A 57671-nucleotide genomic window follows, 5' to 3' on the forward strand; every position below is an offset into this window, starting at 1 on the left:
CCTGTGGCTCCTGCGACTCCTGTTGACCCTGCGACTCCCGTGGCACCTGTAATTCCTGTGGCTCCTGTGGCTCCCGTCGCTCCTGTAATTCCTGTTGCTCCCGTAGCTCCTGGATCTCCCGTGGCTCCTGTGGCTCCTGTGGCCCCTGTTGCTCCTGTGATTCCTGTTGCCCCTGTTGCTCCTGGATCTCCTGTGGCTCCCGTAATTCCTGTGGCTCCGGTTGCACCTGTAATTCCTGTTGCCCCAGGATCTCCCGTTGCTCCGGTAATTCCTGTTGCTCCCGTCGCTCCTGTAATTCCTGTGGCTCCTGCGACTCCTGTTGACCCTGCGACTCCCGTGGCACCTGTAATTCCTGTGGCTCCTGTGGCTCCCGTCGCTCCTGTAATTCCTGTGGCTCCCGTAGCTCCTGGATCTCCCGTGGCTCCTGTTGCTCCTGTTGCCCCTGTTGCTCCTGTGATTCCTGTTGCCCCTGTTGCTCCTGGATCTCCTGTGGCTCCCGTAATTCCTGTTGCTCCGGTGGCACCTGTAATTCCTGTGGCTCCCGTCGCTCCTGTTGCCCCAGGATCTCCCGCTTCTCCTGTAATTCCTGTGGCTCCCGTCGCTCCTGTATTTCCTGTGGCTCCTGTTATTCCTGTGGCTCCTGTGGCTCCTGTGGCTCCTGTGGCTCCTGTGGCTCCTGTAATTCCTGTGGCTCCTGTAATTCCTGTTGCTCCCGTAGCCCCTGTAATTCCTGTGGCTCCCGTGGCTCCTGCGACTCCCGTGGCTCCTGTTACTCCTGTGGCTCCTGGATCTCCGGTGGCACCCGTTACTCCTGTTGCGCCGGTAGCTCCTGTGGCTCCTGGATCTCCGGTGGCTCCTGTAATTCCTGTTGCTCCCGTAGCCCCTGTAATTCCTGTGGCTCCTGTTTCCCCTGTGGCTCCCGTGGCTCCTGTGGCACCCGTTACTCCTGTTGCGCCAGTAGCTCCTGTGGTTCCTGGATCTCCGGTGGCTCCTGTAATTCCTGTTGCTCCCGTAGCCCCTGTAATTCCTGTGGCTCCTGTCGCCCCTGGATCTCCCGTGGCTCCTGTAGTTCCCGTTGCTCCTGTCGCCCCTGGATCTCCCGTGGCCCCTGTGATTCCTGTTGCTCCTGTAATTCCTGTAGCACCCGTCACTCCTGGATCTCCCGTGGCCCCTGTAATTCCTGTAGCACCCGTCACTCCTGGATCTCCCGTGGCCCCTGTAATTCCTGTGGTTCCTGTCGCCCCTGGATCTCCCGTGGCTCCTGTAGTTCCCGTTGCTCCTGTCGCCCCTGGATCTCCCGTGGCTCCTGTGATTCCTGTGGCACCCGTCACTCCCGTGGCTCCTGTAATTCCTGTTGCTCCCGTGGCCCCTGCGACTCCTATAGCACCCGTCGCTCCTGTCGCTCCTGGATCTCCCGTGGCCCCTGTGGCTCCCGTTGCGCCTGTGATTCCTGTTGCCCCTGTTGCCCCTGTTGGCCCTGTGGCACCCGTAGCTCCTGTTGTCCCTGTAATTCCACCAGCTATCGCATTAAAGCTCTCTGGCCCAACACGCGTTACATCTGTATCAACTGAACCAGTAATGTTACGAACAAAAGCTGTATATACTAAAGATCCTGAACCTTTGGGGACATTGTAATCTGCAGCTGAAAATGAGTACTCATGCGGTCCGGCCTCAGAGCCATTAAGTACAATAGTCTTAATACCGGTAAAAATTGTATTAGCATTAGGATTGGTCCCTCTAACAATTTTAATTTCAATAGAATTCACAGGAACACTGGCTTGTGGATTTACTCTTAAGGTGATGATCCCATCAAATTGAACACGAATCATTGAAGTTGGATTTGCTTCGCTAACATTAAGGCCAACTTGTCCAAAAAATTGATAAGCAGACGAAGTGGGAATATTAATGGAGTTAGCATAGGAAGCATTTTGAGATGTTATTTCATCAAAAAATTCTGGCATACTTTGTTCCACCTACTTTTTTTATAAAAATACAAATGAATTTAATTTTCTCCAAATACTAGGTGTTTTAATTTGGCTTTAGAACCTTATAATACTTTATGAAATTTGCAACAACAGTGAAACGGCACAAACCCTTTGTCCTTGTAAAATACCCTGTGTTATACAAAAATAAGGAAAATATCAATCTGTATTTTTTATTTAGTCTAAAGATAATCAATATTTTTATAGAGCTATTCTGCCCTTAAATAAGGGTATTTTTTTCTTGGATTGCTGTAAAAAAAACTGAAACCCAACATTATGTAGTTTCAGTATTCATAAATTCTCGAACGAGTAAAAAAACCATTAGCATTCGTATTTCTTCTTTTTCCAGTTTTCTGCATGGCTAGTGGAATCATCCCCATTTTTACGATTAAAAGATCCAAATTAACTTTTCGAGAAGCAAAAAAAGGCTAATCCCTTGGCGTTCAAGGGATCAGCTTTTTTCCTTTTTTTCGATACTCTTAAAGTATCTGCGGTTATAGTCGATGGAAGGGTGATCTGGAAAGTAATCAGCAGCTAACTCATTATGCCTTTTTGATTCCTCTAGCTTGCCGATGCGGTCAAAACATACGCAAAGCTGAATGTGCGGCAGCCATGTGTAACAATTCCGCTCGATAAAAGGGCTTTTTGTTTCAGGTATTTCTATTTGTGTTGCTAGATTGTACCAGAATATGGAGCGTTCATAATCATGTTGCTCCAAATGGATGTATCCGAGCCGACAGCAGATTTCCCCTCTTGGTGTATCGTACTCGAAAGACTTTAAACAGCTCTGGACTGCTGAAACCCAATCTTTAAATTGAATATGGCAGTCCGCCAACTTGCCGCATGCTTGAATGTTATCCTCACTCCATCCTTTACCCTCTTCAAGAAATTTACGATACCACTTGATGGCATCATCATATAAACCATGGTCATTGCATTCATTCGCATAGTAATATTTGTCGCGCGGTGAAAAATCAATTCCTGATTGAAGGACCTTCTTGTAAATTCTCAAATTACGATCATTAAAGCTTTTTTCCTTTTTATGATGTATGGCAATATCCGATTGAAATGTGAGTCCGGTTACTTCAAGATACTCATGAACGAATCCTATCCATTGAAAGTTCTTTTCCCGTTTTACGAGCCGGTTCCGCCTGGAACTGAAGCTGGGGTTTCCATTCCCATCAAAAGAAAGATGATAAAACATCATGACAGAATCGAAGTGAGGAGGAAGCTCTTTTTTCAGGGTTGAAAATTTCTCCTGATTCTCTTCAGTTAAAATATCATCCGCATCAAGCCAAAATATATATTCTTTTGTCGCTTTAGAAAAAGCGAAGTTTCTCGCAGCCGAAAAGTCATCGATCCATTCAAAATCATAAACATGATCAGTGAAGGCTGAGGCAATTTGTTTCGTGTTATCTTTTGATCCTGTATCAATGATGATAATTTCATCGACTAGTTCCCTTACAGAAGCAAGACAGTTAGAAAGTGAATCTTCTTCATCTTTTACAATCATGCATAAACTAATTGAAATCCCGCCCATTAAACCACCTCCAATAACAGCATATTAGTTTCTGCCTGCTATAGTGTCTGGAGATAGCGTAAGTATGACCTAATTAAATTCAAGACATGACCAAGGAAAATCGTCAATTGCAGGAAATTTAAGATTTTTTTTTGCAAACGCATCTTTTGTTGCAATTCCTTTGCTGAAGGACTCTAATTTGTTTATAATTTTGTTTATATTAGTAAACACCAAATGTATGATTATGTTAATGATCGTACATTCAAAAGGCCGCCAATTGGCAGCCCTCTTATGGCGCTAAAGCATCCATTAAATTAAGTATAATACTTCACAAATTTATACTGTATTGTTCAAAAATGAATTGAACAATACAGTATAAATTTAATTAATGGTTAATAAAAAAATATACAAATCAATACAAATATTTGATAGGGGATATGTTTTTTCTTCTTAAAGTCACCTGTTTTAATCTCAATACTTAAACAAAAAGTAAAGATATCATGAGAAAACAAGAAACTGTTTCTTTCATAGAATACAGTCTGCTTGATATTCCTATAAGAAGCCCTCTCCCTACTAAACACTCAAACCTTAACTCGTCCGAACATCTGTTAATTGAAGAAAATTCTTCGGTATTATATAAACTTAAACACCAAATAAAAATGTTCCTAAAATCATATATACAAAAGGAAACATTAATAAGACCGAATTTAAAATGATAGCACCAAGCGTCAAAACATCCTTTTGTATTTTATGTGCTTTTAAAGCGAAGAAAAGACCAATAGCACAAAATACTAAAGGAAAAAATATAGGCAATCCTTGTATCTTTTCGAGTGTAACAATATCAAACAGAAAATTCACAATGAACATTAGAGGAAAAAGGAATAACAAATAAGAAACAATAATAAATGTCTTTTGCACAATGAGCTCCTTTGAAAAGTTATGTTTCTTAAACTTTAACATAAAACAAGTTATATTTGGGTCGATTTTCCATCCCTTTATGCAACTAATCTGCCCCAATAGTTCCAAAAGAAAAGAGCTGCCTTAAAGACAGCTCCGACCTTCAGCTAAAGTAGATTTATCATGCGATACAATCTATAAAATCCTCTCTAATAAATCCCCCACTTTTTCTGCCATTTCCTCTGGTGGATAAGGCATGCCATTTTTTAGCCACCATTCCACTACACCTACGTAAGCATTTGCAACAAATTCAACAACTACATCTTCGCTTTGACCAAAATTTTTTCCTTTTGTTATATCGACGTCTTTTTTGAACTCTTCGATATTATGCTGAACAAACCGGCTGCGAAAGTACGGAGCTCCTTCACTCACCAACATCGTCGAAAAAAATAAATAATTACTTTCAAGATATTCCATGCAGTGTACAGTCGATTCAATCCAATCCATTTCAGCTTCCGTCTCACAAAGGTTAACCATGTTATTTATATGTTCTTCTATGATCTTATCCAACAGATCAAATTTATCCAAGTAATGAAGATAAACCGTTGCACGGTTAATATTTGCCCTGTCAGAAATATCCTGAATGGTAATGCTATCGAAATTTTTTTCTGACATCAATTCAAGAAATGCTTTTTTTATTGCATCTTGAGTTCTAACAATTCTTCTATCCACTTTTGCCATGTTATTGACACCATACTTTCACTGAGATAGTCAACAATTTTTATTGATTTGTTGTTTAAACATCAAAACTGATTAAATTAACGATTTATATGCCTTGTTTTGTATATATTTATATTTTAAATTATAGACAGATGTCGAGAAAACATCAATTGTAGTTTTATTTCACGTGAAGGGATGATACGAAATGACAATTGAAAACAAAGTAATTATAATCACTGGGGCCTCATCTGGAATTGGTGAAGCAACTGCAAAATTATTGGCCAGTAAAGGTGCTAAAGTTGTTTTGGGCGCTCGTCGCGAAGACAAATTAAAAGCATTGACTGAGGAAATTCAAAAAGCTGGTGGACAAGCTGCTTATCGCGTCACAGATGTTGTTAATCCAGATGATAGTCATCAGCTTGTTCAACAAGCTAAAGACACTTTTGGTGGTGTCGATGTAATCTTCTTGAACGCTGGAATAATGCCTAATTCACCACTTTCCGAATTAAAAACTGACGAATGGAACAGTATGGTTGACGTTAATATTAAAGGTGTATTGAATGGTATCGCCGCAGTATTGCCAACATTTACATCGCAAAAGTCTGGACATATCATCACTACTTCATCAGTAGCTGGGCTTAAAGCTTACCCAGGCGGTGCGGTTTATGGCGCAACAAAGTGGGCTGTTCGTGATTTAATGGAAGTTTTGCGTATGGAATCTGCCCAAGAAGGTACTAACATCCGCACAGCAACTATTTATCCAGCAGCGATTAACACGGAATTGTTGGATACGATTACTGATAAGAATATTTCAGAAGGTATGACTGCGTTGTACGAACAATATGGTATTGCACCTGATCGAGTTGCCAATATTGTGGCATTCGCTGTTGATCAGCCAAAAGATACGAACATTAATGAGTTTACAATTGGGCCAACAAGTCAACCTTGGTAATAATTACAAGATGAGATAAAACTAGCGCTATTCATTTTCTAAAGCTCAGGCTGTCGAGTAGACCTCGACAGCCTGGCACATTATACTTTGAAATTTATTCAGAGACAGGAACAAAGAGGATTTAAAAAAAACTGATATCTCTGGATATTAATGGAGAAAACAGCTAAATTGAAAGTTATCTAATACCCTTAAAAATCTCCCCCTTTACGCAATTACAAAATGACACTGTACTGAAAGTAGGAGATCCATTTTATGACTAAACGAAATAACTTGCTGATTTTCATATTGACCATAGGAGTTTTCGGCATCTTAAATACCGAAATGGGGGTTATTGGGTTAATGCCCTCCATTGCTGACCACTTCAATGTCAGCATATCAAAAGCAGGATTGCTTGTGAGTCTTTTTGCTCTTACTATTGCTGTATCTGGACCAACGATGCCGTTATTGTTTTCCGGGATAAATCGTAAGAAGGTCATGTTACTTGTATTAGGAGTTTTCGTTATAGGAAACATTGTATCCATATTTACATCTAATTTTACCATTCTATTAATTGCTCGTATAATTCCAGCCTTCTTCCATCCAATTTATTGTTCTTTGGCATTTACAGTAGCTGCTTCCTCAGTAAGTAAAGAAGAAGCTCCAAAAGCTGTTTCTAAAGTATTTATCGGTGTATCTGCGGGTATGGTAGCCGGCGTACCGATCGCAAATTTTATTGATAGTGCCGTTTCGTATGAAATGGCGATGGCATTCTTTGCTATTGTTAATGCTATTGTATTCATTGCTACATTGATTTTTGTTCCATCTATACCTGTTGAGGAAAGAATTTCTTATGGTACACAACTTTCCGTATTAAAAAAACCTATTTTATGGCTTTCCATCATGACTGTCATTTTATTAAACTCAGCTATATTTGGGGTTTATAGTTATTTTGCTGAATATCTGAAAACAGTTACGAATATGTCCCCGAATACCATAAGTTTAACGTTATTCGTCTTCGGTGGAGCCAGTATTATCGGAAACATTGTCGCAGGAAATTCACTTACTCATAGTGCCATTAAGTCTGTGGTATCTTTTCCTTTGTTATTGGGTGCTGTTTACATCATTTTATTCTTCACAGGACAATTTACCGTACCTATGGAAATTACAACTTTAATTTGGGGAATATTAGCCGGAGGAATAATGGCAAATATTAATCAATATTTGATTGCGTCTTCAGCTCCCGAAGCGCCTGATTTCGCCAATGGCTTATTTATATCATCCTGTAACGTAGGAACAACAATTGGTGCAGCTGCAGGCGGGTTATTTATATCAGAACTGGGTACACAATACGTCGTATTAGTAGGAATCCTATCATTGATACTAAGTTTGGTAACTATTTTTCTTAGAAACTACATGTTTACTCCTACACAACAACTATCTAGATAAGGAATAAATTCAACATTCTATAAAAGTTCCCTGTTCATTATTGCTTTATTTTCCCTGCCCTACTTTCTTTTATTGAATTTCTAGGGTGTGGAAAATTCTACTCTGGCCCAAGATTAGTAGCCGAAAAAAAGGAGGATATATTATGTCAAAGGATATAAAAGTTGCACTTGTCACTGGTGGGAATCGAGGAATTGGATATGAGCTGGTCAAACAATTGGCTTTGAATAGTTTTAAGGTCATTTTGGCAAGTCGGGATCCAGAAAAAGGGCATGAAAGTACGCAAAGACTTAAGGATTCAAATCTTGACGTGTCGTTTCTGGTAATGGATGTAAACAATCAAGAAAGCATCCATCAAGCTGCGATTACTGTAAATGATCAATATGGAAGATTGGACGTATTGATTAATAATGCTGGCGTGTATTTTGATGAGAGTGAAAATTTAGTGACTATGGACACTTCCATTCTGGAGAAAACAATGGCAACCAATTTCTTTGGAGTTTACCATGTGATCCGTTCCTTTATTCCCCTCATGGAAAAGCAAGGCTATGGGAGAATCATTAATGTTTCCTCAGAATACGGGGCGATGAGCGAAATGTCATATCCAGGAGTAGGAGCTTATAAAATATCTAAATTTGCCCTTAATGGATTGACACGATTGGTAGCTGCAGAAATCAAAGGTGATATCAAAATAAATGCGGTCGATCCGGGATGGGTAAGTACAGATATGGGTGGATCATCTGCTCCAAGAACACCCAAGCAAGCAGCTGAGTCTATCCTGTGGTTAGCAACTATTGGACCTGAAGGACCTAATGGTGGGTTTTTTAGAGATGGAAAACGAATCGATTGGTAACATTACAGTTTAAACACATTATTCTGTGTTCAAGTGTGGTTCGATACAATAAATACCTTATCTTTTATCATCAATATTAACAAGGCAAAATTTTTCCTCGATTAAGAAAATGACCAAAAAAAGATCTAGTCCAATTGACTAGATTCTTTTTTTAATTTCTTCCCTTAATGATTCAATGATAGTACTTGATAAATTTGCTGGAAGAGATGAATTACCCTCAAAAACCCATGTATTAATTACTTCAAGATCTTCTTTTTTAAAAGTAATGCTATAATCTTTATATTTGTGAGTAAAATCAGCTGTAACCGATTCTTCACCATCAAACTCATCATCAATAATCATATTTTTTATTTCATATGGCTTCACGATGTAATCTCCTTTTTATCATTCTTGTATATAGAATTGGCTTTATATGATTGTTTATTCATTTTATTCACGCCAAAAATCGAAGGGCTATTTTCAGGTGATGAAAGCATTAAACCAAACAGCAATCAAAAAGTCGATATCAACATAACTTTGTGGTTATCTCTAAAGGAGTTATGTAGGTATAGTTAGGCTTTCTTATTTTCTTTTCTTCACTTCTACCCAAAAGGTTGTATAACAAAAAAACCTTTAATTTAGGATGAAAAAGGTTACCTACATCAAACTGTAGAACCTCGTACGTCGATTGGAACTCCAGGCACTCGCTTTCCGCGGGCGGTCCGGGAGCCTCCTTTGCGCTTTTGCGCCTGTGGGGTCTTCTCCCCACGACGCGCTTTTCCCTCAGGAGTCTCGCACCTTCCATTCCAATCATACATTTGTCTACAAACTCAGTTACCTACATGTTTTTCTTTTCTTGACTCTTATTATCCACATAAAATGATTAGCTTCATGATTGCCTTCACCTAATCCTTTTATCACAATCGGCTAGATATGACTTCGTTTTTACTGAACTGTTCCGAGAAGGCATGAAATGAATGCTAAATTTTGGTGAAGAGTTTGCGCCGCCGTCCAGTTTCTTCAATAAAAAAAGCTCTGTAAAGTTTCCTTTAACAGAGCGTACCAACATATTAAAGTATTTTCACCAAGCCTTTTCTAGTACCCAAGCAAGCAATTTCCTGATAGCCTGATACACACTCTACCACTCTTTTTGAACCTAAAAAATGGACTTTTTTTTATTTAGCCTCAAACGTAATTTGATTAGGCTGAAAGCGACTTTGACTAATGTTTAAGTGTTCAGGTCTTATTACAAGCTTTTTATCTGAATTCTTAACTTGCGAAAACTCTTTTGATAGATTTTCATTATTAAGGATTTCTAATAAATCCACTTCCATAACATTGGTTTCCCCAATAAAGTCGGCAACAAAAAGAGTCTTTAATTATATTGGTTAACATAGGACTATTTAATGGCTTACTTAGGCTTCCCCATCCCCACTATCAAAAAATGAATCAAATCCTCCATCAAGATCTTCTATTGCTTCTTCAAACATTTCCCCAACATCAAAACCATCCATCATCTCAGTAAGTAACATCGACCCTAAAACACCTACTGCTAATCCACCAACCATTCCAGGTATAGCGTTTCCTAATTGAGAAGCGCGACCATGATGATGGTTGGTGGAATAAGAGAACGGCTGTGTAAAAGCATAAGGCTGATCAATAGCTTCCGATATATATTTTCCAAGTAGTTTATGAAGATCGGCTTCATGCTCGAGAATATTCTTACTTAAATAAAACTCACGTTTTGCTTCAATTTCCTTGTAGCCGCTTTTACAGTCAACTTCCATCCAGACCCGGATACCTGATTCTTCATTGGCAAACCGCATTTCAACTTCATTTACCTGTCCCATGAATTGTTGAGTGGGAAAAAAAGCAAATTCCTGTCCATATTGGTCGAGTTTACCCGAGTTTGCTGTCTCGCGAAAACCTAATTGAGCCATTGCATTAAAAATGGATGTGATAGATTTTTGGGATTGGATGACCAGCCGGTCTACATCTTTACGATCAACTCCGCCGTCAATATCAAGATGTGTATCCAGATAGTATGAGACAGTTCCCCTTGAAATAGGTATATTCATAGGTAGGACGTAATGAAACGGAATGACCTTACGTTCTTTGGGGTGAATGCAATCTCGATTAACTAATGGTATATGGGCAACTTCCTTAGAAACGCTTCCTTGTTTTAATACCACGTTCATCATCAACCGTACAGTCAATTGATTGATTTTCTGTTCCACTTCACCACCTTGAATGACTACCTCCCCTTGAATGCTATCTCCAGCTTGATAATTACGATTATCATATTGTAAATCTACAGTTGCTGCTCCTTTTCCTAAGCTTGCTAATATTTTCTTGAACATGCTTCCTCTTCCCTTCGTCAACCCTCTATTAGAATTCATATGTAAAATGGGCGTAATAAGATAGGACAAGAAATCTATTTGTAATTCATGAGATTTCTTAATTTATCCCTGATAGTATTACGTCGAAAAATGAAAATAGTTTCAAATAATTTACCGCAGTAGGTGACTTCAGATGAATATGTTTTTAATGATATTGTTGATGGACTATTGGCTTTTATTTTTCATGTAATAGGCGAAAAAACAAATGATGTTCCTTTGACTGAATACAGCAAGTTAGGGTCACCCATTGAAAGACGGATGTATAATGCATTGGTGATGAATGGCTAATAATGTACAAACACAAGTGAAATTTGGTTCTTATCGAATTAAACTTTGATAAACCTTTTATCGATTGAATGTGGTGGAATGGTGATGCGAATAATATTATTATTGTTTATTTAGGGTGAAAACCAGCAACTGTAGGACGAAGCATATAGAGAGAGAGTTTAATTTTCGCTCAAAAAAATGCCAGGGGCTAACAATTTTGAAAGTACTCTAATAACAAGAACATCATCTTTGATAAGCTATTTTGAAATGGTCATATTCCCGATTTCTCCATTACTTTATAGCCATGGCCTTTAATTTATCCTCGGTGGTCAAAAAAACCCTTAAATGCATGCGCTTACATTTAATTCCGCATTATCCCTGCTCTCTTTCTCAACAGATCCGTTCATTATTACCTTACTGGGCTAAAGGGATATTCCTATCCAAGATATATAGAAATAACCGACTTCACTTATCACTTAAAATTACAAGAACCATATTACAATTTCTGGATTAAGGATTGTAATTCATCTTGAAGGTTTCCTTTTGATAGAGCAGAGTGAAGAATTTCATGAACAGTATTTAAGGAAATTTGTAGTTTTTCTTCTCCTAATGTGGTTAAACGTGTATAGATGCCTCTTCGATCATCTTCACATATATGCCTTTGTAATGCTCCGCAGCTTTTTGCTTCTAGCCTGCCCACCAGCCTTGATATAGCACTTTGGCTTAATCCAACCATCTCCTGTAATTGTTGTAGCCTCAATTGTTTATCGCTTGTTTTGGATAAAAAGTAAAGAACGTAAAACTCTTTTAACGACAGGTTATGATTTTTTTGCAAAGCACTTTCAAGTTCATTCGTAATGCTCATTTGAATACTAGTAAGAGAAAGCCAATTATCTAAATACTTCTTTTCTTGGTTGTTCTTCATGCACATTCCACCCTGTTCTATCCTATATAATTAAAATATGGAACTTTAATTGATTTTCATAAGACATATAAATAGTTCTAACATACTCCAAAGCCAGAATTTAATGGTCAAACTTATTTGAAAAAGTGGTGCCATATTGGCCGTTTCCATGTATGTTATATGGTTCTTCTCATTTTAGACGAGTTTCTTCTTTTTGTCTAAGATTGAGTTATTCCATAAAAAAAAACAGTCAAAATGACTGCCTTTATTCATTAACGAATTATAACTGAACAGGATCCTATTTCATTTCCACCCCAGTTAAGTGAAAGCTTGTCTTGATCTGAAAGAGGACCGACGCCACTTGGAGTACCGGTAAAAATTATATCTCCTTTTCCAAGCCCAAAATGCTCTGCTGTAAATTCTATAATGGTTTGCAAATCAAAAAGTAAGTCCTTAATATTTCCGACTTGTACACGCTCTCCATTTTTTAAAAGGGAAAAATCTGATTGTTCACATGCTTCGACACCTGGAAACGGAATAAAATCACTAACAACTGCTGAATTTTTGAATCCTTTAGCCAAAAGCCAAGGATGCTGTTTTTGTTTTAACTGTGATTGAACATCTCTAAGTGTTAAATCCAACCCAATGGCCATGGCATCTACTATTTCATCTACTTTCATTCCTGATTCGTACTGTTTTGCGATATGTATAACAAGTTCAGTTTCAAAATGAACGGAACCCTGATTACTCGGCAACGTGATGGACTGTCCATTAGCTTCCACAAGCGAATGAGTCGGTTTTGAAAATAAAAAAGGGGAAGTTGGGATTTCATTATTCAACTCTTTTGCATGCAAGGCATAGTTTCGGCCTACACAATAGATATTTTTAATGTCTTTCATTATTAAACTCACTCTTTTCTTAATAAATTTAATGATTCTAAAAATAGAAGTTTTATTAGTCTCCCAAATTACAATTTGTAAATAAAAAAAACTCTAATTTAAATACATTTTATATTTTTCTGATTTTTTATACAACCGTTATACTTATAATAAAGTATCCCTGCTACGGGAAAATACGTTAACTTTTCACTTGTGGTACTTTTACCAGTTACATATGGCAATATCATTGAGAAAAAATCTTATGTTGATATGCATGGGATTCTCCGGCAATTTGAACGCCTAACTTGATAACTTTAAATTTTTTCTAAACTAGTCAATTTAGCTAATCAAGGTACCCTTATAGGCCTTTTTAGCTTCTTCCCTCACTTTCGGCTATTTCTATTACAAGTTCCCCCCTATAACCACTATTAGACTAAATAAAAAAGCATATTCCTTTAATAGAGAAATACGCATGATTGGTGTAGTGAGGGTAAATCCATATATCACCATTTCATTATGAAAAAAAGAGCCAACAAGTTGTTGACTCTTTTTTTTTAAAAAGTAGAAGCTAAATCTTTTGATCGTGCTATTGCATTTTCTTTTATTTCTTGTGCTTTATCTGGCATTGCTGCATGTCCTTCAACGAATAAACCTTCAAAGGAAGGCACTCCGAAGAATTGCATAATGATATTTAGATATCGGTGACCCATTTCCAGTTCAGCTGCTGGTCCTTCTGAGTAAATTCCACCACGAGCTTGAATATGCAAGGCTTTCTTATCAGTTAAAAGACCAACAGGGCCTTGTTCGGTGTATTTAAATGATTTCCCTGCAACTGCAACGGAATCAATATATGCCTTCATTACTGGCGGAAACGAGAAATTCCATAAAGGCGTTACAAATATATATTTATCCGCCGCTATAAATTGCTCACATAACTCTGAAAGTCGACTAACTTTTGCTTTCTCTTCCGACGAGAGTTCTTCAAAACCCTTTCCAGATTGAAGTTTCCCCCAACCACTGAAAACATCCACATCAATTTCAGGAATATTTTCTTTATAAAGGTCAATATTCACAACTTCATGGCTAGGATTTACTTCTTTATAAGTGTCAAGAAATGCTTTTCCAACGGCCATACTGTAAGATTGCTTGTCATCATGAGGATGAGCCGTGATGTACAATACTTTTGTCATTGTATATATCCTTCCTTTCCTTTTACATATTTGAACATTTTATTTTGCCTAGGAAATTCAACACTTATACAATTACTCGAACTAAAATATCTTTAATTGATAGGTATAAGGTTAAATTGTTAAAAAGAAATTTTTTTGAAGGGGTATTACCAAACTTTTTTCATATTTCCTAGGCAATTGAAATTCAATTCGTGGGAAAGAGTGTGATTTTTGGATATGATAAAACAAAACAACCTGGTTCATTTTAGGAGGCCTAAGGAATGACGAATTCAATAAAATTTGATCTGCACACTCACCATCAACGCTGTGGACATGCTATCGGTACAATTGAGGATTATGTAAAGCAAGCCATTGAATATGGTTTGCATTATATTGGGATTTCTGATCATTCTCCATATTTTTATAGTGAGGAAGACCATCTCTACCCAACTATTGCAATGGCAAAAAGTGAACTTGTTCCTTATATTGAAGAAGTACTTCGCTTAAAAGAGAAATATGCAGGCAAAATTCACGTGTTATTAGGAATGGAAAGTGATTTCTTCCCTGATCACATTGAAGTCTACCGTGATCAATATCTTTTACACCCTTTTGACTACATAATTGGATCTGTACATTATGTTCAAGATATTAGCATTTTTAAAAGAGGGCGTTGGAATGGTTTGACCTCTAAAGAACAGTCAAGAATAAAGGATGAATACTATGAATTAATACAGAAGTCTGCAAAAAGCGGAGTGTTTCAAATCTTAGGCCATATTGATGCAATGAAAGGGTTTTACCCATCCTTTTCTTCCATTGAGACAGACAGTATTGAAAGAACGTTAAAAATCATTAGTCAAGAAGATATCGCCATTGAGATCAATACCTCTGGTAAAACAAAAGATTGTGGTGGATGGTATCCAGCAGATGACATTTTAGAACGAGCTCTTTTCTATAATGTGAAGGTAACATTTGGATCAGATTCGCATACACCTGAACGTATTTGTGATGAATTTGAACTAGTAAAAAAAAGACTAAAGGAAATCGGCTTTTCTGAGTGGGCTTACTTTGTTAACAAGCAAAGGATTCTCACTCCACTTTGATCTTCTTTGTCAAAAGGAATGAACTTGTCCAATCGCTTGAGAGTCCTGTAAAAATGTGTATCGGAGGGAAGGAATGATGTTTTTCAACCCTTTTGCTACTAAGAAGGGCGATGCACAAAAAAATAATGTACAGATTTCGATAATGATCCTGCTTGGAATTTCATTACACTTAAAGAATCGGTACCAATCTTTTTTTTGAACATAAAATAATCATTATGCATCCTGTAATAAACGATTGGTTACAAGTTTTACCCGTTCATTTCAACGAATCCCAGTCATCGCAATATTTTTTAGCATAAAATCAATATCTTTAGGGAATTAATAACTTACCATTCGTTAATCTTATTAAAAGGAGTTGATTTGGGTATGATCGATAACCCATTGTATAAAAAGAATGACGAAAACTCTGTAGAGTCAGATGAAGGTAAGCCTGTTTTCAACTCTTCAATAGGGCGATCCGAAGCCCCTCCAATAACTCCGTCAAAAGATCCTGAATTCGATCTTTTTGGCACAGTATTAAATGGGTATCTTTAATTTATACTTCCTTATTCAATATACCTTCAGAACATGGTTTAAAGCATTAGATTTCAAGACCTAAAACATTATAAAATCCTAAAAAGAAGAGCACATATTAGTCACGTCTAATATGTGCTTTCCTTTTATTAAATTCAAGCGCCCTTTTCGTTAATGATATTCCTTTGGCTCTTCAGGTTAGTCTATCTCACCAGGTTCTTCTGGAATTAACACTTCTCCAATTTTATTAATTGATTCAACTATCGGCACTTTTTAAACTGTCTGCCCCTTAAGGAACATAAGAAAAAAGGTTGCATCAGCAACCTCCCTTTGAAGTAAGCGCTCTTTTTCATGAAATAGCTGCAGCCCTGTCTGTTTAGTTCCCCGAGTTCGCCTCATTGCTCCGCTGCTGTACTTGTACCTTGTCCCCTATTTCAATGGACAACAAATCCTCACCTACTAAAACAGTTCCTCCGTATGTTTTTTTAGTTCTTTCGAGCAAATTAGCTTTTTCTTCTGTTAATCCACCCAATAATACTATATGTGAGTACACAGCAAGTTTTGGTTGTATTTGTCTAAAGACTTTACCTGCTTCCTCCGGTGTAGTGTGAAGATCAAGTATATTGGCGATTGATTCTGATTCATTATCAGGTTTTGCCGCTGCAACCTCATGAATAACTACGTCAGCACCTTTAGCAAATGTAATAAGATTTTCATTATAGCGGGTGTCACCTGAGATAACTACTGAATGCCCTTTGTAATTAACCCGATAACCAAAAGCAGGCTCAATTGATTTATGGTCTACCTTGAAGGCTATTACTTCAATCCCCTTTTTGTTATAGACAATGCCCTCCTTGATATCATTTACCATAATACTTGCTCCTTCAATGTTTCCATTTCCAGAGTCATCCCTTGCATCCAAATCGGCTTTAAATGCTTTATGCATATGTAACATCATTTTCTCGGTTCCCTTAGGTCCCCAAATGTTAAATGCTTGCTCCCTTTTCCCTCCTGTTGGTAAAGAACCTGTAAGCCATACGTCCGGTATGCCGATAGTATGATCCGAATGCAAATGAGTTAGAAATAACTTATCTACACTGCCTGGTAACATATTCGCTTTATATAATTGTAAAGCAGTTCCACGTCCAGCATCAAAGAGGAGTTTTTCATTACCAACTTCAACAAGAGTTGCTGGACCGGAGCGGGATGTACTTAAAAGTGGAGAACCTGTTCCTAATAGGGTTACTTTAAAGTCGGTTTGCTTTACAGCAGTTTGGCCAAAAGAAGGAAGTAATAATGATAATGATAGAATTATTGATACCACCAACCAAAAACCAAAAGAAGTATACCTTATTCTTTTCTTCATAACAAAAACCTCCTGTCAGATTATTTGACTGTACACAAGGAAAACCCAGTTGTTTTGAATATAAAACCTCGTTTCAAAAAACAAATACACAAAATAAATATTACAATATTTATAATATTCAGTCAATAATAACCGAAAGAATATCGTGTATGTTGTTTCAACCTTCCATTAAGACAACCGGACTCAATTTGGGAAAGAAGCGGAAATAATCTTAGTGAATATTGGATGAATCGTTCATACTAAATAAAAAATAACTGTTCAAGAAGGAGTTTATATGCCAAAAGAAAAAAATAATCCAGCTCAGCCAAAAAGTCAGGTTAGTCGATTAAACGACGTGATGGAAGTGGATACAGATGTCAATGAAGATCCTAATCGGGAAAAATTATTGGATGAATCCGTTGATGCTTTTCTAAAATCGAAAGAAGGACAGGGATATTAGGGGCAAAATTGTGGTCGCTATTGACTTGTTTTAAGACGTTTTTATATTTTTTTCACGTTAAATGGGCCCCTCATGAAGCTATTGAGCGGCCCGTTTTGTTTCCTTATCAACGAACGTTTTTCTTCTTGGGATACCGCCACATCGCCATCAAGGTACGCGCGCAAGAGATAATATACAAGGACGTTCTCTTTAATTTGCTATGGTAACGCTAAAAATACCGCATGACAAAAAAACCATCCATGTTGAAATTGATTCATAAGCTCTTCCGTTCTAACTGAATAAAGAGAGTACCTTTCTTCACAGTCCCATTCCAAAAAAAACTCTGGTTCATCATTCTTACGATATATACGAGAATTCAACTTCAAACGTGAGATTTAGTAAGCACCTTCATCATTCATTTTCTGTAAGCGTGTAAGTCGAAATACCCTAAATCCCTTATGTATAAGCCTTTCGGTTGAATGGTTAGTAGACCCGTGGAACCGAAGGTGGTTTTATCATTTTCCCTCGCTTTTCCTACTAAACGTGGAGGAACTCCCCACCCCTCAGGGCTCATGAGGACACCTGTAGATGCTTCGAGGCGGCTACACAATTGTCTGAGTGGTGTTACTCGCGACTGTTGACTAAACCATACACATAAAGCAATTAATTCTTGTGCTTGATATTTAGTTGTACGTTGAACTAAACCAACTTCTTTAGCTAATTGTTGTAGAGAAGATGGAGATAAGTAGTTTTGAAACTCTCGTTTTTTTATGATGATACAAATTCACCTTAGCTTGATGGCGATGGGGTCCCGCCAACATTTTAACGAAAATATACGCAATGCCTTCGGATGTTACCAGACCCGGCCGTCTCTCTTCTATAAAGTCTGTTTTTATGAAGTAAATCTTTTTGTTCGTCGTGATAACAAAAAGGAAATATTTGTTTTTGTGTGAATAAGTCGAAAATATATAAAGGTGAACTAAACATTGTATATTTTCGACTTATTGCTAAAGTACCAGGGTTTCATTCACATCTGTACTTGAACTGAGGCTCTGTCTGTATATAAAAAGCATTTCTTACTTGTGCACTCCAATTTGCAAAGGCTGATCTCCATTCAGGAGTGTTAAAGAATTGATCTACAGTTTGAGTTTCAGAATGCCAAACTATAAATAGGTTGAGTGGGGCAATTCCTCCTGCCCAAATTCCATTATTTGCGTCAGTATCTTCTTCCCTTACTAATAATAAGGGTAGACCAAATTGAAAAGCCATTGAAGGTTCTACTTGTGAATAAACTGATCCTGTCCAGAATGGAGTGGAAGGTGGAAGGGGTCCTGCATTGACATCAACTGTTTGAATTTTAAAACGACGAAGGTTTACTGCCAACATTCCATAGCTTGATGAAACTAACCGACGAATATCAGTTAAAATGGATTCAGGATAACTTTCGCTTAATGGTAATGTACGCGGAAAAAGCAAAGCATTCTCAATCTCTAAAATTAGACGGTTTAGAAACCGTTGTTGGTTGTCATTTAAATGAGTCGTCGTACTTAAAAATATAGGAATACGATAAGCACGATCAATACACTCTTGGTGTGCCGATTCTATTTTCGCTTTATCTTTACGTAAAGAGCTATGCTCATTATTACTCACTTTCTCTTCATCCTTGCGTGAAGAGCTATTCTTACTTTTACTCACTTTCTCTTCATCCTTGCGTGAAGAGCTATTCTTACTTTTACTCACTTTCTCACCTCCTTTTTTTATTAGTATATGGAAAAGGAATAAGTGAGCTTGGACATAACAGGATTTCATATTAGAAAGGCTTTATAAAACAAAAATTAGTAATTTTGTCTAAATATGAATAATTTTATAAAAAATTTATTTAATTTATCTTATCTGAAGCAGGAAATAGGTAATCTTTTATTAAGCTATCCACAATAAGCTTTTGGATGAATTCAATGTTGAAGAAAAAATATACCCACAAAAAGATTGTGGGAAAATGCTCTTGGGCATGGGGTACCGCCAGCAAACACTGGATTATAATGATTTTATGCACAAAACTCCCCATTAGTTGAAAATGACGATACAATGTTAGTGGAATAATTATATTAGATAAAAAGGAGGTCGTTTCCATGAATATTTTAATTTTGGGTGCAACTGGACGAGTTGGGGGTCAATTAGTTATTTATGGTCTGCAAGACAATCATCATGTTACGGTTTTAGTTCGCACTCCAGAGAAGATTGCTATAAATAATGCCAATTTAACCATCATTCAAGGTAATGTTTTAAATAAAGATGATATCGTACGCGCCATGCATGGAATTGATGTAGTTATTAGTGCACTTAATACTGATGGGACAACGACTTTATCAGCAAGTATGCCCCTGATTATCGAAGCTATGGAAAACGAAGGTATACAACGAATTATTACCATTGGAACGGCAGGTATCCTCCAAAGTAGAACAATCCCAAATTCTTTGCGTTATCAGACAAGTGAATCAAAGCAGAAGTCTACCCGTGCAGCGAAAGAACATCATGAAGTTTTCGATTTGCTTAAACAATCAACACTTCAATGGACAATTGTCTGTCCTACGTATTTGCCGGATGGAAAAAGAGTTGGTATATATCGTATAGAAGGCGACTTTTTGCCGGAGGATGGGGTTGAAATATCCGTTCCGGATACAGCAGAATTTGCATTTAGCCAAATAAAAAGTAACGATTTTTTAAAAGCACGTGTAGGCATCGCATACTAAAAATTCCAATATGCATTAAACCCCTTCGAAGTTAAATCGTATTGAAAGCCGGTTCAATTTTCTTCGTCAATGAACACAGTCAGGTGAACTATTGCCAGGAATATTTTCCGGTTTCTTTTGGGCGAAGATTTTGCCTGTACCTTGTTCATGACCATCTATTCCTTTGTGCTATATTTCCTTTCCAAAAATAGCCACATTCTGCCGGTCAGGAGCAAATGCTTTCCCGTTCCATTTTAATACGGTCTGTACAAATCCCAGTGAGTCGGCATTGTACCTCCCTGCGATCCTCTGATACGCTTCGAGCTCATATATGCCATCCCTATTGAAATCAACCGGATATAAACCAGATAAAGGATTGACCCATCCTTCAATCGGCGCCTTCAGTACACCATCCTTGTTATATATTTCAGCTAAATAGTCCTGATCCTTATAAGTCAGGTCAAGAATGTACCTTTCTTTTAGGTAAGTACTGTTCACCTTTACTTTGTATTGGTTTTCATAATTCACATCGTATTTATAGGTTTCATTGAAAGTATCTGAATTAAAAATGGTCATGAGTTGACCGTTAAGATATGCAAAAACATACGCATAAATGGAGCCACCGCTTCCTCCTGTATCAATGACCACTAAAATGTCATCCCCCTTATTACCTGTAAAATCACCAAGAAAAATGGTCGGATTATATCCTGCGTTATTTTTCATGGGAACTTGTTGATATTGATGAGTCCTCCCATTTTGGATAACCAAAGTTATATCCCTCCAAAAGGGGCTATCAGGGGTTTTGTTTGCAGTTAGAAAAACATTGTCCTTTATCCCGTCCCCATCAATATCGCCTTGCTTTGATGTCTCTATGACTGTTCTGTTGGAGTTCATTTCCCTTGTAAGAACAGTTTGGAGGTTCAGTTGCATGTCTTGCAGTTCCTGCCTTGAAGGATAAGGGTTTGGAAACGACAACGCGTTATCAATCGTTTGCATTGCTTCACTTGTTAACCCGGCCCTACTTTGAGTCTCAGCCAAACAGTACCAATAATAAGGATGATTCGTTTCTTGTATTTTTGTGTAATAGTATTGAATCACCTTTTTAATGTCATACGTATCCACCTTCATCCCACCTGTCTCTTTATTATCCATATAGAATTATATGCGGGAATTTAGTGAATAGCCTTGAGTGCATATCTATTGCTGGAAACAACAATATTGTCCTTCTAAAATATATCGCCTAATTATGATTTCTGGGCATAATACAATAAACAAATTCGCTTGCATAAATTTATTTAATTTGCTATTATAACTGACGAACGTTCGTTAAATTATGAGGTGATATTATTGAAAAGTAATGAAATTAAGGACGCCGCTCTAAAATATTTTACGATTCATGGTTATGAAGGAGCGTCGCTTTCTCAAATAGCTGAAGAAGTCGGCATGAAAAAGCAATCCATTTACGCTCATTTTAAAGGCAAGGATGATCTTTTTCTGCAAGTTTTACGTGATGCGAAAGAGACGGAGCTATCTTCGAAACTCCAATATTTCAGTAAAGTTGATTCAAAAAATCCTGAAAAAGATTTATTTGGATTCCTACAATTGGTCATCGATCTTTTCCAAGAAAATGAGCATATAAAGTTTTGGCTGCGTATGTCCTTTTTTCCGCCAGCACATCTTGAACAGGAAATCGGGCAGGAAGTGATGGATATCGAGGAAAAAGTGCAGGAGATCCTTGAATGCAAATTCCATGATTGGATCAAGGCCAAATTAATCGTCGATGAAGAAGCCATAACACCGACCTATGCTTTTCTGGGAGTTGTGGATTCCATTTTGCTTGAGCTTGTATACGGCAATGATGAGAAACGGCTGAAGGATAAATTAGCAGCCTCTTGGAAAGTTTTTTGGAGAGGTATTTCACAAGAATGATTCACAAAGAAAGTGGTGTTAAAACATGAATAAACCAATTAAAGAACAAAAGGCGGTATTAATCATTCTTCTAAGCAATATATTCATTGCTTTTCTGGGAATTGGACTCATCATCCCCGTTATGCCGTCATTTATGAATATCATGCATTTATCAGGAAGTACGATGGGCTATCTTGTTGCCGTATTTGCTGTTTCACAGCTTATTATGTCACCTTTCGCAGGTCGTTGGGTTGACCGTTACGGCAGAAAGAAAATCATCATCATCGGCTTATTCCTTTTTGGTGTTTCAGAACTTATCTTCGGTGTAGGGACAAACGTATCCGTGTTCTATTTATCAAGGATCCTTGGGGGTATCAGTGCTGCCTTCATCATGCCAGGTGTTACGGCATATGTTGCAGATATTACATCCGTTCAGGAAAGGCCAAAAGCAATGGGCTATATTTCAGCCGCAATTAGCTTGGGCTTTATAATAGGACCCGGGATCGGTGGCTTTGTTGCAGAATATGGTATACGCTTGCCCTTCTTCCTTGCGGCGGCCATTGCTTTTTTAGCATGCCTTTCATCGATATTCATTTTAAAAGAGCCGATGACAAAGGAACAGCTTGCAAAAGTTTCCGCTAATACAAAGCAAACAAACTTTATGGGCGATTTAAAAAAATCACTAAATCCGCTTTACTTTATTGCGTTCATCATTGTATTTGTACTCGCTTTTGGTTTATCAGCCTATGAAACGGTTTTTAGCCTATTTTCTGATCATAAATTCGGCTTCACGCCGAAGGATATTGCCATTATCATTACAATAAGCTCTATTTTCGGAGTTGTTGTGCAAGTCTTTATGTTTGGAAAGCTGGTAGATATTCTCGGCGAAAAGAAGCTTATTCAATTATGTTTAATCGTCGGTGCAATTTTTGCGGTAGCATCCACTATGATTTCCAGTTTTTCGGCAGTACTAGTGGTAACTTGCTTCATATTCCTTGCATTTGACCTGCTTCGTCCGGCTTTGACGACATTTTTATCAAAAGCTGCCGGGAAAGAACAAGGATTCGTTGCTGGAATGAACTCCACCTATACGAGCTTAGGGAATATCGCCGGGCCATCCATGGGAGGATTGCTTTTTGACGTAAACATCCACTACCCTTACCTTTTCGCTGCTGTCATTATCGTCATTGGCCTTGGCATTACAGTCATTTGGAAAGAAAACCGATTGACAGAAAGCTTAGCGAAATAATGAAAGTCCCGGATGGTTATTCGTACCTTTCCTTTTCGAGCTGGAAAACTCCCAAACTTGAAAGATGATATTCTACTAAAAACCCCCCTTGCCCATATTTGGGCAAGGGGGGTTTTTAGTAATCTTTTTGAGAACGGGATTCTTACTACTACTTTTTTTGCTCATGATAACCGCTCCAAATCGATTTCGAATTTATATCGATCTGCCCGGTAGACAGATCTGACAAGCCCAAGTGGTTGATTGGTATCCAGGGTACTTCTTCGTTCAATCAGCAATACAGGGGCACCTTTGACTACCTCGAGCATTTCCGCCTCTTTTTTTTGAGCAATCGCGGCTTCAATTACCTGGTCATGCTGAATTTTTAAACCAAACGTTTTTTCTACATAGTCATGCATGGAAGTTATGGCTATTTCTTCCGTTAGATCCAGGGCAAGATTTTTAGAGATAAATAGCCTTTCATATGCCATCGGCAACCGATCAGCAAGCCTAATACGTTCCAGCTCGAAAATAGGAGCTTCTGCTTCAACATCAAGCTTTGCAGCAAGATCATGATCAGCATTGATCTCCGTAAAACTGATAAATCGTGTACTTGGTTCAAGTCCTCTTGAAATCATATCCTTCGAAAAGCTTGTTAATCCTTGCAAGGGCCGCTCCAATTTTTGTTGGGCAACGAATGTTCCTTTTCCGCGCTGCCTATATAAATAACCGCCATTCACTAGGTTAGAAATGGCCTGTCTCACAGTCATCCTGCTTATTCCATATTTTTCAGTGTATTCTTTTTCTGAAGGAATCATCTCTCCTGGCACCAATTCAAGATTTTGAATCGCTCCTTTAATCTCCTCTTCAAGTTGATGATAAATGGGACTGGGAGAATTCTTTTGGATCATTCAGCGTACATCTTCCTTTCATCGTTATGAAATTTCATGAAATTTCACAAGGCATACTGATTGGAAACATAACGCTCATCAATCTTATCCATGCATTTGAACACGATAAGTAATGACTCGCCTTTCTAAGTATCCAAATTCCTTTTTGTGAATTTCAGTACCGATTCCCTTGAACGTTCAATTTCGTTTTTATTTTCATTATAGTATTTAGAAACATACGCATAGAAAATGATGCTGACCGTTAGAAATTGGGCAAAAAGCGAACTTGTTGCAGCACTTCGGAATTTAGCCTCCGGTGCACGTACATGATTTAGTGACATATCAACTTTTTTAGTTAGTCCATTGTTCCCCAATCGCGATAAACCAATTGTTTTAATGCCATATGCTTTAGCAATATCAACGAGTTCAAGGACTTCTTCAGTTTCGCCACTATTGGATATACAGAAAAAAACGGTATTCTTTGATGATGCCGCAAGTGCAGTGGCCGTAATATGCGGGTCTTGATTGGCACTTACAATCTTTCCTAACCGTAACCATTTCTGTGTAATATCTTCAGCAACGAGCCATGATGCACCTAAACCATAGACATAAATTACATCTGCACTCCTCATGGTTTCAATGATATTGTCAAGAACGGACTCATCCAAATAATGCGCAGTTTCTTGTATAGCTTGGACAGAGTTGGAAACTATTTTATTTTTAATGGACGCTATTGTTTCGTTAGGCTCAATGTCATGGAAACCTTTTTTCTCAGGTTGGGAAATCAGGGATGATAGGGATACCTTCAGTTCTGAAAAGCTGTTAACTTTTATAGAATGACAGAACCTTGTTACGGCCGAACTGCTGGCATTGGCATGATCTGCTAATTCATGTATCGTCATTCTTATAATGTCGTTTGGATTTTCTAAAATATATTGTGCAATTTTCCGTTCTGATTTAGGCAACTGGTTCAATAAGCTTTCAATTCTCAATATAATATTTTCGACGTGCATATGATTTACTCTCCTTGATCTATACTTACTTTAAATGCTTCATTGCTATGTAATAACAACCTAAGGTAGCTGATACGTCTTCCAAAACAAAATTCACATTTGGATTTTCAAGTTTAATATGATTGATGAAAGAGCTTTGCACCAATGATATATTTGTCAAGATGCTACCTTTTATTGCAATTGTAACATTCCCACTTAACTTTAACTTCTTGATAACCTCAAGTGTTTGTTTTGAAAGGTGGTACCCAGCCTGATTCAGAATATTTTGCGAGAAACCATCGCCCTTAACCGCATGTTGGACAATCAGGGGAACAAATGAGGCAATCTCGGATTTCGTGGCAGAATAAATGAATTTCTTCAGTTCCATAACACTGTTGTAGCCAAGTTTTTGAAGTATTGACTGTGATAGCTGGCTATAGATATACCCCTCATCCTCTTCTTTCGTCATTTTTATAAAAGCCTGCATGGCGATCCAATAGCCACTTCCTTCATCCCCAAGGATGTGTCCCCAGCCACCAGCCGATTTCTCGATTCCTTTATGGATGCCGATACTTACAGATCCAGTTCCGGATATGGTCAAAATGCCATCATTTCCTTTAAGCAAAGCAGCATGAGCGATAATTGCATCATTTACAATGGTGAACGGGGCCTTAAATGCCATGCTTAATGCACTTTTTATGCCCTGCGGATTTTCAACTCCTCCATACCCGGCTAATCCTAAGCAAATGTAATGGCAGCTTCCATTGTTAATGGGCATTACGCATTCTTCAATTGCCTGTATAATGTTAGCGATGGCTTTTTTTTCATTAATAAGCAGGTTTCCAAATCCCGCTATGCCTTCACTAATTTTATTTCCATCTAAATCATAAGCCACTGCTTCAGTTTTAGTGCCTCCGCCGTCAACTCCGATAATATAATTCATATTATTCTCCTATTCAGTAAAAAAGGAAGGAATATCACCTTCCTTCCCTGATCAATTAATATTGAATTGGAATTTCCCCCATGGTTCCAAATAATCGAGAAGAAAAATTTCCTCTTCTGTTATTCGGCCAACTACATTTGTTTTCCCCAAATTCTTCATTTCCTTTAATGCAATCTGCAATTCCCCTTTATATTGTCCATAGAGCTCATTTTCAATTAAAATATCACCGCGCCTGATATCAGGCGTATATGTTGGTTTAAATTCTTCGCTCTTATATTTCACACGTGATTGAGTCGAGCGAATTAAATAATCGGAAACATCTCCACGGTAAAAATGGAATTCTTCCAATACTATTTTTTTCTCTAGTGCTGTTATGGTTTCGTGAAGGTTAACATTAAATGTTAACAGACCGCTGTTTAACAGGCTAAGCTGCTTCAATTCATCTTCAGATGCGTAAGCATTTGCAATGATTACATCATCAATCAACCCTGTCGCATACAAATGTTTCGCTTGTGTTGTAATCGGCAATTCCCGGTGCATTTCTAAAGTACATAATCCTTCCGTTACAGGCCAAGGACCGTACGTTGCTGCATGTGAGCTGATGAAAGCTGCCGTGCGGATATTATGCTTTTTGAATGACTCACAGCATTTTATAAAATGAGGATAGCTCAATCCTGCATAGCGATGCGGATAGAAGTTGTGCGATCCAACTAAATTCTCTTTATTTGGTTTGTAATCCATAATATTATCTAAATATTTTGTTGCATTGCTCATGTTTATTTCAATTTTCAGGTCATATGGATTATGTGTCATAACCGACTCTTCGTTACCTGTAAAACCCATGTCCAGCCTGATTCCATATGCACCTAATTCTGCAAAAAACGATAAGTCATTATAAGAAATGCCTAGTGAACCGAATACACGGGGAGCAATATCGACCATCACTTCCATATTCAATTGATTGGCATAAACTATCGTTTCTTTAAATTCTTTTAATATCTTCTCTTTATCACCTTCGACAGAAAGCAAGCAAGTAAAGATCTTTTTGAATCCATATTTGTGTGCAAGTGCAATGTATTCCATGTCTCTTTCGACGGTTGAATGCTCTGGATAGATAGATATACCAAGTTTACCCATTTTTAATCACCTCTTTACTGTTGTGGGGCTAGCTTTTTTACAATGCGAATCATATGTTCAATTAGTTTTTGTTCGCTCATTGCCGTCATCAAGTGATCTTGAGCATGAATCATCAATAAAGTTTTCTCACTTGGAACTCCATTCAATTCTGCTTGAATTAGCTTGGTTTGTGTCTTATGGGCCAAGTTCAATTCTTCCTGGCCTTGTTTAATTAGTTCTTCTGCACTTTCAAAATTAAATTCTTCCGCTTCTTTCAGTGCTTCGAATGCTAATCCTCTTGCATTTCCACTATGTGATATTATTTCAAAAATTTCCATTTCGTTATTGTTCATTTCAGTTGACATATCATTCCACTCCTATTTTATGTTAGATTATGAAGGTTCATTGGATTACTGTAATCCATATTCACTGTTTAAAACACCATTCACTTGATGGTCGGAACAGCACTTTCACTGAAGAATCGCGGTAAGTATTCTTCATGCGCTTTTAAAAGTTTTTGTAAAACGATTTCCGCCAGGTCATCACTTGGAATAAGCGGGTTAATCGTTAAAGCCAATAATGCTTTATCATAAGAACCTGTAACGGCTGCCTCTGCACCAATTCTTTCAAATGATTTGATTTGTTGGATTAAGCCATGCACTTGTATGGGTAATTTCCCCATAGCCAAAGGAATTGGTCCATTCTTCGTGACGATACAGCTTACTTCTACTGCTGAATCATAATCAATATCAGTAAGCGATCCATTGTTTTGTACATTTAGCACTTGAATGTCTTTTTTATCATTATAAATAGAAGAAATGACGTTACACGCTGCATCACTGTAGTAAGCTCCACCGCGCTGCTCTAATTGCGGAGGCTTGATGTCAAGGGTTTCATCCTTGTATAGGTGAAACAAACCTTCTTCTAATCTTTTCACAATTTCAGCTCGAGTTTCCCCTGATTTGAATGCTTCCAATTCTTCTTCTAAAATCGTTTTTGTTTTGTAATAATAACGATGGTACGGGCAAGGCACCACTCCTAAGGATTTCAAAAATCTTCTGTTCCAAGCCAATGGGGCAATATTCTTCATCGTCAGCTGAATCTCAGGATTGCCAAGCATTTCAAGCACTTTATCAGTTACTTCTTGATCATCAACGAATACATGCAGCCCGAATACCATATGGTTTAACCCGGCGAAATCTATATGCACTCTCTTCCTATCCACACCAAGCATGCTAGAAATTGACATATGCATATTAAATGGAACATTGCATACCCCAATGACTTTTTTATGCTTGCTGTAGCGGAGAAGGGCTTCCGTTACCATCCCCGCTGGGTTTGTGAAGTTAATCAACCAAGCATCAGGGCAGAGCTCCTGCATTTCTTCTGCAATTTCCAGAATAATAGGTATAGTTCGTAATGCTTTGGACAATCCTCCTGCACCGTTTGTTTCTTGACCAATCATTCCTAATTCCAACGGGATCCGCTCGTCCTTGATTCGTGCATCAAGTAAGCCCACTCTCATTTGCGTCGTGACAAAATCGGCATTTTGCAAGGCTTGCCGGCGGTCTAACGTTAGATGTATTTCCATTGGAAGTCCTGCTTTTTCAACCATCCGTTTTGCTAAGGTTCCTACAATCTCCAGTTTTTCTTTTCCTGCCTCAATATCCACTAACCACAGTTCCCTAATTGGCAACTCATCATATCGTTTAATAAAACCTTCTATTAATTCTGGTGTATAACTGGAGCCTCCACCAATTGTGGCAATCTTCAACCCTTTTTTCATTTCCATTCCCCTAACACCTCATAGTTAGCTAATCTGAATTTTCATTTATAGATTATTACATAGCAAATCAGTGCGCTCACCGCTAATAAAGACAAGAATAATAGTGATGCATGTTTCTTGTTTTTAAACTTACCTTCAACAAAACAAACAACCATCGTCAATCCTGCACTTATGGCAAAGGTATTTCCCAAGTACAGTGATAATTGTTTATTTATCTCAAAGGCATCCATTAATCCGTTAAAGATAAAATTAAAAACAAGAATGAAGCTAAAAAATAGAAAGGCACTTTTGTAACTAAAAAAGTGAATTCTGGATGTTGAATTCATATCCTTTCCCCCCTCAATTTATAAAAGGAGTTTGGAGCATTTAGTCCCAAACTCCCTTTTAGGTATTCCTTATAAAGCGATATTTTGTTTATCCGTTGTTTCTACCACGTTTTCCTGAGCTAGAAGCTTTTTATCGTACATCTTAAAGAATGGCAGATAAATAAGGACTGAAATTGTTAAATTCACCATCACGAGAACAACGGCTCTCCAATCACCGCCTGTTGAAAGGTAGGCACCTATTGGAGCGGGCAATGTCCAGGGAACCATTACATATGTCGGGTTCACAAGTCCGATGGATGTTGCTATATATGCAAGTGTCGCACCAATTAGCGGTGTAATGATAAATGGAATAATAAGTACCGGGTTCAATACAATCGGCATCCCAAAGATAACAGGTTCATTGATGTTAAAAATGCTTGGCACAATTGTTGCTTTCCCCATTGCTTTACTATAGGTGGATTTTGCCGTTAAGAGCATGGCTATTACCAAACCCAAGGTTGCACCAGACCCACCAATCCAAATAAACCATTGGAAGAATGTTTCAGGAGCTATGTGGGGAATTGCCTTTCCAGCTGCAACTGCTGCCGAGTTATTCCCCAAGTATACTTCCCATACCGGACGAGCTACGGCACCTACTACTGAAACGCCATGAATACCAAATGACCAAAAGAATGTAATCAAAAATACTGGAATTAATACACCTGGCAATGTATCGCCTGCACTGATGAGTGGTGCAACCGCTTTATCAACAAGTGAATGTAAATCAACAGCAAAAACGACTGTAATTAAAGTCATGACAAGCAGTACAATTGAAACTGGTATTAAAGCTTCAAATGAACGGGCCACTGAAGTTGGAACAGAATCAGGCATTTTAATCGTGATATTCTTTGTCTTACAAAGACGTAAAATTTCGACAGCAAAAATGGATACAATCATTCCTACAAAAAGACCATGGCCTCCGAGATTTGTCATTGGCAAAACAAACCCCACATCATCCATCATCTTTACACCAATTGTGAACAAGAAGGCTGCTAATGATAGTAAACCTCCAGATAGCGGGTCAAGTTTATAGCTTTGAGATAAACTGTAGCCTATACCAAAAGTAATATATAGCGTCATGATAAACATCGTTAATCGATATGGTATTAAAATTTCAGCGATATGTTTTGCAGACCATTCACCTAATGCAGTATCTGCTGCAACGGGCGGAAATGCAATGATCAAGAATAAACTTCCAAAGATGATGAAAGGTAACGCAGAAACCACACCATCCCGAATCGCGCGTAAATGTTTTTGCTCAGACAATTTAGCCATAGGTGTTGAAAGATTATTTTCTAAAAAAGCTACAAACTTGTCCATTCGTGTTTTCCCCTTTTACGTTTAGTGAAAAGAAATAGTAATTAGTTTATTATTTTGCTAGTTCCGTTACCAGTTTTAATAGTTTAGGTCCGCCAAGAGGGCTGTAAGCTTGGGCTGGAATGGCTTCACATGGGACGCCCGCTTCATCTGCCGATGCCTTAAAGCCATCGAAACGATGTTTGACTTGCGGAGCTACCATTGCAACATCCCAGCCATTTCGTACTTCTGCATCAAATTCTTGAGTGCCGACTGCCAATACTTCTATGGTTACACCCTGTTTTTCCCCTTCCTTTTTTAAAGCGCTTACAACGATTGCACTAGACATTCCACCTGAGCATACGAATAATACTTTCATTCTTTGTTCCTCCAATTTTTTTATTTTTTTTATTAAAAGCGTTAAATCGTTTTTCTTATGAATCCTTGTGCTTTCACTAAACGATTTGAGGCTTCTTCATATGATACATTCGTTAAAATCATGACAATTGCAATTTTAGGCTGGGCATGTGCCTTTTCTAAGTATTCATCTGCAATTTCATAGCTACAGTCAGTAGCATCCATGATAATACGTTTTGCACGTTCAACCAGCTTTTCATTAGTTAACTGTAAATCTACCATTAAATTACCATAAACTTTTCCTACTCCAACCATTGAGGCGGTGGAAAGCATGTTGCATACTAACTTTTGCGATGTTCCAGCTTTTAAACGTGTAGAACCCGTCAGGACTTCAGGCCCGTTTACAACTTCAATCGCAACTTTTGCAATCTTACCTATCTCAGAACCTTTGTTACAGCTTATCGACACAGTTCCTGCACCAACTTGATTGGCATATTCCAATCCAGCAATAACATATGGAGTGCGTCCACTAGCTGCAATGCCCACTACGACGTCCCTGTTTGTTAATTCGATTTTCTTCAAATCTTCAGGACCTAATTCAAAACTGTCTTCAGCACCTTCAACCGCCTTAATGAAAGCCTTTTCCCCACCAGCTATAAGACCCACTACTTCACTCGGATCGGTATTGAATGTTGGGGGACATTCTACTGCATCCAATAAACCGATGCGCCCGCTTGTTCCTGCACCCATGTAAATTAATCTGCCGTTTTTATTCATGGCTTCAACGATCATCTCCACGGCTTTAGAAATTTGCGGAAGTTCTTTTTTTACACAATGGGCAACTTTAATGTCTTCTTCGTTCATCACCTCTAAAAATTCCAGTGTTCCCATTTCATCTAAACTCATGGTCTTTTCATTACGACGCTCTGTCGTTAAATGCTCAAGCATACATATCATCCTTTTTTATTTCAGTGGTGAAGTGGTGAAACTTTATTTGCTATAGAGAATATATCACTATTAAAAATTAATTTCAATATTGTATATACATTTTTAAAATTTAATTTTAAAATAAAAGTAAGATACCTAAATTGATTGGTTGAATGTTAGCTTTCTACTAAAAACTAAAAAGCAAACCGAGTAGCCATTTCGTGAACCAAACCTACGATTCTTTTTATTGTTAGATCTTATCTCACTATTCATAGATGACAAATTCATATATTCATTATTTGTTAACGCTTACAAATAATTAAATATAAATATTAGTAATGAAATGAGGTTGTACTATTGATGAATGAAAGAATTACTAAGAAAAAATTGGGTTCATTGGCTCTAGCCGCTTTGGTGGGGGGATCACTTCTCCTTCCAGCTGATTTGAAAGCAAATGCAGAATCTGGGACAATTCCTCAAACAACGACTTATGTAAAACAGGAACTTCGCGCAACTTGGATTGCAAGTGTGTTAAATATTGACTGGCCTTCCAAACCTGGTTTATCCATATCAGCACAGAAAGAAGAATTCATAAAATATTTGGATGAACAAAAAGCGATGGGAATGAATGCTGTCGTTATGCAAATTAAACCCACTGCGGATGCTTTTTATCCTTCTGAATACGGTCTTTGGTCAAAATATTTAACAGGAGTCCAAGGAAAAGATCCCGGGTATGACCCTCTTGCATTCATGGTAGAAGCAGCACATGAGCGTAATATGGAATTTCATGCGTGGTTTAATCCTTACCGCATTACTATGCCTTTAGGTAAAACAGCTGAAATATCGGATATTGATAATCTTCTGAAATCTCACCCTGCCAGAAAGCACCCGGATTGGGTCATACCATATGGACAACAATTGTACTTTGATCCAGGCATTCCTGGCGTACAACGGTTTGTGATCGATGGAATAATGGAAGTTGTTAAGAATTATGATATCGATGCAGTCCATATGGACGATTATTTCTATCCTTACAAGATTGCAGGAGTACCTTTCCCAGATGAAATTTCCTATCAAAAATATGGAGCAGATAGATTTTCAAATGTTGAAGATTGGCGCAGGGATAATGTAAATAACCTTGTTAAGAATATTAATGAAGAAATCAAGGCAGAAAAATCATATGTGAAGTTTGGTATAAGTCCATTTGGAGTTTGGCGCAACAAAGCAGTTGATCCCACAGGATCTGACACTGCCGCAGGACAAACGAATTATGATGATTTATATGCAGATACCCGAACGTGGATCAATAATGGATATATTGATTATATTGCCCCTCAATTATATTGGAATATAGGATTGCCAGTAGCTGACTATGCCAAACTTCTTGATTGGTGGACAAAAGAAGTCGAAGGTAAAAATGTTCAACTCTATATTGGACAAGGAGACTATAAAATTAATACAGAGTCCAACGGTGTGCAAAACTGGTTCAATCCTGAAGAAATGCCAAACCAGTTAAAACTGAATCGAACATATAAGGAATTTGATGGAAGCATGCATTTCAGTGCCAAAGATTTACGGAAAAACCCCCTTGGGATAGCAGATCGGTTAAGCGGGGATATTTATAAGCATCCCGCATTGGTTCCAGCCATGCCTTGGATTGATGATCATGCACCAAAGGCTCCAATGGTGAGAAATTCAACACAATCAGGAGATGGAATACAATTTGAAATTCACGATCATAAGAAATCAGATGCATCTTATTATGCCATTTATCGTTTTGATGGGAAGAAAAAAGGAAACATTGAAGATTCAACGAACTTACTTGCCACAGTGCATAAAGAAAATACAAGTCAATTGTTTAATGATGGCAGTGTAGAAAAAGGCAAGACTTACACATATGTTGTGACAGCATTGGACCGTACCCACAATGAAAGTAAACAAACTAGGCAGATTTATATAAAAGTAAAATGATTTTCAAGAAATAGCTTTATAGCTTAAGTGTTATATCTCAGTGAACAATGGCAGCATACACTGCTGCATATGATGCTAAGTCAGGATTATAAAAGAATTGAAGTAGGTGGAATGACGATGTACATAGTTGGATTAATGTCCGGAACATCACTGGATGGAATTGATGCTGCACTTGTTCGGGTGAATAATAGTGGACTGGAGACTGAAATGGAAATGATTGAGTTCATGACATGCCCTTTTCCAAAAGATATTGAAAAAGAAATTATGCAGTCTTTATCTGCAGAAACATCCAATGTGCAGTTAATATGCAGTTTGAATTTTAAATTAGGAAAATTATTTGCCAATGCAGTAAAGGAAGTTTGTCATAAAGCTGGATTTCCCATAAATAAACTGGATCTTATTGGATCCCATGGACAAACCATTTACCACCAGCCTTTAAAAGAACAAAATTATATACCCTCCACTTTGCAAATTGGGGAAGCTGCAGTAATTGCTCACGATACAAACACACTTGTAATCTCTGATTTCCGTACGATGGACATGGCTGCTGGTGGACAAGGAGCTCCTCTTGTTCCTTTTACCGAATACATTCTTTATAGAAGTGAAACGAAGGGAAGATTACTTCAAAACATAGGGGGCATTGGAAATGTAACCGTCTTACCCAAGCAGGCATCTCTGAATGACATGTATGCCTTTGATACAGGGCCTGGGAATATGATCATTGATGAAGTATGCCGCCAATTGTTCAATATTAGCTATGACGAAGGTGGTAACATAGCTAAACAAGGAAAAATTAATGACGAACTTTTATCTTATTGTATCAGCCATCCTTTTATTATGAGCCCTCCGCCAAAATCAACTGGCAGGGAATTATTTGGCAAGCAATATGTAGTAAAACTATTAAAGATGTTTGAATCACTTCCCAGTCATGATATTTTAGCTACAGTAACGATGTTTACAGCAAAGTCGATTGTGGAGAACTATCGAAAATTCATCTTTCCAAAAACCAATATTGAAGAAGTGATAATTGGCGGCGGAGGCAGCTATAACAAAACGTTATTAAATATGATGCAATCACTGCTTGGAAATTCTATTCAAGTTTTGACTCAAGAAGAGTTGGGGTACTCTTCTGAAGCGAAGGAAGCAGTGGCCTTTGCATTACTTGCAAATGAGACTTTCCATGGTAATACGAGTAACGTCCCCAAGGCTACCGGTGCTGACTTCGATGTCATCCTAGGAAGCATGACCTTCCCTCCTTCATATCTGAAGGAGCATAAAAATACTTTTTAACCATTTAAAAAAGTGGAAGGCACATCGATATTTGATGTGCCTTCCACTCTTTTTTGAACCTGAAGAATCATCGCGGACTCTTCTGTTTTATTTTACTGGCCAAGCTGCATGGATACATACTTCACTTCTAAATATTCATCCATGCCATAGTGTCCCCCTTCCCTGCCTAAACCACTTTCCTTCATTCCTCCAAATGGTGCTTGGGCAGTGGATGGGGCACTGTCATTAATACCGACAATCCCATATTCAAGAGCATCCGAATAGGCAACTGCCTTATTTAATGACTCGGTATACACATAAGCTGCCAAGCCAAAATTCGTATTATTGGCTCGATCTATAGCTTCTTTATCGGTTTTGAATGTACTGACTGGCGCAATTGGCCCAAACGTTTCTTCCTGCATGCACAGCATATCATCCGTTACATTGGAAAGTATGGCTGGTGCGATAAAATGGCCTTGTTTTTCATCGACTTTTGAGGTGTTATGGATGATAGCCCCTTTACTTGCAGCATCCTCTAATTGAAGCTGTACTTTTTTTACTGCGGCTCCATCTATCAATGGACCAAGATCGTTTCCTTCCATTCCATTTCCAACCTTCAAAGTTAAAACGGCTTCTTCAAAAGCTTGTAAAAACGGCTGTTCGATTGTTTCATGGACGAAAATTCGATTCGCACAAATACATGTTTGTCCAGCATTCCGGAATTTTGATTGAATCAAACCATTTACAGCTTCTTCGATATTCGCATCCTCAGCAATGATGAACGGAGCCAATCCACCGAGTTCAAGCGAGACTTTTTTTACTGTTTCTGCGGCTTTTTTCATTAGATGTTTCCCTACAGGAGTGGAGCCGGTAAATGTGATCTTTTTAACACGTGAATCATTCATCCACACGTCTGATACATCTCCCGGTTTCTGTGTAGTTACAATATTCATCACGCCTGCCGGAATGCCTGCTTCATGGGCACTTTCAACTAATAGCAAAGCGGTCAAAGGTGTTTGTTCCGCTGGTTTGATGACCACGGTACATCCTGCGGCAAGGGCTGGCGCCACTTTCCTCGTGATCATGGCAGCAGGAAAATTCCACGGGGTAATGGCAGCAACGACACCGACTGCCTGCTTTTGCACTAAAATACGCTTTGATGCAACGGAGGCTGGTATGATTTCCCCGTAGTTGCGCTTTGCTTCTTCAGCGTACCATTTCACGAAACTTGAAGCATATTTCATTTCACCTTTTGCCTCTGCCAATGGCTTTCCTTGCTCCAATGTCATGATCGTTGCGAGTTCATCAAGCCTGTTCTCAATGATCGTGTACCACTTCTCAAGTAATTCCGCCCTATGGTATGCACTTGTTTTCGACCAAGTATGAAAAGCAGCCTGAGCTGCATCCACTGCAGCCTTTGCCTCTTTTTCGTTAGCGTCCGGAACATAGCCCACAGGCTCCAACGTTGCTGGGTTTTCCACTACAAAATGACTTTCTGTATGAATAGATTCGCCGTTTATATAAATTGGCCATTTTTCCGCTACTTTTTTCATCCTGCTTTAATCTCCTCTTCTTCTTCTTCATGATTTGTAAATGTCTTATCATTTTCACCTTTGAAAAAGTCCTTGCCATATAAAAGGGCACATAATAAAATTCCTGCTGCAAACGCCATTCCAGCACCTTTTATAACAAGGATGGCAGCTACGACTCCTGCAATTCCCAGGTCGCGTTGGCTCTTTGCCTGCATGACGCCTACGCGTACGCTAACATATCCTTGAACCAAAAGCGTCAAGGCCAAGGCCACACCGAGAATTGGTTCCACCAGGCTTACTACCGGCAATAAGAATAACCCTGTATTCGTACCCCAACGGAACGAGCCGGCACCGCCGAAGAAAGAATTCATGGCTTTCTTGCCATTCTTGAATCGCTCCACAACCACGACCTGCATGGCTGCCCACAACGGACCGCACATTGTTATATCGGGTCCGATAAAACTCATGATCATATTTCGGCCACCAAAAATTAAATGGGCTCTGTTTGGATTATAGTCCACTTTTTCATCTTCCCTGACCTCATCGGATTCAGAAAGCAGCGCTTTCGTTTTGAGCACATCCCCGAATACGACTAAATAAGTAGCGAAAACAGCTGGAATCGCACTTAAAAAGAAGGTCAAGGCGGGAAAACCTAAACCAAAAACAGTATAGTCTGACCAAAGCGTAGCAAAATCCGGACTGCTGAATCCCCATTGGATATCAGGCCATTTTGCTTCTCCAAAAATGGGGGCTACAAAGACAGCAAGTAAGATTGCTGGCAATATCCCTAAATTGCCTATGAATATCCAAACTTTGTTTCGCATTTTCAATTTTCCAAAACTTTTCGAAAAAAGCAGATAAAAGGCAAAGCCGATACAAATGCTTATTGTATAAGGAAATAAATCAAACTTTCCACCCACTTCAAAAATGGAAACGACAGCACCAATACCCGCTCCTAAAATGATGCCTGATTTGATTGCATTCGGCACTAATCGCACGACCTTACTGGCAAGTCCGGTCATTCCTAGCAATATTGATAAAATACCTAATGTTAGTTGAAATGCAACGAGAGCATAGACCCGATCAGGTCCTTCGGGAAATTGCCCGACGAACAATACAAGCAATGGAACCGCAGGTGTAATCCAACCTGGTATAACAGGGTCCCCGAGTAAATGATGCGCCAAGTATAATAATCCATTCAAGACAACGACGGCTAGAGCCACATCAAAAGGCATACCAAGATGGTCTGCAAGCAGTGTAATAGCTCCAAGATCAACTGCACACATCAATAAGCCTTGAACATAGTCAGGCCACTCAAAACGATAATGGACAAATGGCAGTCTAATTTTAAAAGGTCCCGCAGGTATATACGATGTCTCTTCTCCATAGCGACGGTTTTTCCATTTCATGTTGTTTCCTCCACTTAAAAGCCATAGGCTGAACGGTAAATTTTTTCGATATCCCGGACGTTTAATGCACGGGGATTATTGCGAAGTAAACGGACTTGTTTGATGGCCTCGGCAGCCATTTCACTTAAAGCCGATTCAGGAATGTCAAATTCACTTAGTGACTCTGGTATATCAACATAACGGCATATTCTGGTCATCGCTTCTATAGCCTTATCCGCTGCCTCATCATCATTTAAATGATTGACTTTCTCTCCAAGTGCTTCAGCAATCTCGCGGAACCTTTCCAAACATGCAATTTTATTCCACTTCATCACAAATGGCAGTAATAATGAATTGCTGACTCCATGTGATAAATGGAAGCGGCCTCCAAGAGGATAAGCTAAAGCATGAACAGCTCCAACACCAGCATTTCCAAAAGCTAATCCTGCCATTAGGCTTCCAGTGATCATCGCTTCACGTGCTTCCAGATTATCTGGCGCAGCATAAGCCTTTGGTAAATTTTTTGCGATTAACTTCATGGCCCCAATTGCCAAAGCATCCGTAACGGGCGAAGCAAATTTGGAAATATAAGCCTCGACCGCATGAACAAGTGCATCCACTCCACTCGCAGCAGTCACACTTGGCGGGCAAGTCAGCGTCATGACGGGCGATACAATCGCTACATCCGGTAAAAGGTACGGACTTACAATTCCCTTCTTAACCTGTTCTTTCTTGTCCGATAAAATCGAAATATTCGTCACTTCTGACCCTGTTCCTGCCGTCGTCGGTATGGCTATTAAAGGTAGACCTGGGACTTCAATCAAGTTCGTACCGAAATATGTCTCGATGCTGCCGGAATTCGTAGCCATGACGGAAGAGGCTTTCGCAATATCCATCGCACTTCCTCCGCCTACCGCAATCAGTCCATCATGTTTTCCATCCTTGATTGACCGTACACATTGCTCAACGATTTCAATTTCCGGTTCTGGATTCACATCCGAAAAAATACCACATTCTGCAGAAAGTAAATCCTCAACCCTTTGTACAACCCCAGCACCCACTAAAACTTTATCTGTAACGATCAACGGATTCTTCATCCCTAATCGCGTAACCTCATCAGTCAGCTGCTGTAAAGAATCTGCTCCTGTCACCAATTTGTTAGCCATAGAAAAAATAGAAATATTCATGGTTATCTCCCCTTTCATGTATTTACTAATGCAGGAATCATGCCAAAGTGTGAAAACGCTTAATTCATAAGGGGGATAACCTTTTTTTCATGGGTAACAGTATAAATAATGAGTGGAAAACAAATCAAATAAACTAATTCGATTCGTTTTCTAATCGCATGTGAAATTTTTTCATTTTTTGCACCAAAGCGCTTTGACTGATATCCAAAGAGATGGCAGCGGCCCTTGTAGTCCCATACTTCTTCATCGCATTCAGGATCAGGGAACGCTCCAGCTCGGAAACGGCTTCCTTCAAAGAATGTGTTGTCGTTTTTTTTGATAAGACCGGCTGGATGAAAGATGGTAAATTAGTTAAATCAATCGTATCATCATATGTCGTGACGACCAGCCGCTCTGCAAGACTCGCAAGCTCACGTATATTGCCAGGCCACGAATAGTTCGTCAGCCATTCATAGCATTCCGGTGTCATCTTTTTCTTTTCATCATATTTTTCATTGAATTTTTTCAAATACATTTCTAAAAGCGGGATCGTTTCTTCCTTTCGCTGGCGTAAAGGCGGGACTTCAAAGGAAACGATATTAAGCCGGTAATAAAGATCTTCACGGAAAGATCCTTCTTGCACGAGGGAGGCCAGATCGCGATGGGTGGCTGTAATTAACCTGACATCCACTTCTTTCATTTCGGTAGAACCAACTCTCATAAACTTGTTTTCTTCTACCACTTTCAAAAGTTTTACCTGTAGCTCTAAAGGTAAATCCCCAATCTCATCCAAAAATAACGTGCCACCATTCACTTTCTCAAAAATCCCCATTTTCCCATTCTTAAGGGATCCGGTAAATGCCCCGGGTTCATATCCAAAAAGTTCAGATTCCACCAAGTTCGCTGGAATGGCTCCGCAATTTAATTCAAGGAAAATTTTTTCCCTCCTGGAGCTTTTGGCATGTATGTACTTGGCGATTAAACTCTTCCCTACTCCCGTTTCCCCCTGTAACAAGATCTTCGCATCCGTTTTAGCTACTTTATCAGCCAATTTGAATAAAGGAGTTGTAGAGGGACCAATGATTATTTCCTGTAAATTCACCTGTTCCGAGCCAGGCAATAATTGAGAAATAGGTTGGAAAGATAACTTTTGGCTGTCAATCGTATACTTCATCCGGATTAATTCAGTAATATCCCTAACACTATTAATGACAAATATGACTTCATTCTGTGGCGATAGAATAGGTGTGGCCGATACGATGATCTTTCTTCCATTTCGAATTCTTTGTGTCAAAGTAACTTGATTCTTCGTTCGAATGGAGTCCAATGAAGCAGAGACGGATATCATGCCTTGCTCAATTAAATAACTCATTGGTTTTCCGATGATTTCCTCTTCTCTTATTCCAGTAATACGCTGATACGCTTGATTGATAAATAATGTCGTTCCATCACCATCCGTGATATACACCCCATCATACAGGGCATTAAATACAACCTTGCATAAATCACTCTCGAAGAATGCTTGAAATTGTTCATAGGGTATTGAGTAATTCCGTAAATTTTGCAGCGGTGCATTAACGGTAATGAAATGAGAAATTGGCTTCGTCAAATCACTCTGCTGCACTGCTGCAGATAACGCCTCTATAGTCAAAAATCCGATGAAATCCTCTGAATCATCCAAAACTTCCACTTCAGTGCTTCCTATCGGGAAACATGATATCGCTTCCTCCACTGTCATATCCGAATAAAACTTAGTCATCAATATCCACTCCCTGACTGGTCTTTAATATTTGATAGAGCACTTCCTCCTTGATTGAAGACTTTTTGAAAGTTCTGGCGGCTTCCTAGTCTTTTCAAATTAAAGAAGGCAATAAACTTATTAACTTATATTGTGTGAGCATTATATAATGTCCATTTCTTTTTAATGATACTATGTACGACAATCAACGACACCAAGAATAAATGCTACACCGGTAAAAACGTTTCAATCTCAATATCCTATTTCTGTTTAAAACGATAAAATGCATTTGTATGTTACTTTTATCATATCAATGGTGTTTTTTATGCTCAAATCCATTTTCACTCATCACAGGAAATCTTGTCCTTTTGTTGTATAATAAACCCTGCAAAATGGCTCATTCCTTGAGATTTTTTAATTCTCAGTTGAAGCTTAAGAACAAGTTGTTAAGTGCTTTAAAAAGCTTCTCTGCAGTTTGAAAAAACCTAATCCGTATTTGGATTAGGTTTCAGACTGTAGACAAACCCGATGAAAACTCAGTTTGCCTGCAGCTTTTTTTATTGAAAAAAGTTGCAGCTGATTTAAGAGATCCACTCCCTTTCCGCCGCCTGTCTGCCAAGCCTCATCAAAGCAAGCGCCTATAGGGTCATGACTAGCCAGTAATTAGGCAGGAGTGTCGCAAATCTCTTCAATCTAGTGAGGATTACAGTAAAAAAACATTCTCTCTAATCGGACTCCTAACCCCATTTTGTCGCCAAACTGAAACTTAATACTTATTTGGATTAGGTTTTTTGATTTGATTAAAGATAGTAATTTGCTTCCTTTCTAATGAGATGCTTAATTTGGAAACCAGCCGACCGGTTTTACATCGAGATTAATGTTGATTTGTTTAATTTCCTGGTATTCATCCAAGCCGTATTTTCCTAAACTGCGTCCAATCCCGCTCTGTTTGTAACCGCCCCATGGCGCTTCGACATATGTTGGATGATAATCATTAACCCATGTGATGCCTGCCCGTACCTTCTTGATCACTCGCAATCCTTTTGCCCCATCGTTAGTGAAGACGCCGCCTGCAAGGCCGTAGTCTGTATCATTTGCAAGTTTAATAGCTTCTTCTTCATCTTTAAACTTTTGAATGACAACTACCGGCCCGAAAATTTCCTCCTGCACGATGCGCATGTCAGGTGTTACATCGGTGAATACAGTCGGTGCAATGAAGTATCCTTTGTCAAGGTCTTCATCAACAAGACGGTAACCGCCTGCTGCAAGTGTCGCACCTTCCTGTTTGCCGATTTCAATATAGTTCAAAATGCTATTCATTTGCTCTTCGCTGACAATTGCTCCCATGTTGCTGTCCTCCGCAAGGCCAGGTCCTACTTTGATTTTATTTGCGCGTTCCACATACCGTTTCACATATTCATCATAAATACTTTCCTCAACCAGGATGCGGCTGCCTGATGAACATACTTGACCGGCACCGAAAAAGATGCCGAATAATCCGTAATCGACGGCCGTCTCTAAATCTGCATCTGCAAAAACGATATTAGGTGATTTACCGCCAAGCTCAAGTGAAATTTTCTTTAAGTTGCCCGCGGCCGCCCTCATGATTGTTCGGCCAACATCCGTACTTCCTGTAAATGAAACAATGTCCACATCCTTGCTTTCTGCAATGGTTTGACCGACAACAGTGCCGCGGCCCATCACCATATTAGCGACACCTTTAGGGATGCCTACTTCCTCCAGTATTTCAAATAATTTCATTGCTGTAACAGGTGTCACTTCAGCCGGTTTATATACAATAGTGTTACCTGCCGCAAGGGCCGGTGCGATTTTCCAGACACTCATTAGAAGAGGAAAATTCCAAGGTACAATCAAACCGGCTACACCTACTGGCTCACGAACAACCATCGCTTGTACTGGAGCGGGAACTTGATAAGTTTCCCCTTCTGGATGAAGCACCAAACCAGCATAGTAACGGAAACACGCGGCGGCATCCGCAATATCGAAACCTGCCTCTGCTTTGAGTTTCCCATTGTCCATTGTTTCGAGAATCGTTAACTCTTCAGCACGTTCATCTATTTTATCAGCGATTTTATATAGGTAGGAAGCACGCTCCTGTGCTGTTAGGCCTGACCAGATTCCACTTTCAAAAGCTGCCTTTGCAACTGAGATTGCCTTTTCAGTATCTTCCTTGGTGGCACGCGGAGCCCTTGCAATGACTTCCTGTGTTGCAGGGTTGATTACCGGGATTACTTCATTTGAAGATGAGGTCTGCCACTTACCGTCGATGTAATTTTTAAGCTCTAAAACTGCCGTTTCTAAAATTGTCATGTTTCATTCCTCCGTTTTCATTATTTTTTAGTTTTCTCTTTAAGGAACCGTTAAAGTTTTATAACAAGTCTGTCGTCCTTCGCACGTGAGCAGCATGTCAGGATTGAGTTGCGTGTTTGGCGGTTTTCTTCGCTAAGGAAGAAATCACGGTGATCCACTTCACCTTCTGCAACATCCACCTCACAACTTCCGCACCCGCCCACTTTACAAGAATAAGGTGCATCAATGCCTTCCCTTAAAAGCGCATCAAGCAGTGTTTCACCTTCATGAACACGGATGGACCGATCGCTGTCTGTAAGGTCGACAATGAAAGGTTCATGCGGCCCGTCATGTTTTGTCGCAAATAATTCAAAGTGAATCGCATGTTCCGGATAACCATATGAACTGGCAGCTTTTCGGTACTCTTGTACCATCTCGATTGGTCCGCAAAAATATACATGCGTGCCAATGCGATGATCCATCATCGTCTCAGGCATCATTCTGCGTTTATCTTCTGCCTGCGAAAAATAAAAGGTGCATTGATCAGGATATTTGGCTTTCAACAGATCATAAAAAGCACATAATTCCGGTGTGCGTGCTGCATAATGAAGTTCGAAGGTTTGTCCTTCGGCAGCCATATCTTCCATCATTGCCAGAAATGGAGTGATGCCGATTCCAGCTGCATAAAATGCATGATGCTTAGCTCGAAAGCTGAGAGGGAAGTTGTTTTTAGGGAAGCTGACTTCCAATCTGGAATCTATTGTTACATGATCATGCCAGAAAGCGGAACCTCCGCGTGACGCCTCATCACGCCGAATGGAAATAGCATATTTTTTACGGTCCCTTGGGTTGCTGATAAGGGAATATTCTCGCTCGATTATCGTATCCCCTACCGGCATGAAAGTGGTCAAATGCGAACCGCCAGTAAAAGCAGGCAATGGTTTTCCATCAACTGGAATCAATTCGAACTGTTTTACGAATGGAGTTTCTTGAATGATCTTGTTTACTTTCATTTGAATATTTCCTACTACCCGCATGATGATCAGCTCCCTACTTCTTCTTTTCCGATTGGGATGAATGGGTAACCAATATAACCTTCCCGTACGATTGAATAAAATGGTCCTATTTCAAGACTGGCTTTGCAATGGTCACATTCTGCAATTTCGGCTTCTTCTGCGATTTCCGACACTTCGAAACATTTCATGCAATATACATACCGCCGTTTAGGGCCGATAATCACCGTCTGGATCTCAGCTTCAGATAGACCAGCTTCCACCCCGAGCGAGAAGATCATTACGGCATTGTTCCAAGCTGCCGCAATATAAAATTGGGTGCCCATCTTTTGTGACAAGATGACTCTCTTAATCTCCTCTTTATCTTCCATTCCATTAATGGAAAGACATTCAACAGGCACTGTTCCTGCGATTTCAGAAGTGAAACTTTTCGCCTTTTCATATCCGGCTTGATCAGAAATGACGACAAACTTTCTTCGTTCATTCCGAGGAGTAAATTTATTTACGATCGTAATGGATTTATCAAACAATACTGGACTATTGTACAAGGCCCTATCCTCCTACTTATTGTTTATCTTCGCTTTTTTGTTTTTCATCAATACTCCTCAAATATTCGACCGATTGCGAAAGAAACGGGGCAATTCCTTTGTATTCAGCCATAGGTTCCGGAATATCCTGCAGTACGCTATATGTCAGATCAAACCACTCCTGGCGCATTGTCAAATCCTCCAGCGGCAGGAACTGAGTATTCAATACGAATAGAATGGCGTTGCTTCGTGGCATGCGATAAAATTTTTGTTCTTCAACGCGCAAACGAACAAGTTTACCTGCATTTTCCGGTGTTATTTCAGAGCGCTGCGGTCCCCATACATCCATCGTTTCATAGTTGACATCCCAACGGTCCGCCATCAGGTTCCAGTTAATGCGTGTCCATGGCTTTCCTGGCTCGATGGATAATAAAAACTTACGAACGCGATCTGCGAGTTCATCACCTTTCCGTGATACGAATGGAACAGGTGCATGGATCTCATCAAAGGACATGCCTTTATTCCAGTTAGCCGAGAAGAGTGCAGCGTATGAAACTTGCCCCACTTCCAAGTAGAAATTACTATCGCGATGAACCATTAAAACAAAATCATTATGGAAATGGCGGCCTATATAATCAAGCGGCTCATTTGGAAGCGTGCTGGCATCGCCATATACGAATGAATCGGATTCCCCGAATATGTGGTTCTTGAAAGTCCAGTTGTCACCATCTTTAATGACCTCGAAATGCTCCGGATAGCGATCAGCTGCCATGTCAATCAGCATTTCCAATACTCCCCATTGCATTTCCATTGTGTGTGAAAAAGATTGAAACCTTATATGCGGCTGTTCTTGAAGGAGACGACGCTTCGTTTCCACTTGGAGTTTGTATTCTGGTGTAACTTCAATACAGTTAACGTTTGAGAGTTTTTTCAAGTCGTTTGAATAACGATAGTTACCTGAAGTGAATGGAAATGGGAATGTATCTAAATCTGTTGTTTTGAAATCTAAACTTTGTGTAAACATTGAACAATCTCCTCTCGTTCCCTAGATTCTTTAAAGTGAGTTTTTTTCTATTTAGCTTCCTTTAATTCCACGGATGGACGCTCCATGTCAACTTCATAACGGAAAATGTATTTAGATGAAACATAGTAGGTGACTAAAGCGACAAAGTATGTTGGAATTCCGGCAGCTGTATAAAGGAAAAAGCCACTTGCTTCAAAAGTCAATGGATTATAGAGTGCCCAGTAAACGGTCGTTCCGATAACCACCGTGAGAACGGCCGAAGGGTTAATGCCTTTCCAATAGGTATAAGAGCCTTGCGTGTCATACAAATCCCTTATTGAAATGCGTTGGCGCTTTACAAAGAAGTAATCTGCAACGACAATCCCGCCGAGAACAGCCATTATAAAAGAGATGACAGCAATGAATGAACCAAAGGCATCGTAGAACGTTGAGCTTAGAAGTAAGAATATAGTCGGTACGGTTGTACCCATCGCAATCATCCATGACTTTTTCGGGAATACAGTTTTAAAGCTGACAGCTTGTGAGTACATAAGGAATATGGCTGCACCGACATTCCCTACCGAAAGTAAAATCAAGCCAATGAAGCCGCCCCAACTTCCTGCGATGGAAAACATCCAGTCAGAAGGATTAAGAGAACCAGTGACTAATGCAGCAAGTGCCCCAACTAACGCGGCGATACAGACGATGATTCCATAGCTGTAAAATCCCGCTTTAAATGCTCCTCCTTCTGTTTTAGATAAACGGCTGTATTGGCCAAGGTACGGAAGCCATGAAAAGCCGAGACCGATGTTTAACTCCAGGGCTGTCGCGAATGAACGAGAACTCGTTTCAAATGGCTCAGAAGGAAGTATATGAGCCACTTCCGTGAACCCCTGTCCAAACAAGACTATTGCGAGCAGGCCAAACATGAGAACCATAAAAACTGGAACGGCTACTGCGGTATATTTTTGAATCGCTACCGGTCCCCTCACCGTTACAAGGAATGCACAGACGAAAAGCAAAATCGAGAAAAACGGCGCTCCCGTTGCTTGGCTTGAGAAAATCGCGGGCATGCCCATCCAATTAGCCGCCTCTGCTAACGCCTGGCCGGACATAAAAAGCGCGATGGAAATATAGCCGAGAGTTAAAATAAGAAAAACAAAGAAAAAGATATTCGATCCTAAATACCCAAGTGAACTTCGAAACCCTACAAAAGTGTCTATGCCATAACGCGCAAAATAAAGGGTAATGGGAACTATCAACAGCATAGGGAAGGCATTACCGAATAAAATCGCTGCAAGTGACTGCTTCGCGTCAAGCATTGTACCTGTGTATCCACCAGTTAACAGCCCAAAAGATGAGAGGCCAATAACAACTTGAACTAAAATTAAATCCCGAAGGTTAAAAATCCGGTCATTTTTACTTGCCGGTAAGAACCCAAAGGCCACATCCTTTGAAATGGAGGAATTCTCTTTGCTCACACGCTTCTCTCCCAACTATAGAATAGTGATTGTATTACTTGGAATAAGGCTGATATAGTTCTGGGTGATCGAAACAACTACATTAGACAAGTGAATAGATTAGGTAAGCGATGATTAAAATCATGAAAAAAATAGAACCTGCCGCATCACTCCATTTCATTTTGTCGATTTTCACAGCTTCTTCCTGCTCATACGCATTGATCCGCTCATTCAAATCTGAATATAGATTTTTAATAAAGGGATCTTCTGAATTGATATTCTGTTGAAACTGATTCTCTTTATTCAAAATCGCTTCTCCCTCCTTTGCAATCATGCTTTCTGGTCCCTTCTCTTTACTTTATTGCAATAACCATGCCAATCAGAAAACACTATGCTAACAGGGTTTTCAAAAGGAAGAATATTCATTTTTGAAACTATTGAACAATTGTGAAATTTCTGTAATATAAAACTAGGAAGTTAAATGAAAGGCAGGTAGACATAAATGGATCACTTCACCTCTGCACTCTTGTCTATTTACGATCAGCTTATTGTGACAGATAAAAATGGCACAATACTGAAATCGACCGGAACAGGGAATACCTTATTCCATACAATCAAATCCGCCAATATCGGTGGTTCCATCAAGGATGTTGAACAAGATTTATTTGCTACAAACTTTGCAGAAGAGATAATGGGCAAAAATGAAAAAAGATCCTTCATGCAGTCTACATGGCAGGGTCCAGAGCTGCTGATGACGGTATACCCGATTGAATCCGGGGCCTGGGTATGGGCTTACAAAGAACTCAAAGATTCTTATCCAGATACATCAAGGGGGCAATCGGGGCCTTTATTGGAATCGAAGAAGCCATCTTTTCCATTTGTGATCCGCAGTAAACCGATGCTTGATGTTCTGCATAAAATGCAAATGGTTTGTGATGTCAGCGCAACAGTCCTATTATTGGGGGAATCCGGTGTAGGAAAGGAAATAGCAGCCAGGGCCATACATAATATGGGTAATAGAAGTGACGGGCCATTTATACCTGTCAATTGCGGCGCCATCCCGGAAAACCTGATTGAAAGCGAACTGTTCGGATATGTAGAAGGGGCTTTTACCAGCGCTCGGAAAGACGGCGCCAAGGGAAAATTCACACTTGCCCATAAAGGTATCTTATTCTTGGATGAAGTGGGCGAATTACCGCTTAATGTTCAGGTAAAACTGCTTCGCGTCCTTCAGGAGCGCATTGTCACGCCAATTGGGAGCACGGCCTCACACCCTGTTGACATTCAAGTGATTGCCGCAACTAATAAATCGCTCGAAAAAATGGTAAAAAAAGGAGAATTCCGAGAAGACTTATATTATCGTCTTCATGTCGTGCCTATCCATCTTCCGCCGCTTAGGAATCGTGTAGATGAAATCCCTCACCTGGTTCAGTTTTTTTTACAAAAGTACAATACACTATACAATCGAAAGGTAGCTTTCACACCGGATGCAATCGACTTGCTATGTATCTATCAATGGCCCGGCAACGTGCGCGAGCTTGAAAATACAGTTGAAAGGCTTGTGATTACTAGCGGAATACCGGAAGTGGATGTTGCGTTGGTTAGAGAGGTGCTTCCTTTTAAAGGACCCAACAAACCCACTTCACTACCTGTCATCGATTTTCTAATGCCTTTGCAGGAAGCAGTCGACCTTGTGGAGGAACAGCTGATCAATATGGCGATGGAACAATACAAATCATTAAAACTAGCGGCAAAGGTATTGGAAGTCAGCCAGCCGACGATGAGCAGGAAATATAAAAAATTACGTAATAAAATTGAAGAGGCAAGCTTTTCACCAGTGGATAAACGGGCCATTTTAGAAGAACAAATAAACCAGCGGCTTCGATCCATAGCCGTTGTAACCGCAGCTATCATTCCAGCTGAGGAGGTAATCAGTCTACAAAAAAATATGAACCGGCAAAATTCCTATTCCCAGAAATTAAAACAAAAACTTACCATGATTCAAGAAAAGGAAGGCGTAATTGAATGGGTCTTTATATTTATCATGACGGATGATGGACGTCTGATTCACCTCGTTGCCGACAAGGGCTTTGTAATTGAACCGGGGGAAGAATATATGGGTCCCCCGGAAATGGTTAATGTAGCTTACCAGGCGTTTAATGGTAAAGCGGGTGTTACTCCCATATACGAAGACAGGTACGGTGAGTGGAAAACAAGCTTTGCGCCAATCATTGATGATGATGGCACTATCGTAGGTATTGTCGGATGTGATTACAGCAAAGCCTATTTCAATTCGGAAATGCAGCGTCTCCGTAAGCAACTCAATATACATGTTTGATTTCGGAATGCAGTCATGCGGTGAGTCTATTAGACCAACTGAATACTAGGGTAAAAAAAGAAAAGCTGATTACAGGAGCCGTCTAGAACGGGCTTCTGCAGTCAGCTTTTTCATTATTACCATATACATCATGAACGTTATGGAGGAATTAAAATGGCAGTAACGCCACCCATTTTTCGGTCTAACTGGTTTTCCCAAATTGACCACGCCTATATAGGCAATTTTATATGTTGTTCTTCCACTAAATATAAACTGTTAAGAGGATTTGGCAGAGCATATGGATACTTATTCAATGCTTTAATGGAACAACCCAATGACTTATTCCTATTATACAAATGAGTGCTCATAAGCCTTATTGCCATGAAACCTATATAACTTTCTCTTTATTTTCTCTATTTTTCACCAAAAAATAAGCAGTAATCAAGGCAGTAATAGGAATTATCAGGGCTACACCTGTTCCAGCACAAAATATAGTGATCATTTCAGCACTAAATATTTTTGAGTTTACGATTTCCCCAACAGAATAGGATAAATCTTTAAACCATATAAGCAGTGCCAAATAGCCTCCAAAGAAAGCAAAAAATAGTGTATTCGTAGATGTACCTAAGATATCCCTTCCAATACTTAATCCAAATGCGAATAAATCTTTCTTACTAATGGATGGATGGTGAAGAAACATTTCTCGCATGGGAGATGAAATGGCCATGGCTGTATCGATAATCGCGCCAATAGTACTCATAATAATTACTGAAGCTCCAATTTTAACAAAATCCACCCCAATATAAAGGGAAAAGATGCTAAGCTCTTCTATTTCTTCTTCACCGAAACCTTGTATCATCGCATTTTCCGTCACAATGACAATAAAAAAGAGTACTATAACAATCGTGATAATAGTAGAAATGAATGCCGTTTTTGTTGTACTGTTCACTTCGTTAATAAAAAATAAATTAATATAACTAATCACCGTACATGCAATCAATGTTACGATATACGGATCATTATTTGGATTTGTCATAAAAATGATGGTAAAAAGTAACACACCAAAGTTTAGGAACAAAGCAAAAAATGAACGTGCCCCTTTTTTTCCGCCAATCAAGATCATCAATATTAATAGTACAAACGCTAGCAACAATAATACATTCATTGTCTTTCCCTCTTTCGATTAATGAAAAAAATAGAGACATATAGACCTATCGGAATAGTTAACACGATTCCAATACCACCAGCTAGGGCACGGGCTAATTCCAATGTAAGGTTCATGGAAAGGGTAAATCCCAATGCAGAAGCATTTTTCAAATACAAAATAATCATAGGTATTGAGCCACTTATATAGGCAAAAAACAAAATATTTGTCATGGTTCCCATAATGTCTTTTCCAATCTCTAATCCTGAAGTTTTAAGTGCTTTTACTGATATGTGGTTATTCTTTTCATACAACCCAAAAATCGAAGAAGACATCGTAATGGCTATATCCATTACGGCTCCTAAAGATCCGATAAATAACCCTGCCATAAACACCATTTTATAAGGACGAGTGATAAATTGCATCTCTTCATATCGAAGGCCATTTTCGGAAGTTACCCACATAACAAGATAAGTAATGAACAGCGATAAAAAAGTCCCTAACAGTGTCGCAATAATAGCTGCATATGTTTTTTCATTAAAACCGTTAACGAGTAAAAGGGAAAAGACCGTAAATAGAATGATACTTATACTGCATATCAATACCAAACCAATGTCTGATGAATTCAAATAAAAATCTAATGCATATGACAACAATATGGCATTGACTGCCAAACTTATAATTGAAAACAGGCCCTGCTTTTTTCCAACAATAAGTAATGTAAAGATAAAAACCCATGCTACAATCAACACAAATTTATCACGCTTTACGTCTTTTATGGTTCCAGTTAACTTTGAATTTTCTTCTGTCTTCGTATCAATCGAAACAAATAAATCATTTCCTACTCGATATTCTTGATCATAAGCTCCGGATGAGGAATATTCATTCTTTAAATGAATAAGTTTTCCTTTTTCTTCTCCATTTTGTATTTCGGCTATTATACTCTGGGTAAATAGTCGATCTTCATTTTGATACATATCATTCAATTCAGTTGTATTTTCCAGATTTGTTTTGATGACTTTGGCTATTGGAAGTTCATAGAATGAATAATTGTGATGAACAAAGAAAACAGAAGCGACAAAACAAAGTGCTATGACGGCGTACAAAGAAACATGCTTGTAACCCATTTTTTTAAATTTATTTACGATAACATTCAAAATAAAACCTCCAAATATCGGGTGGGCAAAAAAAGCAGGGAGGAGCCAGAATTGACTGACTCCACCCCGCCTTACTAGTATTTGATTTATTTATCTTATCATGAATAGATTTAGTATGCGAACAACGTCCGATCTACCTCCTTTACGCCTCCCCAGATAAAACGCTAAGAAGAGATTGAGGTGACATCTCAGGAAACACAAGCAGAGATCGCATTGCGGATCATGAAGACACCCTTACCAGTAACAATCCGCTGACTCAAAACCCATTCACGCATTAATGGACATAGAATTTTACCAGAGATGTTTTGTCTTAACTCTTTTGTTGTCTACCCTTTGTTTTCCTTACATATTTACAAACCACCGCTTTGTGTATTATCAAATTAAATATTCTAGCGAGGTCTATATCTAAATATTTAATAATTTATTGTCACTTTTAGGGGTAGCGTCAGGAAAATGCGGATTTACATCGTTAAGGAAAATACCAATATAAAAAGCCCAATTTCTCACCATTTAAATTGAGGAATTGGGCTTCTTATAATGAGCCTGATGCTGAAAAACATTGAATACTTCAGTTGTTAAATGCTTAACTTGTAATACGGTTCACCGTACCTCACAGAACTGCGTTTTTTACTCCAATTTAACATAGTACTTCAACATTAAATCCTCCGGGCGCTTCTACGTAGAAAGTATATCTGTGTAAGTGTTGTGGGAGTTTTACCTTGTATCCATCATCTTTCAACCGCTTATTGATCCTGTTAACTTGTTCTTCATTTTCTTGTATGAATCCAACATGAAATGTCTTGGGGTATTGTACATCGCTTCCTTTCATTAGAGTCAATATGGAACCATCATCATCTTTCATTGCAGCGAACCCATCTCCTCGACTTCCTGCACATGTTAGTCCAAAATATGTTTCTAAAAAATCACGTGAAGCTGTAACATCATTAACAGTTAAATTTAAATGATTGATCTTCATTACTTCCCCCAATTTTGGTATTATTGTTTTCTCTCGGTAAAAAAGTTAATTTTCCACTGGCTCGTTGTGATGTTGTTAGTCACTTTGTAATCGGACTTGTTATTTCTCCCTCCCTATTTTGTAAGGTATTCCTTCTTTTTAGTGAAAATGACAGTATCATCTTTCCGATTCTGTAAATAAGCATCACATTGACCGCTACCGCAAGATTTAAAAAGGCCAACCAGTAAAAACTGGCTAGCCTTCGATCAACTCAATTACAATATTTTTCCATTTTCAAAGTTAGTGTTTGACTCTACTTTCTTAGCCAATTTAAATTTATAGAATAATATACAGGCTACCAAAAATCCTATTCCATAAAACAGTCCAACTCGTTGAGTAGGGTCAAAGGCAAGGAATACTAGAATCAGTAAACAAAAGCCTAAACAGAATAACGGGACAAATGGGTAAAATGGTACTATGTATTGTAAATCTGCCGTTTTACCACCCGCTTTTATAAACTTCCTTCTAAACATATATTGCGATAAAGCAATCCCCATCCAAGAAATCGTGACGGAAATTCCAGCTATGGACATTAGTATCACGAACACAGTATCCGCCGCAATGAAGCTGGTCAATAACGATAGGAGCGAAAAGCATATCGTAAAAAGAAGGGCATTCAATGGCACTTTCCTTTTGGACAATAGACCAAACATCTTAGGTGCCATTCCATCATGGGCCATCGACCAAAGCAAACGTGTGGAAGCATACAGACATGAATTCCCCACAGAAAGAATGGCTGTCAAAATAATGAAATTCATGATACTTGCTGCATAAGGTATCCCCGCTATCTTCATTAAAGTTACAAAAGGGCTTTCCAATAAGCCTAATTCCGAAGAAGGGAATATGGCGGAAAGGATGATAATGGACGAAATGTAAAAAACAATGATTCTAACTAGTACGTTTCGAATGGCTTTAGGGATGTTCTCTTCAGGTTTTTCACTTTCCCCTGCCGCTATTCCTATTAGTTCTGAGCCTTGATAAGAAAATATCACATTCATCATTGTTACAAAGATAATTGTAATGCCTCCTGCTGGAAAAAGACCAGAAGGTGCCAAATTCTCAAAGAATGGGGTTGGACGATCAGATAAAGAGACAAAACCAAAGATGCCAGCGATTCCAATCAAGATAAACAAAATCACTGCAACGATTTTTATTCCAGCGAACCAATATTCCGCCTCTGCAAAACCTCTTGTCGTTAATGCATTCAATGTAAATAAAAGCACTATGAACACAGCACACCAAATCCAGGTAGGACTATGGGGGAACCATTGTTTCATCAATATTCCTGCTGCCGTAAACTCAACTCCTGCAGTTGCTGCTGAGCCTACGAAATACATCCATCCTAGAGAGAAACCAGCGGAAGGCCCAATATATTCGGCAGCATATTTTTGGAATGAACCTGTAACCGGCATATGAACGGCTAGCTCGCCAAGGCAGACCATGACCATATACAAAATAAGACCGCCGGCTAGATAACCGATCAGGGCTCCTCCTGCCCCAGCTTGGTTAATTGTATAGCCAGCATTTAAAAAAAGGCCTGTACCAATTACGCCGCCAAGTGAAAGCATAAATAAATGGCGTCTTTTCATTGAGCGTTGCAGCTGATCATTATTCTCCAGTCCATACCCCATAAAATCACGTCCTTATCTTATCTATTAGCCTATGCCTTCTCCCAAACCATCTTAGAACCTCAATGAGAGACAACTAAGGCCGCCATCTTGTTTTTGAAATTCAGTCATTTCCACTTCAATCACTGTGTATCCCAAATCTTCAATTTTTTTCTTTGTACCATCAAACCCTTTCGGGACAATAACGCAGTCGTTCATTCTGACGCAGTTACCCGAATATTCTTCTTCCTCTTTTACGATGATTTGATTAAAGCTAGAAAAAGCCTCGTGATTAATGAATTCCCCGGCCACTAATAAATTATTGTCTCCCAGGTAATTGACACCCGTTTTTAAATGAAAGAATTCCTTAAGGGGAATGATGGTCGTATCATAACCATACTTACCCATGATATCTTTGAACTGCAGAGCACCTGCTTCATTCGTTCTGGTTGAAAGGCCGACATAGAAGTGATTTTCAACTTGCATTACATCTCCGCCATCTAGCATACCTGGTGATTGAATATATTCGATTGTTTCATAAAAGTCCTTCAAAACTTCTTTCATTTCAATAATTTCACCATTACGGCTATCTGCACCAGGATTGGTTACAAGTGCACATTTTGGGGTCAACACTGCGGTATCTTCTACAAACGTAGAATCAGGGTATCTTTCATCCGATTCGAGAACGGTCACTTTCACACCGCAGCGTTTTAATGCTTCTACATAAGCCTCGTGTTGTATAAGCGCTTTTTCATAATCCGGGTTTCCTAAATCCGATGTTGTTAAGCCATTTACAAAACTTTTTCCAATCTTTCTTACAATCGCGTGATTAAACATATATTTTCCTCCTAAATAGGTAGTTTATCTTAATACCTTTTTGCTCCTGCCGTACTTTAAATGGAGTTTCTTTTATTCCTGAAGCGGAATTATAAAAATATAGGCATGATAGAGAGAAGAGACAACCAAATTCCTCTCTTAAACTATAACGGGTGCCTCTTCTTAGCCCATGCTTTCTCAATTATTTTAATGACTGCACAATTTATCCGCTATTCCTACAAAATAGCTTACACCGTACCCTAAAGCCTTCTCATCGATTTTAAATTTAGGATGGTGTAAAGGATAAGCTTTTCCAAACTCATTATTATGGACGCCTAGAAACTGCATGGAAGATGGAACGATTTCGGAAAAAGCCGAAAAATCTTCTGTTCCAAACATGGGATCATCAACCTTGATGATGTTATTCTCTTCAAAAATACCTTCCATGACCGTTCTTGAAATATCAACAGCAGCTTTATCATTTACCACAGCTGGATACCCTAAATACCAAGTAATTTCACATTTTGCCCCATGCGCTTCCGAAATCCCCTTAACGATTTGCTCAAGATGCTCCCTTGCTTTCACTCGGCTATCCGAGTCCAAGGAACGAATGGTACCACCGATTTCCGCATATTCAGGTATGACATTGAGCGCACTTCCGGAATGGAACTGAGTGACTGAAATGACTGGTGTCCTAAGTGCTGAAATTTTTCTGGATACGATATGTTGAATATTCGTCGTAATTTCTGCACCAATGATCAGCGGATCTACCGTTAATTCCGGAGTCGACGCATGACCGCCCTGACCAATGATTTTAATTTCAAAATCATCGGCTGCAGCACAGAATACCCCTTCCCTTAAACATATCGTTCCTGTTCGTTCATAAGGAGTAACATGCAGTGCAAAGGCATAATCCACTCCTTCCATTACCCCTTTTTTCACCAACTCCTGAGCTCCACCAGGCAGTACCTCTTCTGCGTGTTGGAAAATAAACCTGATTTCTCCATCAATCGATTCTTTTTTTCCGGAGAGGACTTTAGCAGCACCTAATAACATCGCAGCATGTGCATCATGTCCGCATGCATGCATAACCCCAGGATTTTTTGATTTGAATTCAATTTCTGCTTCCTCTTCAATCGGGAGAGCATCAATATCTGCACGAAAAGATATGGTATTCGATTTTCGGGAAGATTTTTTAGTTCCTTTAAGAACCGCTAAAACGCTCGTTTCGGTTGGTCTCGTCACTTCCAATCCTGAAAAGGTTTTTAATTTCCTGTAGATAAATTCAGAAGTCTGGTGCTCCTGATATGAGAGCTCCGGATTTTCGTGAAAATGTCGTCTCCATGAAATCACTTCATCCACAACCGTCTCCTGTATTGTCTTCATCATAAACGCCTCCTTTTAGTGCCAATATTCAGATTTTTCAGACCCTTAAAAAGGGCCATACTGTATGCTTTGAGCAATGATCAAAAAGATAATCGCTATCGCAAACTGAATCAGAAGATATGGAAACACCCATTTTACCCATTTCGTAAATGATATGCCTGCCACTGCCAATCCAGCCAATAGCACTCCAGAAGTCGGAAATATCATATTCGAAATCCCATCCCCTAATTGGAAAGCTAATACTGCCGTTTGTCTTGTCACACCCATTAAATCCGCTAATGGAGCCATGATCGGCATCGTCAATGCAGCTTGCCCACTTCCGGATGGAACTATGAAGTTAAGAAATAATTGGACAATGAACATTCCGATTGCATTTATCGCGGGAGGAAGTTGTTCAACCAATCCAGCAGCATAATATAAAATGGTATCCAACAATCCGCCACTTGTAATGATGACCAGGATTGTCTGCGCAACTCCTATTATCAATGCCCCAGAAACCATATCGCCTGCTCCTGAAATAAAACCATTAGCCATCTTGGATGGAGTTAAGCCTCCAATTATGCCCATAATGATCCCGCTTAATAAAAACAAGCCGCCAATTTCACTTATATACCATCCTAATTTAATAACTCCGTATATTAATAGGATGAAATTCACCAATAAAATAATTAAAGCGGCGCTATGTCTTTTACTTATCCTAAAGTTTTTATCAAAATGTGCATGATCTTCACGCCTGAATTTCCCATACTCCCCCAGTTCAGGGTTTCTTTTAACCTTCATTGCATGGAAATAGATGTACAATACTGTAACGATATAAAACACTGCAAGAAGAGCGATTCGCAATCCCATTCCCGAATACATGGGCAGTTCTGCAATGCTTTGGGCAACTCCTACATTAAAAGGGTTCGTGATGCCCGAAATGAATCCAGTCGCCAATGTCCCAAGCATGACGATCGCAAAACCCGTAAGTGCATCAAAGC

52 protein-coding genes and 1 pseudogene (1 of these 53 only partly in view) are annotated in these 57671 nt (G+C 39.1%); 12 read left to right on the forward strand and 41 right to left on the reverse strand.

Translation table 11 applies throughout. From position 1 onward, the window contains the following. From ACIROD_RS03080 to ACIROD_RS03095, 4 genes are all read right to left on the reverse strand, one after another. The coding region (locus tag ACIROD_RS03080) for a hypothetical protein (RefSeq protein ID WP_402937843.1) at positions 1-1961 on the reverse strand (1961 nt) is incomplete at its 3' end. 472 nt (positions 1962-2433) lie between these two features. Continuing rightward, positions 2434-3522, reverse strand: a complete 1089-nt coding sequence (locus tag ACIROD_RS03085) for a tetratricopeptide repeat-containing glycosyltransferase family 2 protein (RefSeq protein WP_402937846.1) — start codon at positions 3520-3522, stop codon at positions 2434-2436. 621 nt (positions 3523-4143) lie between these two features. Next, positions 4144-4419 (reverse strand): hypothetical protein, encoded by a 276-nt coding sequence (locus tag ACIROD_RS03090; protein ID WP_157831185.1) that lies wholly within the window; start codon positions 4417-4419, stop codon positions 4144-4146. A gap of 174 nt (positions 4420-4593) precedes the next feature. Then, positions 4594-5139 (reverse strand): TetR-like C-terminal domain-containing protein, encoded by a 546-nt coding sequence (locus ACIROD_RS03095; protein ID WP_101222270.1) that lies wholly within the window; start codon positions 5137-5139, stop codon positions 4594-4596. Between the two features lie 184 nt (positions 5140-5323). Here ACIROD_RS03095 and ACIROD_RS03100 point away from each other — a divergent pair, with 184 nt between their 5' ends. From ACIROD_RS03100 to ACIROD_RS03110, 3 genes are all read left to right on the forward strand, one after another. After that, the gene (locus ACIROD_RS03100; protein WP_260358921.1) at positions 5324-6070 is read left to right on the forward strand and encodes an SDR family oxidoreductase; all 747 of its coding nucleotides are present in this window, start codon (positions 5324-5326) and stop codon (positions 6068-6070) included. A 252-nt stretch (positions 6071-6322) separates the two neighbouring features. Continuing rightward, a complete protein-coding gene (locus tag ACIROD_RS03105; RefSeq protein WP_260358922.1) occupies positions 6323-7495 on the forward strand; it encodes an MFS transporter in 1173 nt (390 codons plus the stop codon). Between the two features lie 142 nt (positions 7496-7637). Further along, positions 7638-8345 carry an SDR family oxidoreductase gene (locus ACIROD_RS03110; protein WP_402937852.1) on the forward strand — a complete coding sequence of 236 codons (708 nt, stop codon included), beginning with the start codon at positions 7638-7640 and terminating at the stop codon, positions 8343-8345. Between the two features lie 138 nt (positions 8346-8483). On the opposite strand, the gene ACIROD_RS03115 is transcribed toward ACIROD_RS03110, so the two are convergent. The 6 genes from ACIROD_RS03115 to ACIROD_RS03140 all read right to left on the reverse strand — a co-directional run bounded on the left by ACIROD_RS03115 (position 8484) and on the right by ACIROD_RS03140 (position 13962). After that, entirely contained in the window at positions 8484-8711 is a 228-nt protein-coding gene (locus ACIROD_RS03115; protein WP_101222274.1) for a hypothetical protein, read from the reverse strand. A gap of 788 nt (positions 8712-9499) precedes the next feature. After that, the gene (locus ACIROD_RS03120) at positions 9500-9658 is read right to left on the reverse strand and encodes a hypothetical protein (protein WP_260358924.1); all 159 of its coding nucleotides are present in this window, start codon (positions 9656-9658) and stop codon (positions 9500-9502) included. A gap of 81 nt (positions 9659-9739) precedes the next feature. Beyond that, positions 9740-10684, reverse strand: a complete 945-nt coding sequence (locus ACIROD_RS03125) for a sporulation protein (protein ID WP_402937856.1) — start codon at positions 10682-10684, stop codon at positions 9740-9742. An 802-nt stretch (positions 10685-11486) separates the two neighbouring features. Further along, positions 11487-11915, reverse strand: a complete 429-nt coding sequence (locus ACIROD_RS03130; RefSeq protein WP_101222280.1) for a MarR family winged helix-turn-helix transcriptional regulator — start codon at positions 11913-11915, stop codon at positions 11487-11489. A gap of 251 nt (positions 11916-12166) precedes the next feature. Next, positions 12167-12793 carry a fumarylacetoacetate hydrolase family protein gene (locus ACIROD_RS03135; protein ID WP_230176874.1) on the reverse strand — a complete coding sequence of 209 codons (627 nt, stop codon included), beginning with the start codon at positions 12791-12793 and terminating at the stop codon, positions 12167-12169. Between the two features lie 533 nt (positions 12794-13326). Then, a complete protein-coding gene (locus tag ACIROD_RS03140) occupies positions 13327-13962 on the reverse strand; it encodes an FMN-dependent NADH-azoreductase (RefSeq protein ID WP_101222282.1) in 636 nt (211 codons plus the stop codon). 260 nt (positions 13963-14222) lie between these two features. Here ACIROD_RS03140 and ACIROD_RS03145 point away from each other — a divergent pair, with 260 nt between their 5' ends. Beyond that, positions 14223-15041 (forward strand): histidinol-phosphatase, encoded by an 819-nt coding sequence (locus tag ACIROD_RS03145; protein WP_402937861.1) that lies wholly within the window; start codon positions 14223-14225, stop codon positions 15039-15041. A gap of 366 nt (positions 15042-15407) precedes the next feature. Continuing rightward, positions 15408-15575 (forward strand): hypothetical protein, encoded by a 168-nt coding sequence (locus ACIROD_RS03150; RefSeq protein WP_350299224.1) that lies wholly within the window; start codon positions 15408-15410, stop codon positions 15573-15575. Between the two features lie 355 nt (positions 15576-15930). On the opposite strand, the gene ACIROD_RS03155 is transcribed toward ACIROD_RS03150, so the two are convergent. Continuing rightward, positions 15931-16920, reverse strand: a complete 990-nt coding sequence (locus ACIROD_RS03155) for an MBL fold metallo-hydrolase (protein WP_402937864.1) — start codon at positions 16918-16920, stop codon at positions 15931-15933. A 274-nt stretch (positions 16921-17194) separates the two neighbouring features. On the opposite strand from ACIROD_RS03155, the gene ACIROD_RS03160 reads away from it, so the two are divergent. Next, a complete protein-coding gene (locus ACIROD_RS03160; protein ID WP_153246145.1) occupies positions 17195-17359 on the forward strand; it encodes a hypothetical protein in 165 nt (54 codons plus the stop codon). A gap of 236 nt (positions 17360-17595) precedes the next feature. On the opposite strand, the pseudogene ACIROD_RS26200 reads toward ACIROD_RS03160, so the two are convergent. Further along, a pseudogene (locus tag ACIROD_RS26200) lies at positions 17596-18122 on the reverse strand (transposase); the annotation flags it as partial. Between the two features lie 239 nt (positions 18123-18361). Next, positions 18362-18988, reverse strand: coding sequence for a hypothetical protein (locus tag ACIROD_RS03165; RefSeq protein WP_034311227.1), 627 nt, complete (start codon positions 18986-18988; stop codon positions 18362-18364). Between the two features lie 479 nt (positions 18989-19467). Between ACIROD_RS03165 and ACIROD_RS03170 the strand changes: the two genes are divergently transcribed. Then, a complete protein-coding gene (locus ACIROD_RS03170) occupies positions 19468-20088 on the forward strand; it encodes an NAD(P)-dependent oxidoreductase (RefSeq protein WP_057277894.1) in 621 nt (206 codons plus the stop codon). A gap of 168 nt (positions 20089-20256) precedes the next feature. Here ACIROD_RS03170 and ACIROD_RS03175 read toward each other — a convergent pair whose 3' ends face one another. After that, the gene (locus tag ACIROD_RS03175) at positions 20257-20997 is read right to left on the reverse strand and encodes a VCBS repeat-containing protein (protein WP_402940079.1); all 741 of its coding nucleotides are present in this window, start codon (positions 20995-20997) and stop codon (positions 20257-20259) included. A gap of 408 nt (positions 20998-21405) precedes the next feature. On the opposite strand from ACIROD_RS03175, the gene ACIROD_RS03180 reads away from it, so the two are divergent. Then, complete coding sequence (locus ACIROD_RS03180; RefSeq protein WP_402937868.1) at positions 21406-21996, forward strand: TetR/AcrR family transcriptional regulator; 591 nt, start codon at positions 21406-21408, stop codon at positions 21994-21996. Between the two features lie 25 nt (positions 21997-22021). After that, complete coding sequence (locus ACIROD_RS03185) at positions 22022-23224, forward strand: MFS transporter (RefSeq protein WP_101222287.1); 1203 nt, start codon at positions 22022-22024, stop codon at positions 23222-23224. 161 nt (positions 23225-23385) lie between these two features. Here the strand turns inward: ACIROD_RS03185 and ACIROD_RS03190 are convergent, their stop codons facing one another. From ACIROD_RS03190 to murQ, 10 genes are all read right to left on the reverse strand, one after another. After that, positions 23386-24111, reverse strand: a complete 726-nt coding sequence (locus ACIROD_RS03190) for a GntR family transcriptional regulator (protein WP_402937871.1) — start codon at positions 24109-24111, stop codon at positions 23386-23388. Positions 24112-24236: 125 nt separating this feature from the next. Beyond that, positions 24237-25103, reverse strand: coding sequence for a MurR/RpiR family transcriptional regulator (locus tag ACIROD_RS03195; RefSeq protein WP_402937873.1), 867 nt, complete (start codon positions 25101-25103; stop codon positions 24237-24239). 25 nt (positions 25104-25128) lie between these two features. After that, a complete protein-coding gene (locus ACIROD_RS03200; protein ID WP_402937876.1) occupies positions 25129-26025 on the reverse strand; it encodes an N-acetylglucosamine kinase in 897 nt (298 codons plus the stop codon). Between the two features lie 51 nt (positions 26026-26076). Next, positions 26077-27162, reverse strand: a complete 1086-nt coding sequence (locus ACIROD_RS03205; RefSeq protein WP_402937879.1) for a DUF871 domain-containing protein — start codon at positions 27160-27162, stop codon at positions 26077-26079. A gap of 14 nt (positions 27163-27176) precedes the next feature. Beyond that, positions 27177-27506, reverse strand: a complete 330-nt coding sequence (locus tag ACIROD_RS03210; RefSeq protein WP_101222292.1) for a PTS lactose/cellobiose transporter subunit IIA — start codon at positions 27504-27506, stop codon at positions 27177-27179. 80 nt (positions 27507-27586) lie between these two features. Continuing rightward, the gene (locus tag ACIROD_RS03215) at positions 27587-28933 is read right to left on the reverse strand and encodes a 6-phospho-beta-glucosidase (protein ID WP_402937882.1); all 1347 of its coding nucleotides are present in this window, start codon (positions 28931-28933) and stop codon (positions 27587-27589) included. A 35-nt stretch (positions 28934-28968) separates the two neighbouring features. Continuing rightward, the gene (locus ACIROD_RS03220) at positions 28969-29253 is read right to left on the reverse strand and encodes a hypothetical protein (RefSeq protein ID WP_101222294.1); all 285 of its coding nucleotides are present in this window, start codon (positions 29251-29253) and stop codon (positions 28969-28971) included. Positions 29254-29322: 69 nt separating this feature from the next. Next, entirely contained in the window at positions 29323-30612 is a 1290-nt protein-coding gene (locus ACIROD_RS03225; RefSeq protein ID WP_402937886.1) for a PTS sugar transporter subunit IIC, read from the reverse strand. 49 nt (positions 30613-30661) lie between these two features. After that, the gene (locus ACIROD_RS03230) at positions 30662-30967 is read right to left on the reverse strand and encodes a PTS sugar transporter subunit IIB (protein WP_061463755.1); all 306 of its coding nucleotides are present in this window, start codon (positions 30965-30967) and stop codon (positions 30662-30664) included. 41 nt (positions 30968-31008) lie between these two features. Continuing rightward, positions 31009-31893: an N-acetylmuramic acid 6-phosphate etherase gene (murQ, locus tag ACIROD_RS03235; RefSeq protein ID WP_260358938.1), complete on the reverse strand. Its 885-nt coding sequence runs from the start codon at positions 31891-31893 to the stop codon at positions 31009-31011. A 339-nt stretch (positions 31894-32232) separates the two neighbouring features. Here murQ and ACIROD_RS03240 point away from each other — a divergent pair, with 339 nt between their 5' ends. Together ACIROD_RS03240 and anmK are read left to right on the forward strand one after the other, a co-directional pair. After that, positions 32233-33843, forward strand: coding sequence for a glycoside hydrolase family 10-like protein (locus ACIROD_RS03240; protein WP_402937890.1), 1611 nt, complete (start codon positions 32233-32235; stop codon positions 33841-33843). A gap of 117 nt (positions 33844-33960) precedes the next feature. Beyond that, the gene (gene anmK, locus ACIROD_RS03245) at positions 33961-35133 is read left to right on the forward strand and encodes an anhydro-N-acetylmuramic acid kinase AnmK (RefSeq protein WP_402937893.1); all 1173 of its coding nucleotides are present in this window, start codon (positions 33961-33963) and stop codon (positions 35131-35133) included. 92 nt (positions 35134-35225) lie between these two features. Here anmK and ACIROD_RS03250 read toward each other — a convergent pair whose 3' ends face one another. The 10 genes from ACIROD_RS03250 to ACIROD_RS03295 all read right to left on the reverse strand — a co-directional run bounded on the left by ACIROD_RS03250 (position 35226) and on the right by ACIROD_RS03295 (position 47583). Continuing rightward, on the reverse strand, positions 35226-36665 hold the full coding sequence (locus tag ACIROD_RS03250) for an NAD-dependent succinate-semialdehyde dehydrogenase (RefSeq protein WP_260358940.1): 1440 nt from the start codon (positions 36663-36665) through the stop codon (positions 35226-35228). Then, complete coding sequence (locus ACIROD_RS03255) at positions 36662-38053, reverse strand: hypothetical protein (protein ID WP_402937897.1); 1392 nt, start codon at positions 38051-38053, stop codon at positions 36662-36664. The genes ACIROD_RS03250 and ACIROD_RS03255 overlap by 4 nt, the downstream gene beginning before the upstream one ends. A gap of 14 nt (positions 38054-38067) precedes the next feature. After that, positions 38068-39219, reverse strand: coding sequence for an iron-containing alcohol dehydrogenase (locus ACIROD_RS03260; RefSeq protein ID WP_101222301.1), 1152 nt, complete (start codon positions 39217-39219; stop codon positions 38068-38070). Positions 39220-39352: 133 nt separating this feature from the next. Continuing rightward, on the reverse strand, positions 39353-40957 hold the full coding sequence (locus tag ACIROD_RS03265; protein ID WP_402937900.1) for a sigma-54 interaction domain-containing protein: 1605 nt from the start codon (positions 40955-40957) through the stop codon (positions 39353-39355). 816 nt (positions 40958-41773) lie between these two features. Further along, the gene (locus ACIROD_RS03270; protein ID WP_402937903.1) at positions 41774-43267 is read right to left on the reverse strand and encodes an aldehyde dehydrogenase family protein; all 1494 of its coding nucleotides are present in this window, start codon (positions 43265-43267) and stop codon (positions 41774-41776) included. Between the two features lie 50 nt (positions 43268-43317). Further along, positions 43318-44283: a PDR/VanB family oxidoreductase gene (locus ACIROD_RS03275; RefSeq protein WP_402937906.1), complete on the reverse strand. Its 966-nt coding sequence runs from the start codon at positions 44281-44283 to the stop codon at positions 43318-43320. A 5-nt stretch (positions 44284-44288) separates the two neighbouring features. After that, positions 44289-44807, reverse strand: a complete 519-nt coding sequence (locus ACIROD_RS03280) for a hypothetical protein (RefSeq protein WP_101222304.1) — start codon at positions 44805-44807, stop codon at positions 44289-44291. Between the two features lie 16 nt (positions 44808-44823). Next, positions 44824-45810: a heme-dependent oxidative N-demethylase family protein gene (locus ACIROD_RS03285; protein WP_402937908.1), complete on the reverse strand. Its 987-nt coding sequence runs from the start codon at positions 45808-45810 to the stop codon at positions 44824-44826. A gap of 47 nt (positions 45811-45857) precedes the next feature. Then, positions 45858-47270 carry a purine-cytosine permease family protein gene (locus ACIROD_RS03290; protein WP_230176887.1) on the reverse strand — a complete coding sequence of 471 codons (1413 nt, stop codon included), beginning with the start codon at positions 47268-47270 and terminating at the stop codon, positions 45858-45860. Between the two features lie 82 nt (positions 47271-47352). After that, complete coding sequence (locus tag ACIROD_RS03295) at positions 47353-47583, reverse strand: hypothetical protein (protein ID WP_063593935.1); 231 nt, start codon at positions 47581-47583, stop codon at positions 47353-47355. Between the two features lie 168 nt (positions 47584-47751). Between ACIROD_RS03295 and ACIROD_RS03300 the strand changes: the two genes are divergently transcribed. Next, complete coding sequence (locus ACIROD_RS03300) at positions 47752-49587, forward strand: sigma 54-interacting transcriptional regulator (protein WP_402937912.1); 1836 nt, start codon at positions 47752-47754, stop codon at positions 49585-49587. 367 nt (positions 49588-49954) lie between these two features. Here the strand turns inward: ACIROD_RS03300 and ACIROD_RS03305 are convergent, their stop codons facing one another. The 7 genes from ACIROD_RS03305 to ACIROD_RS03335 all read right to left on the reverse strand — a co-directional run. Next, entirely contained in the window at positions 49955-50731 is a 777-nt protein-coding gene (locus ACIROD_RS03305; RefSeq protein ID WP_402937915.1) for a YibE/F family protein, read from the reverse strand. Then, a complete protein-coding gene (locus ACIROD_RS03310; RefSeq protein ID WP_402937918.1) occupies positions 50728-51867 on the reverse strand; it encodes a YibE/F family protein in 1140 nt (379 codons plus the stop codon). The genes ACIROD_RS03305 and ACIROD_RS03310 overlap by 4 nt, the downstream gene beginning before the upstream one ends. Before the next feature lie 637 nt (positions 51868-52504). Continuing rightward, a complete protein-coding gene (locus tag ACIROD_RS03315; protein WP_230176890.1) occupies positions 52505-52843 on the reverse strand; it encodes a VOC family protein in 339 nt (112 codons plus the stop codon). Positions 52844-53097: 254 nt separating this feature from the next. Then, positions 53098-54513 (reverse strand): amino acid permease, encoded by a 1416-nt coding sequence (locus ACIROD_RS03320; protein WP_402937921.1) that lies wholly within the window; start codon positions 54511-54513, stop codon positions 53098-53100. A gap of 51 nt (positions 54514-54564) precedes the next feature. Beyond that, a complete protein-coding gene (locus tag ACIROD_RS03325) occupies positions 54565-55326 on the reverse strand; it encodes a dimethylarginine dimethylaminohydrolase family protein (protein ID WP_230176892.1) in 762 nt (253 codons plus the stop codon). 186 nt (positions 55327-55512) lie between these two features. After that, on the reverse strand, positions 55513-56691 hold the full coding sequence (locus ACIROD_RS03330) for an amidohydrolase (RefSeq protein WP_402937925.1): 1179 nt from the start codon (positions 56689-56691) through the stop codon (positions 55513-55515). A 45-nt stretch (positions 56692-56736) separates the two neighbouring features. Next, positions 56737-57671, reverse strand: partial view of a YfcC family protein gene (locus ACIROD_RS03335; RefSeq protein ID WP_402940081.1) — the 3' portion only. 409 nt of this gene lie beyond the right edge of the window; 935 of the gene's 1344 nt are visible here — the last part of the coding sequence; the start codon falls outside the window, past its right edge; its stop codon occupies positions 56737-56739.

Origin of the sequence: Peribacillus sp. NPDC101481 (genome assembly GCF_044767165.1) — a bacterium.
GTDB lineage: Bacteria > Bacillota > Bacilli > Bacillales > DSM-1321 > Peribacillus.

Excerpts from the sequence above, each read along its gene's own strand:
- ACIROD_RS03270 (WP_402937903.1), bottom strand. The coding sequence starts at position 43,267 with ATGACAATTTTAGAAACGGCAGTTTTAGAGCTTAAAAATTACATCGAC.
- ACIROD_RS03320 (WP_402937921.1), bottom strand. The coding sequence starts at position 54,513 with ATGGGGTATGGACTGGAGAATAATGATCAGCTGCAACGCTCAATGAAA.
- ACIROD_RS03255 (WP_402937897.1), bottom strand. The coding sequence starts at position 38,053 with ATGAAATGGAAAAACCGTCGCTATGGAGAAGAGACATCGTATATACCT.
- ACIROD_RS03195 (WP_402937873.1), bottom strand. The coding sequence starts at position 25,103 with ATGCACGTCGAAAATATTATATTGAGAATTGAAAGCTTATTGAACCAG.
- ACIROD_RS03205 (WP_402937879.1), bottom strand. The coding sequence starts at position 27,162 with ATGGGTAAACTTGGTATATCTATCTATCCAGAGCATTCAACCGTCGAA.
- ACIROD_RS03230 (WP_061463755.1), bottom strand. The coding sequence starts at position 30,967 with ATGAAAGTATTATTCGTATGCTCAGGTGGAATGTCTAGTGCAATCGTT.
- ACIROD_RS03135 (WP_230176874.1), bottom strand. The coding sequence starts at position 12,793 with ATGAAAGACATTAAAAATATCTATTGTGTAGGCCGAAACTATGCCTTG.
- ACIROD_RS03170 (WP_057277894.1), top strand. The coding sequence starts at position 19,468 with ATGAATATTTTAATTTTGGGTGCAACTGGACGAGTTGGGGGTCAATTA.
- ACIROD_RS03160 (WP_153246145.1), top strand. The coding sequence starts at position 17,195 with ATGCCAAAAGAAAAAAATAATCCAGCTCAGCCAAAAAGTCAGGTTAGT.
- ACIROD_RS03145 (WP_402937861.1), top strand. The coding sequence starts at position 14,223 with ATGACGAATTCAATAAAATTTGATCTGCACACTCACCATCAACGCTGT.
- ACIROD_RS03155 (WP_402937864.1), bottom strand. The coding sequence starts at position 16,920 with ATGAAGAAAAGAATAAGGTATACTTCTTTTGGTTTTTGGTTGGTGGTA.
- ACIROD_RS03105 (WP_260358922.1), top strand. The coding sequence starts at position 6,323 with ATGACTAAACGAAATAACTTGCTGATTTTCATATTGACCATAGGAGTT.
- ACIROD_RS03305 (WP_402937915.1), bottom strand. The coding sequence starts at position 50,731 with ATGAATGTATTATTGTTGCTAGCGTTTGTACTATTAATATTGATGATC.
- ACIROD_RS03220 (WP_101222294.1), bottom strand. The coding sequence starts at position 29,253 with ATGAATTCAACATCCAGAATTCACTTTTTTAGTTACAAAAGTGCCTTT.
- ACIROD_RS03240 (WP_402937890.1), top strand. The coding sequence starts at position 32,233 with ATGAATGAAAGAATTACTAAGAAAAAATTGGGTTCATTGGCTCTAGCC.
- ACIROD_RS03260 (WP_101222301.1), bottom strand. The coding sequence starts at position 39,219 with ATGAATATTTCTATTTTTTCTATGGCTAACAAATTGGTGACAGGAGCA.
- ACIROD_RS03300 (WP_402937912.1), top strand. The coding sequence starts at position 47,752 with ATGGATCACTTCACCTCTGCACTCTTGTCTATTTACGATCAGCTTATT.
- ACIROD_RS03285 (WP_402937908.1), bottom strand. The coding sequence starts at position 45,810 with ATGTTTACACAAAGTTTAGATTTCAAAACAACAGATTTAGATACATTC.
- ACIROD_RS03085 (WP_402937846.1), bottom strand. The coding sequence starts at position 3,522 with ATGGGCGGGATTTCAATTAGTTTATGCATGATTGTAAAAGATGAAGAA.
- ACIROD_RS03210 (WP_101222292.1), bottom strand. The coding sequence starts at position 27,506 with ATGTCAACTGAAATGAACAATAACGAAATGGAAATTTTTGAAATAATA.
- ACIROD_RS03150 (WP_350299224.1), top strand. The coding sequence starts at position 15,408 with ATGATCGATAACCCATTGTATAAAAAGAATGACGAAAACTCTGTAGAG.
- ACIROD_RS03250 (WP_260358940.1), bottom strand. The coding sequence starts at position 36,665 with ATGAAAAAAGTAGCGGAAAAATGGCCAATTTATATAAACGGCGAATCT.
- ACIROD_RS03185 (WP_101222287.1), top strand. The coding sequence starts at position 22,022 with ATGAATAAACCAATTAAAGAACAAAAGGCGGTATTAATCATTCTTCTA.
- anmK (WP_402937893.1), top strand. The coding sequence starts at position 33,961 with ATGTACATAGTTGGATTAATGTCCGGAACATCACTGGATGGAATTGAT.
- ACIROD_RS03265 (WP_402937900.1), bottom strand. The coding sequence starts at position 40,957 with ATGACTAAGTTTTATTCGGATATGACAGTGGAGGAAGCGATATCATGT.
- ACIROD_RS03125 (WP_402937856.1), bottom strand. The coding sequence starts at position 10,684 with ATGTTCAAGAAAATATTAGCAAGCTTAGGAAAAGGAGCAGCAACTGTA.
- ACIROD_RS03215 (WP_402937882.1), bottom strand. The coding sequence starts at position 28,933 with ATGGAAATGAAAAAAGGGTTGAAGATTGCCACAATTGGTGGAGGCTCC.
- ACIROD_RS03200 (WP_402937876.1), bottom strand. The coding sequence starts at position 26,025 with ATGAATTATATTATCGGAGTTGACGGCGGAGGCACTAAAACTGAAGCA.
- ACIROD_RS03095 (WP_101222270.1), bottom strand. The coding sequence starts at position 5,139 with ATGGCAAAAGTGGATAGAAGAATTGTTAGAACTCAAGATGCAATAAAA.
- ACIROD_RS03110 (WP_402937852.1), top strand. The coding sequence starts at position 7,638 with ATGTCAAAGGATATAAAAGTTGCACTTGTCACTGGTGGGAATCGAGGA.
- ACIROD_RS03315 (WP_230176890.1), bottom strand. The coding sequence starts at position 52,843 with ATGAAGATCAATCATTTAAATTTAACTGTTAATGATGTTACAGCTTCA.
- ACIROD_RS03295 (WP_063593935.1), bottom strand. The coding sequence starts at position 47,583 with ATGATTGCAAAGGAGGGAGAAGCGATTTTGAATAAAGAGAATCAGTTT.
- ACIROD_RS03225 (WP_402937886.1), bottom strand. The coding sequence starts at position 30,612 with ATGGACAAGTTTGTAGCTTTTTTAGAAAATAATCTTTCAACACCTATG.
- ACIROD_RS03100 (WP_260358921.1), top strand. The coding sequence starts at position 5,324 with ATGACAATTGAAAACAAAGTAATTATAATCACTGGGGCCTCATCTGGA.
- murQ (WP_260358938.1), bottom strand. The coding sequence starts at position 31,893 with ATGCTTGAGCATTTAACGACAGAGCGTCGTAATGAAAAGACCATGAGT.
- ACIROD_RS03175 (WP_402940079.1), bottom strand. The coding sequence starts at position 20,997 with ATGCAACTGAACCTCCAAACTGTTCTTACAAGGGAAATGAACTCCAAC.
- ACIROD_RS03325 (WP_230176892.1), bottom strand. The coding sequence starts at position 55,326 with ATGTTTAATCACGCGATTGTAAGAAAGATTGGAAAAAGTTTTGTAAAT.
- ACIROD_RS03330 (WP_402937925.1), bottom strand. The coding sequence starts at position 56,691 with ATGAAGACAATACAGGAGACGGTTGTGGATGAAGTGATTTCATGGAGA.
- ACIROD_RS03275 (WP_402937906.1), bottom strand. The coding sequence starts at position 44,283 with ATGCGGGTAGTAGGAAATATTCAAATGAAAGTAAACAAGATCATTCAA.
- ACIROD_RS03140 (WP_101222282.1), bottom strand. The coding sequence starts at position 13,962 with ATGACAAAAGTATTGTACATCACGGCTCATCCTCATGATGACAAGCAA.
- ACIROD_RS03190 (WP_402937871.1), bottom strand. The coding sequence starts at position 24,111 with ATGATCCAAAAGAATTCTCCCAGTCCCATTTATCATCAACTTGAAGAG.
- ACIROD_RS03130 (WP_101222280.1), bottom strand. The coding sequence starts at position 11,915 with ATGAAGAACAACCAAGAAAAGAAGTATTTAGATAATTGGCTTTCTCTT.
- ACIROD_RS03120 (WP_260358924.1), bottom strand. The coding sequence starts at position 9,658 with ATGGAAGTGGATTTATTAGAAATCCTTAATAATGAAAATCTATCAAAA.